At 41.9% G+C, this 57,671-nt stretch carries 38 protein-coding genes, 2 tRNA genes and 1 pseudogene (1 of these 41 running past the window's edge); 21 read left to right on the forward strand and 20 right to left on the reverse strand.

All coding sequences use genetic code 11. From position 1 onward, the window contains the following. From HPC41_RS05220 to HPC41_RS05235, 4 genes are all read right to left on the reverse strand, one after another. On the reverse strand, positions 1–1,733 hold a 1,733-nt coding region (locus HPC41_RS05220; RefSeq protein WP_172392581.1), incomplete at its 3' end, for a phospho-sugar mutase. Positions 1,734–1,767: 34 nt separating this feature from the next. Further along, a complete protein-coding gene (locus HPC41_RS05225; protein WP_172392986.1) occupies positions 1,768–2,451 on the reverse strand; it encodes a hypothetical protein in 684 nt (227 codons plus the stop codon). 18 nt (positions 2,452–2,469) lie between these two features. Next, on the reverse strand, positions 2,470–3,234 hold the full coding sequence (locus HPC41_RS05230) for an enoyl-CoA hydratase/isomerase family protein (protein ID WP_172392987.1): 765 nt from the start codon (positions 3,232–3,234) through the stop codon (positions 2,470–2,472). A gap of 39 nt (positions 3,235–3,273) precedes the next feature. Beyond that, positions 3,274–5,958 (reverse strand): carboxypeptidase-like regulatory domain-containing protein, encoded by a 2,685-nt coding sequence (locus HPC41_RS05235; RefSeq protein ID WP_172392989.1) that lies wholly within the window; start codon positions 5,956–5,958, stop codon positions 3,274–3,276. A 193-nt stretch (positions 5,959–6,151) separates the two neighbouring features. Between HPC41_RS05235 and purD the strand changes: the two genes are divergently transcribed. Together purD and HPC41_RS05245 are read left to right on the forward strand one after the other, a co-directional pair. Next, the gene (purD, locus tag HPC41_RS05240) at positions 6,152–7,426 is read left to right on the forward strand and encodes a phosphoribosylamine--glycine ligase (RefSeq protein WP_172392991.1); all 1,275 of its coding nucleotides are present in this window, start codon (positions 6,152–6,154) and stop codon (positions 7,424–7,426) included. Between the two features lie 89 nt (positions 7,427–7,515). Beyond that, positions 7,516–7,587 (forward strand) — tRNA-Glu (locus tag HPC41_RS05245). 34 nt (positions 7,588–7,621) lie between these two features. Here HPC41_RS05245 and HPC41_RS25295 read toward each other — a convergent pair. Both HPC41_RS25295 and HPC41_RS05255 read right to left on the reverse strand, forming a co-directional pair. Continuing rightward, on the reverse strand, positions 7,622–7,840 hold the full coding sequence (locus tag HPC41_RS25295; RefSeq protein ID WP_172393090.1) for an ATP-binding cassette domain-containing protein: 219 nt from the start codon (positions 7,838–7,840) through the stop codon (positions 7,622–7,624). A gap of 91 nt (positions 7,841–7,931) precedes the next feature. After that, complete coding sequence (locus HPC41_RS05255) at positions 7,932–8,591, reverse strand: DUF6266 family protein (protein ID WP_172392992.1); 660 nt, start codon at positions 8,589–8,591, stop codon at positions 7,932–7,934. Positions 8,592–9,574: 983 nt separating this feature from the next. On the opposite strand from HPC41_RS05255, the gene HPC41_RS05260 reads away from it, so the two are divergent. The 7 genes and pseudogenes from HPC41_RS05260 to HPC41_RS25300 all read left to right on the forward strand — a co-directional run. Then, on the forward strand, positions 9,575–11,032 hold the full coding sequence (locus tag HPC41_RS05260) for an IPT/TIG domain-containing protein (RefSeq protein WP_172392993.1): 1,458 nt from the start codon (positions 9,575–9,577) through the stop codon (positions 11,030–11,032). Between the two features lie 11 nt (positions 11,033–11,043). Continuing rightward, entirely contained in the window at positions 11,044–14,202 is a 3,159-nt protein-coding gene (locus HPC41_RS05265; protein ID WP_172392995.1) for a SusC/RagA family TonB-linked outer membrane protein, read from the forward strand. A gap of 12 nt (positions 14,203–14,214) precedes the next feature. Further along, positions 14,215–16,272 (forward strand): RagB/SusD family nutrient uptake outer membrane protein, encoded by a 2,058-nt coding sequence (locus HPC41_RS05270; RefSeq protein WP_172392996.1) that lies wholly within the window; start codon positions 14,215–14,217, stop codon positions 16,270–16,272. Positions 16,273–16,287: 15 nt separating this feature from the next. After that, positions 16,288–17,271 carry a DUF4973 domain-containing protein gene (locus HPC41_RS05275; RefSeq protein WP_172392998.1) on the forward strand — a complete coding sequence of 328 codons (984 nt, stop codon included), beginning with the start codon at positions 16,288–16,290 and terminating at the stop codon, positions 17,269–17,271. Between the two features lie 59 nt (positions 17,272–17,330). After that, positions 17,331–18,077, forward strand: coding sequence for an aspartate/glutamate racemase family protein (locus HPC41_RS05280; protein ID WP_172392999.1), 747 nt, complete (start codon positions 17,331–17,333; stop codon positions 18,075–18,077). Positions 18,078–18,176: 99 nt separating this feature from the next. Then, entirely contained in the window at positions 18,177–18,665 is a 489-nt protein-coding gene (locus HPC41_RS05285; protein ID WP_246250415.1) for a pirin family protein, read from the forward strand. A 12-nt stretch (positions 18,666–18,677) separates the two neighbouring features. Next, positions 18,678–18,890 (forward strand): annotated as a pseudogene (locus tag HPC41_RS25300) (pirin family protein); the annotation flags it as partial. A 43-nt stretch (positions 18,891–18,933) separates the two neighbouring features. Here HPC41_RS25300 and xseB read toward each other — a convergent pair. Next, complete coding sequence (gene xseB / locus HPC41_RS05290) at positions 18,934–19,155, reverse strand: exodeoxyribonuclease VII small subunit (RefSeq protein WP_172393000.1); 222 nt, start codon at positions 19,153–19,155, stop codon at positions 18,934–18,936. Between the two features lie 43 nt (positions 19,156–19,198). Then, positions 19,199–20,482: an exodeoxyribonuclease VII large subunit gene (xseA, locus tag HPC41_RS05295; protein WP_172393002.1), complete on the reverse strand. Its 1,284-nt coding sequence runs from the start codon at positions 20,480–20,482 to the stop codon at positions 19,199–19,201. A gap of 173 nt (positions 20,483–20,655) precedes the next feature. On the opposite strand from xseA, the gene HPC41_RS05300 reads away from it, so the two are divergent. From HPC41_RS05300 to radA, 3 genes are read left to right on the forward strand one after another with little or no spacing between them, the layout of a single operon-like run. Then, entirely contained in the window at positions 20,656–22,380 is a 1,725-nt protein-coding gene (locus HPC41_RS05300) for a serine hydrolase domain-containing protein (RefSeq protein WP_172393003.1), read from the forward strand. Then, on the forward strand, positions 22,377–23,537 hold the full coding sequence (locus HPC41_RS05305; RefSeq protein WP_172393005.1) for a dipeptidase: 1,161 nt from the start codon (positions 22,377–22,379) through the stop codon (positions 23,535–23,537). Before HPC41_RS05300 ends, HPC41_RS05305 begins: the two co-directional genes overlap by 4 nt. Positions 23,538–23,568: 31 nt before the next feature. Next, positions 23,569–24,954 carry a DNA repair protein RadA gene (gene radA / locus HPC41_RS05310; protein WP_172393006.1) on the forward strand — a complete coding sequence of 462 codons (1,386 nt, stop codon included), beginning with the start codon at positions 23,569–23,571 and terminating at the stop codon, positions 24,952–24,954. 201 nt (positions 24,955–25,155) lie between these two features. Here radA and HPC41_RS05315 read toward each other — a convergent pair whose 3' ends face one another. Beyond that, positions 25,156–25,836, reverse strand: coding sequence for a peroxiredoxin family protein (locus HPC41_RS05315; RefSeq protein ID WP_172393008.1), 681 nt, complete (start codon positions 25,834–25,836; stop codon positions 25,156–25,158). Positions 25,837–25,908: 72 nt separating this feature from the next. Between HPC41_RS05315 and HPC41_RS05320 the strand changes: the two genes are divergently transcribed. The 3 genes from HPC41_RS05320 (at position 25,909) to HPC41_RS05330 (ending at position 31,759) form a co-directional block, all read left to right on the forward strand. Continuing rightward, positions 25,909–27,057, forward strand: a complete 1,149-nt coding sequence (locus HPC41_RS05320) for a methionine aminotransferase (RefSeq protein WP_172393010.1) — start codon at positions 25,909–25,911, stop codon at positions 27,055–27,057. 141 nt (positions 27,058–27,198) lie between these two features. Beyond that, positions 27,199–29,127 (forward strand): glucosamine-6-phosphate deaminase, encoded by a 1,929-nt coding sequence (gene nagB, locus HPC41_RS05325; RefSeq protein ID WP_172393011.1) that lies wholly within the window; start codon positions 27,199–27,201, stop codon positions 29,125–29,127. Between the two features lie 142 nt (positions 29,128–29,269). Further along, positions 29,270–31,759 (forward strand): TonB-dependent receptor, encoded by a 2,490-nt coding sequence (locus tag HPC41_RS05330; protein WP_172393013.1) that lies wholly within the window; start codon positions 29,270–29,272, stop codon positions 31,757–31,759. 152 nt (positions 31,760–31,911) lie between these two features. Here HPC41_RS05330 and HPC41_RS05335 read toward each other — a convergent pair whose 3' ends face one another. Beyond that, positions 31,912–34,428 (reverse strand): family 20 glycosylhydrolase, encoded by a 2,517-nt coding sequence (locus tag HPC41_RS05335; RefSeq protein WP_172393014.1) that lies wholly within the window; start codon positions 34,426–34,428, stop codon positions 31,912–31,914. A 139-nt stretch (positions 34,429–34,567) separates the two neighbouring features. Here HPC41_RS05335 and HPC41_RS05340 point away from each other — a divergent pair. After that, a tRNA-Glu gene (locus HPC41_RS05340) sits at positions 34,568–34,639 on the forward strand. Positions 34,640–34,776: 137 nt separating this feature from the next. On the opposite strand, the gene HPC41_RS05345 is transcribed toward HPC41_RS05340, so the two are convergent. The 8 genes from HPC41_RS05345 to prfB form a co-directional block, all read right to left on the reverse strand. Continuing rightward, complete coding sequence (locus HPC41_RS05345; RefSeq protein WP_172393016.1) at positions 34,777–37,155, reverse strand: outer membrane protein assembly factor BamB family protein; 2,379 nt, start codon at positions 37,153–37,155, stop codon at positions 34,777–34,779. Between the two features lie 69 nt (positions 37,156–37,224). Continuing rightward, complete coding sequence (locus HPC41_RS05350) at positions 37,225–39,018, reverse strand: RagB/SusD family nutrient uptake outer membrane protein (RefSeq protein WP_172393017.1); 1,794 nt, start codon at positions 39,016–39,018, stop codon at positions 37,225–37,227. Positions 39,019–39,034: 16 nt separating this feature from the next. Next, positions 39,035–42,460 carry a TonB-dependent receptor gene (locus tag HPC41_RS05355; protein WP_172393018.1) on the reverse strand — a complete coding sequence of 1,142 codons (3,426 nt, stop codon included), beginning with the start codon at positions 42,458–42,460 and terminating at the stop codon, positions 39,035–39,037. A 241-nt stretch (positions 42,461–42,701) separates the two neighbouring features. Continuing rightward, positions 42,702–43,817 (reverse strand): FecR family protein, encoded by a 1,116-nt coding sequence (locus tag HPC41_RS05360; protein WP_172393020.1) that lies wholly within the window; start codon positions 43,815–43,817, stop codon positions 42,702–42,704. A 136-nt stretch (positions 43,818–43,953) separates the two neighbouring features. Beyond that, positions 43,954–44,499 carry an RNA polymerase sigma factor gene (locus HPC41_RS05365; RefSeq protein ID WP_172393021.1) on the reverse strand — a complete coding sequence of 182 codons (546 nt, stop codon included), beginning with the start codon at positions 44,497–44,499 and terminating at the stop codon, positions 43,954–43,956. Positions 44,500–44,721: 222 nt separating this feature from the next. Continuing rightward, on the reverse strand, positions 44,722–46,023 hold the full coding sequence (locus HPC41_RS05370; protein ID WP_172393022.1) for a nucleotide sugar dehydrogenase: 1,302 nt from the start codon (positions 46,021–46,023) through the stop codon (positions 44,722–44,724). 39 nt (positions 46,024–46,062) lie between these two features. Beyond that, positions 46,063–47,511, reverse strand: a complete 1,449-nt coding sequence (locus tag HPC41_RS05375) for a glycosyltransferase family 2 protein (RefSeq protein WP_216660671.1) — start codon at positions 47,509–47,511, stop codon at positions 46,063–46,065. A gap of 400 nt (positions 47,512–47,911) precedes the next feature. Then, a protein-coding gene (gene prfB, locus HPC41_RS05380) for a peptide chain release factor 2 (protein ID WP_172393023.1) occupies positions 47,912–48,995 on the reverse strand; the annotation gives its coding sequence in 2 pieces (ribosomal slippage) (positions 47,912–48,934 and positions 48,936–48,995; 1,083 coding nt in all). A gap of 278 nt (positions 48,996–49,273) precedes the next feature. On the opposite strand from prfB, the gene pgi reads away from it, so the two are divergent. After that, the gene (pgi, locus tag HPC41_RS05385; protein WP_172393024.1) at positions 49,274–50,941 is read left to right on the forward strand and encodes a glucose-6-phosphate isomerase; all 1,668 of its coding nucleotides are present in this window, start codon (positions 49,274–49,276) and stop codon (positions 50,939–50,941) included. A 129-nt stretch (positions 50,942–51,070) separates the two neighbouring features. On the opposite strand, the gene HPC41_RS05390 is transcribed toward pgi, so the two are convergent. Next, entirely contained in the window at positions 51,071–52,966 is a 1,896-nt protein-coding gene (locus tag HPC41_RS05390; RefSeq protein WP_172393025.1) for a heavy metal translocating P-type ATPase, read from the reverse strand. A 192-nt stretch (positions 52,967–53,158) separates the two neighbouring features. Then, positions 53,159–53,500, reverse strand: coding sequence for a phage holin family protein (locus HPC41_RS05395; RefSeq protein WP_172393026.1), 342 nt, complete (start codon positions 53,498–53,500; stop codon positions 53,159–53,161). A 355-nt stretch (positions 53,501–53,855) separates the two neighbouring features. Between HPC41_RS05395 and HPC41_RS05400 the strand changes: the two genes are divergently transcribed. From HPC41_RS05400 to typA, 4 genes are all read left to right on the forward strand, one after another. Beyond that, entirely contained in the window at positions 53,856–54,281 is a 426-nt protein-coding gene (locus HPC41_RS05400) for a DUF2147 domain-containing protein (RefSeq protein ID WP_172393027.1), read from the forward strand. Between the two features lie 172 nt (positions 54,282–54,453). Further along, entirely contained in the window at positions 54,454–55,701 is a 1,248-nt protein-coding gene (locus HPC41_RS05405) for an ABC transporter permease (protein WP_172393028.1), read from the forward strand. A 381-nt stretch (positions 55,702–56,082) separates the two neighbouring features. Then, complete coding sequence (kbl, locus tag HPC41_RS05410) at positions 56,083–57,273, forward strand: glycine C-acetyltransferase (protein WP_172393029.1); 1,191 nt, start codon at positions 56,083–56,085, stop codon at positions 57,271–57,273. Positions 57,274–57,351: 78 nt separating this feature from the next. Further along, positions 57,352–57,671 carry the start of a translational GTPase TypA gene (gene typA, locus HPC41_RS05415; RefSeq protein WP_172393030.1) on the forward strand. It continues 1,486 nt past the right edge of the window, so only the first 320 of its 1,806 coding nucleotides appear in the window; it begins with the start codon at positions 57,352–57,354; the stop codon falls past the right edge of the window.

Here is a 57,671-nt window from a genome sequence, read left to right on the forward strand (position 1 = left end):
CCAACAATATCTTTCATCATACGGTCTACTTTTTCTGCTAATAGGTGTTGAAGACTTGGATAGTCTTCTTTTGCCTGGAGTATTCCTTTAACGGAGCAATAAAACTTGATTTTGGGTTCCGTACCGGATGGTCTCGCCGAAATCACGTCTCCATCTGCGGTAATGAATTGCAATACGTCCGACTTTGGAAGAGCAATCTCGTTTGTATTACCTGTTTTCATGTCAGTCGTTTGGGAAAGTTGGTAGTCTCGAATTTCTTTAACTTCGATTCCCCCAAGTGTCGTGGGTAGATTTTGGCGCAGTCCAGCCATCATGGCCTGTATTTCCTCGGCTCCGGCTTTTCCTTTTTTCGTTAAGGAAATCAATTTTTCCTGATAGCAGCCAAATTCTTGATAAATATCCAATAATACGTCATAGACCGTCTTACCTTTTGACTTAAAATATGCAGTCATTTCTGCCAGGAAAGCACAGGAATTAGGCGCATCCTTATCTCTGACCAGGTCACCGACCAGGTAGCCGTAGCTTTCCTCTCCGCCGGCAAGATAGTGTGCTGAATCACCTAATTTTGTGATCAGCTCGCCGATATATTTAAAGCCTGTGAGGGTTTCGTAGTGCGCTACATGGTAATGATCGGCAATATCTGCCTGAAGGTTGCTGGTTACAATCGTTTTAACGATGTATGGGTGGTGCCCCAACTGTTTTAGATCACTCTTTGCACTTAAGACATAGTAAATTAGTAAACTGCCGATCTGATTACCATTGAGTAACTGAAATTGTCCCTGGCTGTTTTTAACAGCTATTCCGACACGGTCTGCATCTGGATCGGTTGCTAAAACCAAATCTGCGTCAATCTCTTCACCTTTTTTCTTTGCTAAGGCCATCGCGTCCTCCTCCTCCGGATTCGGATAGATTACCGTTGGAAAATTTCCATCCGGTGTGGCCTGCTCGGTGACTACTGTAACGTTTTCAAAACCCCATGATGCCAGCATTTTTGGTACGATTGTAATTCCAGTGCCGTGGATCGGAGAATAGACTATTTTTAAATCCTTTTGTGCCCGAACAGCTTCAGGATGTATACTCAATGCTTTATTGGCATCAATATAAATCTGGTCAATCTCTTCACTGACAGGAATAATATTTTGGCTATTTCCTTCAAACTGGATATCTTTTACAGAGGTGATTGCATTGACCTCATCGATGACATTTTTATCATGGGGCGCAGTCAATTGCGAGCCATCATTCCAATAAGCTTTATAACCATTGTATTCCTTGGGATTGTGCGAAGCCGTTAACATGACACCGCTCTGGCATCCAAAATGACGGATGGCAAAAGACAGCATTGGTGTAGGACGCAATTCATTGAAGAGATAGACCCTGATACCATTGGCAGCAAATACCTGGGCCACAAGCTGACCAAAAGATTGGGAGTTGTTACGGCTATCGTAAGCTACGGCTACCTTGATCTCCTGATCAGGAAACTGCTTTTTGAGATAGTTCGATAAGCCCTGTGTCGCTTTTCCAATCGTATATTTATTCATGCGATTGGAACCTACACCCATAATCCCTCTTAAGCCGCCCGTGCCAAACTCAAGATCCCTGTAGAATGAATCGATCAGCTCCGTCTCAGCCTGATCATCTATTAACTTCTGAACTGCACCTCTTGTTTCCTCATCATAATTTGAGGTCAACCATTCGTCGATTTTCTTTTGTATGTCTTTGTCTAAATTTCCCATTATTATTAAATATGGCTAAATGTAAAAAAATCTTTTAGGCGTCACAACCCGCATATGCACGATCAATGACCGTGATGTACCATTTTCCTCCTTCTTTTGTAAGGTGAAAAACAAATGGTTCTTCACTTTCATTGGAGGTCATTATCGCGCGATAGCTTCTGACTTCTATGTTTCTTAATCGTTGTAATTCGTTACCTGTAATTTTTGCGTCTAAAATCTCATTCATAAACTTGGCTGTTTGTGACAGTTCATTTGGATGCGATTTCTTGTCATAAAAAAAACCGAGTTTATCCCATTTCATTGTGCCGCAGTCAAAAACGGGAAGCTTTCCTACTTTTAAAGGCCCTTTGTAACTCAGTTTTTCATACGAGTGATACTCTGGGATCGGTTTGGCAAAGCTAAAATTATTTTGGTGTACATACGAGTCCAGCGCCCCCGGGCGATAGATGATATAAATGCCTAATTTGGGGTGTATATAATTATTGATTGTTTTGCTATCTTGATCGGTATACGCTTTGGCTATTTTTTCCAAAACATGTTCCACGGTTTCAGTATCCTCTTTTTTGACTTCCTTTTCGATTGTGTCGGGGTTGCTTATCGTATCTAAGGGGATAGAATCTTGGGCAATTTTTACGGCCTTGTCTTCCTTTTTATTGTTTCTGCAGGAGAATACACCTATCGAGATACAGATCAGAACAAAGAAAAAGAGATTTCTCATGTTGTTTATTATTTAATACTATTTTTTTGACGTCAAGTTATCGATGATCGACTTTAATATTGACCTTGTTGATGGCAGCCACCATTGCACGAGGATTTCTTGAATAGTTTCTTCTCTATTCTCGCGCAATTTAAGAATTATTTCTTTTCTGAAGTTCAGTTTGGAGGTCCGCCAGGTTTTTTGATTAAGCTGTGAAATCTGTTTTATTTTCTTTGTCGCGGTATTAAAAAGCATGTTTGCCGGAACAACATCATCTACTAAACCTTGTGCTTTTGCTTCATTAGGAGTGAGCAATTTTCCTTCAAGCAGGTTCTGATACGCGTTTCGTCTCCCAATCCAGAAAGCGTAAAGTTGAAAGATACTTTCCGGAACAATGAGCCCAACTGGTATTTCGTTAAGTCCAATGACAAAATTACCTTCCGCCATGATTCTATAATCGCAGCACAAAGCAAATACACAACCTCCAGCTGGGCTATGGCCAGATATAGCCGCTGCGATCGGCTTTGGAAAGGATGCCAAGAGCGAGGTAGCCTCTAAAAATAGATTCCAGAATTCTCTGATTTGATCCACATTGTAATCAAATAAGGTAATGAGGTCAAGTCCGGCACTAAAGAAGTTCTCTTTACCAATAAGAATTGCTCCTTGTACAGCCTCGTTTTCCTGGTTTGACTCCAAGGTCTCTATAAGCTCTTTCAATAACACGGTATCGATGGCGTTTGATTTTCCCCGATCCAAAAAAATGCCTAAGATATGATCTTCTATTGTGGTTTTGATATGCTCCATAACGAGTTTATTTAAATTTATAACGGTTTGTTCGGCTTGCTATTGTGGCTTTACTTCTATTAAATATTCAAGATGAGCGATTTTGCCCTCCATGTCAATTCCCTCAATGGTGATTTTATATATCCCCGCTTCATCAGAAGTGAAAAAATCAAATTTGGCTTTCCCATCTTTCCCTGCTACCAGATTAGGTTCCCAGGCGATTGTCGTTCTCAGATCGCGCTTGAGTTCGTGTTTTTGAGTGCTGTTGTATTGTGGTTTAAAAAAGTTACGGTTCACATGGAGGCCTTTAGGTAAAATAGTTACGATTCCTGTCGGTGTGTAGGAAGCCGATAGTGCATCACCAGATTTACTTGTGACAACCAATACACCGTTTCCGCCATACATACCATAGATAGCGGTATTTCCGCCACTCCTCAATACTTCGATACTCGCGATATCCGGGACGTTGATCATGCTTATCTGATCAGGTTCAATATACATGCCATCTAAGATCACCTGCATGGGGCTGCCGCCATTTAATCCCACTGACCGTGTACTGTAGGGTACTCCATTTCTAAAAATAACACCCACTAGTCTTCCTGCAAGGCATTGTTCCAAGGTGGCGCAGGTGGATAGGTCCTCGGCTGTTATCACCTGATCTGCACGGCCTGGGCCATTGAGGTTTCTTGAGTTTTTGTCCGCTTTATTGGCATTTACCCTGTTGACTTGGACTTCCTCCAATTTAATGCTTTTTTGAATGATGCCGGCAGCTTCAAGTTCAGCCAAAAATTGTTGATTATCCTTGAGCTGATCGATTAAGGTGGTATTAATATCATTCATAATCAATGGCCTGTCTTTACTTTCCTTTACGCTAGGAATATTTGGATTGTCGATAAGAATATCCACTCTATTCTTCTCTTTTTGACCATTCCCGGTTACAATAAACTTGATACTATCCGCAAACAGCAGGTCATCAAAAGCAAATTTACCATCATTATTTGTCAGTGTATCTACACTTAGCATCATATTGCTCGTGGGGATTAAAGTAACTTTCGCATTCGGAACAAGTGCCTTTCGTCCGGTTTTTTTAACAGTGCCCGAGACCGTAAGGCCCTTCTCCGGAAGGTACGCATTATTCGTCGTATTAAGATAATTTTTCCAATCTAGCTTACGCCAGCCCTGGATCAGCATAAGGTTGTCAAGCTCATTGAACTTGATGTTGTTGAGATCTTCAAAGTAATAATTTGGACGTTCTATAAAGCCCCTGAGATCGGATTTTAAGAGCAGCTCGGAGACAATCGAAGAATAATATTGTGCTACAGCAGTATCGGCTTTATTGAGGTTAATTACCGAAGCTGAGAGTGCTGCTATTTTTGACGTATCACTGCTACCTTCCTTCACCGAAAGATTTGCGATTACCTGATCCCGTGTTGTAAATGTTGGCTTGTTCAATTGTAAGGTTATGGGTAGCATTGTTTTTGGAGCATTGTAACTAAATACGAGCCTTTCGATGATCGGAACCAGGTGTTCATTCAGTACTGATAATTGGATTACTCCCGAAGGAAGATCTTGTTTGGGAATGTTGAATAATATTTCCGGCCCGTTTAACTTTTGTTTAACAGCATGTAAAACAAGTCCATTGTATTGTGCAATGAGATAGACTTCTTTACCCGTTACAAGGTCAGCTGTAGCCGATAACTGCGCGGCGATTTTATCTTTTAAACCGGAGTTGACAGTGAGTACATAGCCTGAAGCAGCCACCGGAGGCAGTGTGGTACTCACCGAATTTCCGCCTGGGAATACTGCCGTGGCAATATATTTTTTCCCTGTGCTTAAAATAAGCGGCATACTTCCCATGCCGAGGTCATTCGTCTCAAATTCAATGATGGGAGCCTGGTTTTCCTCTCCGATTTTGATTTTTGACTTCAGGCCCAAGCCTGCAGGACTAAGCACTTTGACGCCGGTTTTGCTTAAGATATTTTCTACGAGTTCACCACCTTCAGGGAAAATTTGGATACTGTTCCGTAGGTTTGGATCTGGGATTGTAAAATTCTTTAATACGCGTCTTTTATCTGATGATAAAAATTGTAGGGATAATGTTCCGCCCCTAAAATTATCTTTGAGCTCAAGTGTTATTGTTCCATTTTCATTTGATTTTAAGCGCCCGGTCTTTTCTTTTAGGCCATCCTGTTGGAGGGTATAGTTCACGTTACTGTTTATTAGCGGTGCCCCCTGAATTGTCTTTAAGTTGATCTGGAAGAAGTTTTCAGTTCCATTTTGAAGGAGCGTGCTTTGCGTAATGACATTGTCTGCTCGACCATTGGTAATCGGTACAATCCGCTCATAGAAATTGGAGATGGAATCGTTTTGCATCCAGCGGGTGTATGCTCTGATCCGATAAGAACCCTCCACGAGTGTGTCCGATAGACTAAAATCACCGATGCCAAGGCCCAATGTGAGGGGGATTTTAATGCTTTTAATGATGCTATTTGTCGGCGAGATCAATTCTATATTGGCGATCTTGCTGATGTTGCTTAAGTAATTGAAAGGAGCGGTCGTACAATACAGTTTAAACCAGATATTTTCACCCGCCGAATAATCATTTTTGTCCAGGTGGAGGTAAATTTTCTCCGTAAGATGACTTTCATGGTATGTCTCCAGCTTCTGTATAGTCTGATCAATTTGAGCGGAAGCCAGAAAGGGAAGCAGTAGGCAACTGGTTAACGACAATAAGCGAGCATACATATGACTAATGTTTCTTGAAAATTAGAAAATATTTTCTCTTTAATCAACTTATAAATCAAAATTTTATCTCAAAAGTGAGATCAAACGATTCTATAGCTGTTATGGACAGCTTTTAAATTAGAAAATAAATATAAAATCCTTTTTTGAACGATCTTATGTCTGAAAATTAGTATAAAAAAAATATCTTTGTGCTATGAATATCCTAATAATCGGTTCAGGAGGTCGTGAATCCGCCTTCGCCTATAAACTGTCGAAAAGTCCACGTTTAGATCAATTGTTTATTGCTCCAGGAAATGCTGGTACAGGAGCGTACGGCCAGAATGTCAACATTAAAGTTACTGATTTTGAAGCTATCGCCTCTTTTGTATTGGAAAATGCGGTACAGATGGTGCTGGTCGGACCAGAAGAACCTTTGGTAAAAGGTATTCATGATTATTTTTTGAACCGTGAAGATTTAAAGGATATCCCGGTAATCGGGCCGCAACAGGAGGGCGCGCAATTGGAAGGATCGAAAGATTTTTCGAAACAGTTTATGGACCGCCATGGTGTACCTACCGCTGCTTCACGTTCTTTTGATGCGGACTCATTGGCCGAAGGATTGGTTTATCTGGAGAGCCAACAATTACCGATTGTGCTTAAGGCTGATGGTCTTGCGGCCGGAAAAGGCGTATTGATCTGTGAAACACTCGAAGATGCAAAAGCCGAACTGAAGGCAATGATTGCGGATTCCAAATTTGGAGAAGCGAGCCGTGTCGTTGTGGTGGAGGAATTTTTAAAAGGAATTGAACTCTCTGTATTTGTTTTGACGGATGGAAACTCCTATAAGGTACTTCCTTCTGCAAAGGATTACAAACGTATTGGAGAGGGCGATACAGGCCTAAATACAGGTGGAATGGGCTCGATTTCTCCAGTACCTTTTGCCGACGAAACATTTTTGAATAAAGTGGAAGAACGTATTATCAAACCGACTGTTGAAGGACTGAAGAAAGATGGTATTCCCTACAAAGGTTTTATTTTCATCGGTTTGATGAATGTTGATGGTGAGCCCTATGTGATTGAATATAATGTGCGTATGGGAGACCCGGAAACAGAATCCGTATTGCCTCGCATCGAGTCTGATCTCTTGGATCTGTTGGAAGGTGTCGCGCAAGGAAACTTAGATCAGCGCTCTTATACCGTTTCTCCAAAGACAGCTGTTACGGTTATGCTAGTCGCAGGAGGTTATCCCGGAGCGTATGAATCTGGAAAAGAGATCTCGAATTTGGAGAATGTGAAGGAGTCAATTGTATTCCAGGCAGGAACCAAGGAACAGGATGGCAAGGTTGTTACTGCCGGTGGACGGGTAATCGCGGTAACGACATTACAAGATTCACTTTTTGACGCGCTTCAACAGGCTACGGCAGACGCAGGGAGGATTTATTTTGAAGGAAAATATTTCCGTCGCGATATCGGTTTTGACCTTATCTAAAAAATATTGAAAATATTTTTGTAATAATGATTTTAAGGTCTATATTTGCAACTCCAAAAATAAGAACGCTTTTGGAGTTGTATTAAAATGGCCCGTTCGTCTAGGGGTTAGGACGCAAGATTTTCATTCTTGAAACAGGGGTTCGATTCCCCTACGGGCTACAGAATTAAAGCTAAGACAAAACGCTTGCAAATGTCAAATTTGCAGGCGTTTTTGTTTTTCAGCATCTACAGACCTATATTGATTCCCAAGAAAAAGTGAAGAACAACCTTCATATGTAATTTCCCCATCAAATGATGAAATTCTAGCCAAGCATTTGAGCAGGGTACTTTTTCCTGAGCCATTGCGTCCTTTGATCCAGTATATTCCTTCTTCGAATTCTACATCTCCTATCTGTAGGTGATTATCATAAATTTCTTTAAATTATTATTTTAAGCATCTGGTCTTTTTAAGATTTTCGCGTTACGGTTTACATTCAACCTGGAAAAATAACACATGATACCGCTCAAACCTGTATCTTACCCAAGTGCATACTGTCTGTATTACCTCCACCATAACTCTTTACAAAAAAGATAAACACTTCATAAGTCGCATCCTTTTTATGTTCTGGAATGGTGATATCTTGTTTGCCGGATATTAAGCTGTTTTTCGATTCGTTCATCAAAAGTGGATATTCAACCCCATTATCCGCTGCGCTATATAAGATTAAGAAGGAATCGTAAGACCTGGTGTCAAACTTCTTCTCCAGATAGGTATCATATTCCCAAGTAACCCGAAGCACTTGATTTTCTTGATCTAAATCCATCGTGTAGGAAGTGATGGGATTGGGGCTTCCTTTGGCAATCATAAATTTCTGCCAGTCAACCACAAAACCGTCTTCTTTCTGGATAAGTGCTTCGTTCAAATTATAAGACATCGCAACATCATATGCCCGCTTAGGATAGCTGTACGCTTTATAACCAATTTTGATGATCGGATTTAATAGGCTGATATGTGACCTCACAATTTTGAAGCGGGTTCTACTGAGCAGTTGTTCAGGTGTAGGCGCCCGTTTTTTAACGCGCGGGAGAGAACGCACATAATTTCCTGTTTTCGTTAACACAAACACAACAGAACCTGCTTTCCCGGAAACAGTCCCATTGACACCATTTTTGATGATTGCCATAATTTCCTGATTAGTTTATAGTTATTTAAGATAAACATTAAAAAGGAAACATCCTAATACCAAATCCCACCTAACCATAAAGTTCACTCAATATTTAGACAGTGATCAGTCACTAATTATTCAATCAATACTGAATGATCACTGAGTAAGCACTGAATGAGCACTGAACAAATACTGTAAAAAGGCCTAATTTGATCACTAGTTGATCCCAATGTGTTGTCCCTAAAAGTATCGGCAAAAGAAACTAACAATCCTAAAGAAAAAGAACCAAGATCGCAACTTGGACCAAAATGAAATGAATCTACCTTTCAAGGACTATCTATCAACTCGTTGATGAGTTGTACAGAAAAAATAAATTCTTAATGAGTTAGTTTATAGGTTATTGTGTTTCGGGTGTTTGTTTTGATACAAATACGCAGATTATTGAGATAATTCGATAGTCTCAAAAATTTTACGTTCCCTACTTTTGAGTAATCAATTATAAAGCAGAACATCTTAGAGAAATATTAGAAACCAAAATTTAAGAAATATCCAATAATTTTTTTGAACGAAACAGAAAGTAGAATGCGACTGATCAGTAGAATGGTTGAAGTTACCATAAAACGAGGAGCAGGGAGTATCTAATAAAACATCAAGCTGTGCCATGTTTGAGATTTGAAAACGGAAATAAAAAATTAGAAAAGTAATTTTAAAAATTAGGAAGACTTTGAAGCTGTTGCACGAAAGTTTTTTCTAGCTGTAAAAAGCTAATACCATTTAGCTTAATCTAAAATAAATAATTATGTGTAAATATTTAACAGGCGTTTGCCCTTCAAAAGGGCGGGCATCGATTCGTTCGTCCTAAAATTTCGATGTAATGAAAATTAATTTAGTTCTAGAAAAGCCTTCGACGCAAGAAACCTGACGATAAAAATATCCAGTGGCTTTTTTGGGGACAACAGAAGAAAAGTATTTGAAATAAATTCTAACCAATTTAATAACTTATGAGAACAAAACAAGTAGTGCGTAGAGGCTTGTACCTTTGTGGTAGACTCTGGGTCTTTATGATTCTCACTCTTGGCCTTTGGGCCTGCAAAAATGATGCACCGGCAATTGTTGGCGAAGCCATGCCTTTTGATCCCTCCAAACCAGTGGTCGTGTCTGATTTTAGCCCAAAATCGGGTGGTATGGGACAGCGTCTGATTATTTATGGACAAAATTTTGGGAACGATCCTAAAAACGTTGCCGTCTATATCGGCGGGAAAAAGGCTGTTGTCATCAATGTCTTGGGAGAATCTCTTTATTGCCTGGTTCCAAAGCAGGCTTTTAGCGGCGATATCGAAGTGCGGGTCGGTGGCGAGGAGAAGCCTGTCATTGGCAAGTCTGAAGAAAAATTTGAGTATAAGCGTAAACTGGTGGTATCTACGCTGGCAGGTTATCGAAATTCACGTGGTGATGAACCTTGGAAAGACGGCAAGTTTAAAGATACTGACCAAAACAAAATGGCCAGTGGTTTTTGGCTTTCCTCTTTTATGAAGTTTGATCCCATGAATCCCAAACACTTATGGGTGACATTTGATAACAATAATGGGCTGTATCTAGTTAATTTTGAGGATAGCACGATTACAAAAAAGCGTTCTGATTTTGACCGTCCACGGAGTTTAGATTTTTCTGTGGATGGGAAATATATGATTGTGGCGCAAGATCGGGGTGGAGAGAATGACGAATCTACCCTATTATTTTCCCGTGTAAAAAGCTTTCTCGATAAAGAGGTATTGACCAAAAGCAGACAATGTAATGGGGCTTCCATTCACCCAATAAATGGCGAAATGTATTTTAATAGTTATGCAAAGGGAGAGTTCTTCCGTTTCGATTTAAATCAATATTTCACGGATAAAACAGTAAAAGCCGAGCAATTATATGTGATTCAGGATCCGGAGTGGGAGTATCGGGCGCTGATTCATCCAACGGGTAACTATGCTTATATCTTGGTGATCAATCAAGGGTATATTATGCGTGCGGATTACAACTGGGAAAAAAAGCGCTTTAACCAACCTTATTTGATTTGCGGTAAAGTGCGTGAATCTGCCTATAGAGATGGGGTTGGATCCTCAGCGCGTGTCAATCAGCCATATCAAGGGGTATTTGTTAAAAATCAAGCCTATGTGGAAGCAGGTAAGCCCGATGTCTACGATTTTTATTTTACGGATTTGATGAACCACGCCATTCGTGTACTGACGCCGGAAGGAGCAGTAACCACTTTTGCAGGGCGGGGCAGTTCAAGTTTGAACACTAATCCTTATGGTTATGTCAATGGTGATCTGCGGCAAGAAGCTCGTTTCGACAGGCCATCAGGTATTGCTTATAACGAGAAGGAGCAGGCATTTTATATCGGAGACCGAGAAAATAGGCGGATTCGTAAAATCGCACTTGAGGAAATTGATGAAAATGACCAAGATTAACCTGAAATAAGATGATAAATAAAATATTACTAATCTGTTTATTGCTTCTCAGTGTCACTTTTCGTGTGCTTGCACAAGATATTGTTGAAGTAGCGGGTGTCATCGTGGACGCCCAAAAGACCCCGTTAATCGGCGTCAGCATCTCTGTGAAAGATGCCCCTGGTTTAGGGACTACCACGGATAGTAAGGGTAGCTATAAGATAAAGGTGGAGCGTTACAAAACACTCGTATTCTCTTCTATTGGTTATCAGAAACAAGAGATACTCGTAAAAGATTCCCATAGCATTGATGTGACCTTAAAAGAATCAGAGACTAGCGTATTGGATGAGGTTGTGGTAACAGGTACGGGAACTCAAAAGAAGTTGACATTGACTGGCGCTGCTAGTACTGTAGATGTCGAGACAATGAAAGGTAATCCGACTTCAAGTATAACGAATGCACTTGCTGGAAATGTACCTGGTGTAATGGCGATGATGCAGTCTGGTCAGCCGGGTAGAAACATTTCCGAATTTTGGATACGTGGTATTTCTACCTTCGGTGGCGGTAGCGCTGCTTTAGTTTTGGTGGATAATGTCGAACGCGATATCAATGATATAAATATCGAAGATATAGAGACATTTACCGTGCTTAAAGATGCAGCTATGACGGCGATTTATGGTTCCAGAGGTGCAAATGGTGTTATCTTGATTACGACCAAGCGCGGTAAAGAGGGCAAAATCAATATCAATTTTAAGGACGAGACGATTTATAACACGCGTACCATTACACCTGAATTTGAAGATGGCGTCACTTACGCTAATCTGCTGAATGAGGCCCGGGTTACACGGAATTTTGAGCCTATTTATCGGCCGGAAGAATTGGAAATATTGCGTCTGGGACTAGATCCGGATCTGTATCCCAATGTCAACTGGAAAGATCTGCTGTTGAAAGATGGGGCCATGACTTATCGCGCAAATCTCAACATGACGGGAGGCGGAGCTACCGCCCGTTATTTTGTATCTGGAAGTTATGTGGATGAAGGCGGTATGTATAAAACGGACGAAACGTTGCGCAATGATTATAATACAAATGCCAATTATAAACGCTGGAATTATCGTTTGAATACGGATATAAATGTGACTAAGACTACCGTATTGAAAGTTGGTGTGGCAGGTTCTCTAGATAAAAGAAATAGTCCGGGTCTGGGGGACCAAGACCTTTGGGGCTCTTTTTTTGGTTATTCTCCGATCAGTACACCGGTACTGTATTCCAACGGCCGTGTACCAACAATAGGAGATGGCAATAGGGTCAATCCATGGGTCATGTCAACGCAGTCCGGATTCAACGAAAATTGGCAAAACAAAGTCCAGACCGATGTCACAGTCGAACAAAATTTTGATTTTATTACCAAAGGTCTTAGGCTTAGAGGGATTGTTGGCTTTGATACCTATAATAATAACAATATCACGCGTATTAAACTGCCTGAATTATGGCATGCTGAACGAGCACGTGATGAGAATGGAAATTTGATTTTTACGCATATGGCTGATCCGAGAGAAATGGAGCAGGGGGGATATTCCGAGGGAAATAGACGTGAATTTTATGATGTAATGTTAAATTATGATCGCAAAATTGGCGACCATAATATAGGTGCAGTGGCACGTTTTACCCGAGATGCCTTTACCAAAACAGTTAATTTGGGGAATGACATCAAGAACGGTGTATCCCAACGTAATCAAGCTTTAGCAGGAAGGTTAACCTACAATTGGAAATCCCGATATGTCGCCGATTTTAATTTTGGATATACAGGTTCAGAAAACTTTGCCATTGGGCAACAATATGGTTTTTTCCCTGCTGTAGCTGCCGCGTGGAATATCTCCGAGGAACCTTTTGTCAAAAATAATATCCCCTGGCTGAATTTGCTTAAGGTGCGTTACTCCTGGGGTAAGGTTGGGAATGATCAGCTTAAAATTGGCAATAACAACGAACGCTTCCCGTACTTATATACGATCGATGAGATCTGGCGAAGAGATAATAATGGCAATCTCATTCTGGAAAATGGCCAAAAGATTCCTGTGGGAGGCTATCAATGGGCAGACTACGGTCTAGACCGCTATTATGGCGGTATCCGCTATAGTCAGGTAGCTTCGCCCCATGTGACTTGGGAGATGGCAACCAAAAATAACCTGGGAGTGGATATCGCTTTGTTGAGAGATAAATTTATTGCCAATCTGGACTTCTTTGATGAGAAACGTACCGGTATCTATATGGAGCGAAGATTTCTGCCAGGGATGGTTGGTCTGGAAAGTATTCCACGGGCAAACGTTGGCGGTGTAAAGTCGAGAGGTTTTGATGGTCGCTTAGAATATAAGCAGAAGATCGGCGAATTAAATCTGACAGCACGCAGTAATATTACCTATAGTAGGAATGAAATTACGGCAATCGATGAGGAAAATAATGTATATGGTTATCAAAATCAAAAAGGCTACCGGGTAGACCAGTCTATCGGATTGATCGCTTTGGGCTTGTTTAAAGATTATGACGATATCCGTAATAGCCCGAAACAACAGTTTGATAATAATCTTCCAAATTATCAGCCCGGAGATATCAAATATAAAGATGTCAACGGGGATGGCGTAGTGAATGACGGTGACCGGGTCGCCATTGGAGCAACGCGAAGACCCAACTTGGTTTACGGTATAGGAGCATCAGCGAGCTGGCGGGGATTTGATCTTAGCGTTCATTTTCAAGGATCAGGGAAGTCTACTTTTTCAATCTACGGAAAGACAGTACAGGCGTTCCGTGAAGGCGAATGGGGACAGGTCATGAAAGGAGTCATGGGCAACAACCGCTGGATATCTGCCGATATTTCGGGCGATCCATCAACCGAAAACCCAAATGCGTCCTATCCGCGATTAAGTTTTGGGGACAATATCAACAATTTTAGAGAGTCGACATTTTGGCTAAAAAATGGACAATATCTTCGATTGAAAACATTGGATATTGGTTATACACTGCCAAAGCACTTGACAAATCGGATTAAAGCCAATACTATCCGCATTTTTCTGGTTGGCTCAAATTTATTGACCTGGTCAAAATTCAAACTTTGGGACCCGGAGCTTGCGACTCCGAGGGGTGAAGATTATCCGTTGCCTAAGTCATTTACATTTGGCATTAATGTGAACCTATAAAATTAGAAAAAGATGCATAGAAAAACGTTATATATTGCACTGATGCTCGTTTTGGGCACAAATGTCATCTCGTCCTGCAAAAAGGATTATTTAAAGTCCGACCAATATTTTAAAGATCGGATCACCTTGGAAAAAACATTTAAGAGCAAGTTGTATTCGGAGAAATGGCTGGCCCATGTTTTTGAGGAATTTAAAGGTGAAAATGCCGATGTCGCCAGTAAGGGTCTTACCCCGCACTGTTTTGCCGATGATATGTATTATGGTGACCGCGATAAGGATTATGATCCCTCTAAAAATGAACTGTCCTACAATATGTTTAAGATGGGCTTATATACCGAAATTGATAAACAGGGAACATGGGCGCAATCCTATCGCGGGATCCGGAATGCGTCGACCTTCATACAGAACATTCATATGAATACCGAAATGTCTGAAACGGAAATATCGGATTATCGGGGACAGGCACGTTTTGCACGGGCTTATCTCTACTGGTTATTGCTCCGTAAATATGGCCCGATTCCATTATTACCGGACGAAGGGCTGGATTACACCGATAGTTATGAGGAGCTGGCTATTCCGCGTAGCACTTATGAGGAATGTGCAGAATATATCAGTGCAGAACTGCTACAGGCGGCCAGAGAAATGGAGGCCTTAGGGCTGAAGCGAGGCCAAGACGGCTCTGCGCGCCCTTCCGTGGGTGCCGCATTGGCAGCACGTGCTAAAGTACTACTTTATGCCGCGAGCCCATTAGCCAATGGGAATAATTCAGGTTACGCCGCGCGCTTGGTAGACAAACAGATGAAGCGTTTGCTTTCGGCAGATTATAAAGAAGAGAAATGGGCGAAGGCGGCAGCAGCAGCCAGAGATGTGATCGAATTGGGTGTATACCGGCTTTACACTGCTCCCTTTCAGGAAACAGGCGACGATGCAACCGTTAGGCCTCCCCAAGATCACGACTTTTCGGATAAAAGCTGGCCTGCGGGCTGGGCAGATATCGATCCAACAAAATCATATGCGCAGGTCTTTGATGGGACATTGTCTGCCTCAGGTAATCCTGAGTTGATATTTACACGGGGAAATAACCAGCCAAATGAGGGTATCGACCAAATGGTGATTCACCAATTGCCGCGGTCTGCAACGGGTTGGAATACACATGGGCTGACGCAAAAATTGGTTGATGCCTACTACATGAATGATGGTAAAGATGCGCCAGGTAAAGATAAAGAAATAGGCCGTGGTAATGGTTCCAGTCGAGTTACGGGTTTTGTTACCCAAGAGGATTATGACACAAAAAAATATAGGCCATTAAGGCCAGGTGTTTCCTTACAATACGCGAATCGTGAACCTCGTTTTTATGCTTCTGTTTCCTATAGTGGTAGCTTTTGGACCTTGCTCAATGAAACGAAAGAAGAAAACCGCAATAAGCAAATCTTTTATTATAGTGCTGATCCGAAAGGAAATGGCTTCAATTCAGCGAATGGGTACTGGTTGCGAACAGGCTTTGGGGTGAAGAAGTTTGTTCATCCCAGTGATACCTACGAAGGAGGTATGGGCTCACGTATTGTTCCTAAGGCGGAACCCGCTATCCGGTATGCCGATATTTTGCTTATGTATGCAGAAGCATTAAATGAATTAAGTGGTTCCTATAGTATTGCCTCCTGGCGTGGCGGATCCTATAGCATCAGCCGCGATATCGCTGAAATAAAAAAAGGTATACATCCGGTTCGTATCCGCGGCGGTGTACCTGATTATCCGGCTAGTGTATATGGGAATAAGAACGAATTGCGAAAAACATTAAAACGCGAACGCTTTATAGAGCTTATGGGTGAAGGACAACGCTATTATGACTTACGTCGCTGGATGGATGCGCCAGTGGAAGAAGCGTTGCCAGTCTATGGCTGTAATGTGTTGATGAACGAAAAAGAGCGTGATCTTTTTTATCAGCCCGTTGCGATTTGGACTTTAAAAACAACCTTTGCTGATAAAATGTGGTTCTGGCCGATTTCCCATACCGAACTTAAACGCAATAAGAACTTAACACAAAATCCTGGTTGGACTTACAACGATTAATCAAATACGCATATTATGAGCAAGCCCTATATACAGTTTTTATTATTCACTTTACTCGCCGTCTGCGGATCTTGTAATGATGAGTGGAAAGAAGAACAATTTGAACATTATATTTCTTTCAAAGCTCCTTTGGACAATGAAGGGGTATCTAATATTTATGTCCGATATAAGGACAATGGCAAAACAACATTTTTGCAACCCATGGAAGTGAGCGGATCTACAACAAATGAAAGTGATTTGACCGTAGGTGTGGCGGTAGATGCTGATACCTTGGGTATATTGAATTACGAAAGGTTTCAGGCACGGGAGGATTTTTATTACAAACAGCTGAACAACAGTTATTTTTCCATACCTCAAACGGTAAATATCAAGTCTGGTGAAAATACCGCTTTAATGGCTGTCGACTTTACGCTAAAGGGAATTGATATGGTCGATAAATGGGTACTCCCCTTGACAATCCTCGATGATCCATCTGCTAAGTACAAACCAAATCCGAGGAAACATTACAGAAAAGCTCTTTTGCGAATAAATCCTTTCAATAATTATTCTGGAAACTACAGTGGCACAGCGTTAAAAGTTGTGATGGAAGGACATGAAAACGAAACACCGATCGTTAAAAGCCAGATTCGGAGTTATGTGGTTAACGAAAATACGATTTTCTTTTACGCCGGAAATATAGACGAAGACCGTAAAGACCGAAAGAATTACAAAGTTTTCGCGACATTTAATGAAACAGGAGGTGTGACGTTTCGTGCAGAGAATCCAGAGATGAAATTTGCAGTGAAAAAAGATGCAAGTTATACCATTACAGAGCAAATGGATGCCGTGCGCCCCTATTTACTGCATCGTTATATCACGATCAATAATGTGGATTACGAATTTACAGATTACACGCTTGTTTCTACTACGGCGATCAAATTCAAGGTCTCGGGCTCGTTGATCTTGGAGCGTCAGCTCAATACACAGATTCCGGACGAGGATCAGTCCATTGAATGGTAAAGTTTATGAAACCATTCGCCGAGCTATTGGTTATATCTAAGGTATAAAAAAATAGTGTTATGATTGGTATAGTAGGTGGACTTGGTCCTTATGCAGGCTTGGATATAGCCAAGAAAATTATTGACGAGACAGTGGCAAGCTCCGATCAGGAGCACTTGCCACTGTTGTTGTTTTCCTGCCCTAATTTGATCCCGGATCGTACCGCATATTTATTGGATAAATCGAAGGAGAATCCGGGAAAGGCAATAGCGGTGATTCTAAAACAACTGGAACAAGCAGGGGCAACTATTGCGGCAATTCCGTCCAATACAGCGCATGCAGAACCGATTTTTTCAGTTATTCAGGATGAAATGGCCCGTTTGGGAAGTGAACTGAAGTTGCTTCATATTGTTCATGAGACGGTACGTTTTGTTCATGAAAATTATCCCGAAAGCACAGTTGGTGTCCTATCGACAGCAGGTGAGCAGGCTTATAGCCAATATCGGGAAGTTTTTATGAAACAGGGATTTCCTATCGTTGAGCCGGAAGGTACACAGAAAGAAAAAGTAAACAATGCCATTTACGATAAAGATTATGGCATTAAGGCGCAACCTGCGCCGATTGCCAATAAAGCGAGGGAGGATTTGTTAATGGCGATGGATGATCTGAAAAAACAAGGTGCCCAGATCATTATTTTGGGCTGTGCCGAATTGCCATTGGCCATTCCCGAGAGAGACCATAATGGAATGATTGTGGTCGATCCCAATCGAATCCTTGCACGGGCACTTATTCATGCAGTGGCTCCTGATAAACTCAGAGCACTTTAGTGGTGTTTTTTGTCAAATTGGCAGTTTTTTTTTCAAAAAGCTTGTTGGTACAAGTTTTGTCCTCTGATTAATAGTTATTTATGTAACAGGGGGGAACAGATGCAAAAGATCATACACCGAGAAATCGATCGGGGCCATATTGACTTTGGTTGGTTGAAAAGCGCACACTCATTTAGCTTTGGGCAGTATTTTGATCCTGAAAAAGTAAACTTTGGCGCCTTGCGCGTGTTAAACGATGATCAGGTAGAAGGCGGTCAGGGATTTGGTCGACATGGGCATGACAATATGGAGATCGTGAGCATACCCCTGGAAGGAATACTTTCCCATCAAGACAGTATGGGCAATGTCCGCAATATTGAAACAGGAGAAGTACAAATTATGTCGGCGGGTAAGGGGGTGGAACACGCGGAATTTAATGGCGATCAAAAGGCCGTGGTTAAGTTTCTACAAATCTGGATAATACCCAATGAGATGAATATAACACCGGGTTATGATCAAAAATCTTATCTTCATTTAGACCGCCATAATAGATTTGCAACTATTGTATCTCCTGATGTTTCGGATCCTAACACTGTTCATATTCATTAGGATGCGTATTTCAATCTTGCAGATCTGGATGAAGGGTGTACAATATCGTATACTGTTCATTCAGAACGAAACGGGATTTATCTTTTTATACTCGATGGAAAGGTACAAGTGGCAAACGAAACATTAACCCGGAGAGATGGTATCGGTATCTACGATTCGGATAATATTGAGATTGCCGCGGATTACAAATCAAAATTGTTACTGATTGAAGTGCCCATGTTTTAGTGTTGACAGTCACAGCGAACAATGAAATTCGTTTACAAATTCGCTATTCTTCAGGGGCAGCATCCTGTGGCGGAGCGATCTTTTGCAACAATTGATTCACCTCGTCTTCGGTCGTGGTCAATTTCGCGCGACATACCTCAATCAAGTCAGATGCACGTTTGATTTTCGCAGCAAGTTCATCAATATTTGTTGTCCCATTTTCAATTTCTTTTACAATCGTCTGTAGTTCATTGAAGGCATCCGTATAGGTATATTTTTGCTCCATTTTATTTTTATCTCTTTAAAGTTTTTTTATTCATATTGCTCCGTTAGCTATTTTCAGGTCCGTCGCTAGGCGATTTCTTATCAATCACGGTACTTGTAATTTCGCCATCTTCCACGATCGTTTGGATCAGGTCTCCTGGGGATAGCTGATCAAGAGATTGAAGTAACTTGCCATTGACTTTTGTGATGGAAAATCCCTGTTTAAACAGTCGCCGTGGATCAGAAAGCTGGATAATCCGCTCGTTGTGCGCTAATGCAGTTTTGTGTTCATAAAAACGTAGTTTGACTAATGCTTTCAGCTCGTGCTGGATATGCTGAATATTGCTGCGCACAGTCTGAAGTTCTCTTTTTCCGACCCATTGGATATGCGTTGCCATTTGAGTCAGGAAATTCCGTTCCTCCCTAAACCGCGTAAAGGCCAACTGTTGGATTCCTTCAGCGGCTTTTTCAATCGGTACTGAAAAATTGTGGAATTTTTGAATGAGAAAATCAGCCAGCTCACTCGGTGTGATTGCATTTTTGTAGGCCACCATCTCACTCACGGTATAGTTGGTAGAATGGCCAATTCCGGTCAAAACCGGAATGGGGAAGATTGCAATCGCTCTTGCGAGCAGATAATTGTTATAGCTCGATAGGCCAACTTCACCACCACCGCCACGAATAATGGCGACCACGTCAAATTCCGATACTTTGTCAGCGATGACCGCCAGTTGATTGATAATCGATGGAATAGATTTATCCCCCTGTAAAAGCGCTGGAAATAACGTGTATTCCAACCGGTAACCCCATGGATTTTGATTGATAATCTTGTAAAAATCAGAAAGGCCTTTGCTCGTCTCTACCGAAATAATCGCCATTCTTTTCGGAAGCATGGGAAACGGAACTGATTTATTGGCCTCGTAAATGCCCTCCTCTTTGAGTTTTCTAATGCTGTCCAGTTTTTCTTTCTCTAACTCCCCCAAAGTAAAAGTTGGATCGATATCAACAATCCTTAAGCTTAAGCCATACATCGGATCATAGGAAATACTCGCCTGGAATAACATTGTAATGCCTTCCCTTAAGGGCTCCTGTGCAATCATCATAAAATTGCTATTGATCCGGGTAAAATCTGCTTTCCATAGCGTTGATCTAATCTCCGCCACGATTTTACCATCTTGTTTCTCAACGAGCTCGGGATAACAATGCCCCGAATGTGTATAGTGGTTGAGCTTATTCATCTCCGCCTTGATCCAATATAAGCTCTTGTAACGCTCAGCAAGTGTCTTTTGGATACTTTTGCTCACCTCCAATAGGGAAAATATTGTTTTATTTTGAATCAATTCCGGCATTAATCAAACTTACAGAAAAAAAAAGATTTATACCTGACCATCCGGAAAATCCCCAATGAGATGCTGTAAAAAAAACAAGCGTAACAAAATTTATTTTTTTATCGGAATGGACTTCGCTTTTTTATTTTATTCGTATTTTTATTTGATAGAACCTAAAAAACGAGAAAAGCAGAATGAAAAAAGGATTTTTTGGGGTGTTATTTGCAGGTTTGTTCTGTATTGGCCCCTTGTTCGCTCAGTATAAATCGACGATAAAGAATGAAACCATACTCTATAATAATATAGATCAGCTATTGCCACTTACTGGGTTGGATCAACGGCGCATCGCTGTCGTTGTACCAAATGCCGAAAAATATACTGCATTTATAAGTCAGCTGGCGCGTTATACAAATACAACGGTATTTGATTTCAGCAAATTCGACGAAGATATCAAGTACTATAACACGATTATCGTCGCAGGCAAGGAGGACGATTTAGATGCAGATTGTTTGGCGCAGCTCAAGCAGGCAGTCCTGAATAATAAGAAAGTTGTGCTTTGCCATTTCTTTGAACATGAGGGCAGCAAAAAGGCCGTTTCCGAGCATCCGAAGTCCGATTTGATTGAGCTGCTGGCACCTTTTACCGCTGTCGGTCAACGCAATGCTGCGATGTCTATTTTCGGCGGAGTGGCTATAACTGATGGCAACGTTAAAACAGCTCAAACGCGACTGCAATACAGTTCTGGTGAAAACTCTGGCCTAAACCTGGGTAAATTGACCAAAAAAATTGATGCCATCGCACTAGAAGCCATTGAGAAACAGGCAACTCCAGGACTGGTCGTGATGGTCATCAAAGATGGCCAGGTGCTTCTGGAAAAATCTTACGGTTATCATACCTATACGAAAGCTGTTCCAACAAAAACAAGTGATATTTTTGATCTGGCCTCAATCAGTAAAATCGCGGGCACTACGCCTGTAATTATGCGTCTTACCGAACGTAATATCATTAACCTGGATAGTACCATGGGGCACTACCTTTGGCAAGCGAAGTATACAAATAAGAAAGATATCAAATTGCGCGCTGTGATGCTGCATGAGGCTGGGTTTACCCCATTTATCCCATTTTATAAATATTTGAAAGCAGGAGATGTTATTGCCAACCCAGACCAACAGCATCAGGTTAAGATGGCCGACAATAGTTACATCCTCAATCATTATTACAGGGATGTGATGTGGCCTGAAATGCTAAAGTCACCGGTAAAACCAACAGGCAACTATGTGTATAGCGATATAAGCATGTACGTGATGAAGGAAGTCGCCGAACATCAGACGGCAGAACCATTGCAAGATTATGTTCAGGAAAATTTTTATAAACCATTAGGGATGACCCACGCCGGATATCTCCCAAGGGAGCGATTTGCAAAGGAACAGATTGTGCCTACTGAGCAGGATACATCATTTCGTAAGATCTTATTGGAAGGGTATGTGCACGACCAAGGGGCAGCTATGGCTGGGGGAATCGCTGGGCATGCAGGATTATTTGCTACCGCCAACGATCTGGCGATATATGGGCAGCTTTTGCTAAACCGGGGAGAATATGGCGGAGAACGGTATTTTAAGGCAGAAACGATCGATCAGTTTACCAGTAAACAGTCCGCATCAAGTCGGAGAGGGCTGGGATTTGACCGCTGGGATCCAAATCCGAAAAATGAATACCCATCCAAACTGGCAAATAGTACGGTCTTCGGACATACAGGATACACGGGAACCTGTATCTGGGTAGATCCACAAAATCAGCTGGTTTATATCTTCCTATCTAATAGGGTACATCCACAGGTCAGTACCAAATTGTATGATCTCAATATCCGAAGCCGTATTCAGGATACGATTTATGAAATAATTAATGAAGCGAAAAAATGATAAAAAATCTATTGCTCATGGGACTTTCCATGTTATCCTTGAATCGCCTCGCCTATAGTCAGGATTATAAGCAAGTTCATGCAGATATGATTGTTGTTGATGGGCATAATGATGTGATCTATGCGTCTATTTTTCAGGGAAAAGATATTGGTCAGCGTTTGAATTCCGGTGCCACGGATATACCGCGGCTAAAGGAAGGTGGAGTAGATGTACAAGTATTTGCTGTTTGGTCGGATGACGCAAAATGGAAGGCTGGTGCATTTGCACATGCTAATGCCCAAATAGATGCGCTGGAAAAGATGATCACGACCAATGCTGCGGAAATCGCCTTAGCAAAATCAACGGCAGATATTGAAGCAATTCTAAAAATAGGAAAAATTGCTGCGGTAATCGGTGTGGAGGGTGGTAATATGATTGAAGGAAGCATTGACAATCTGGTTCAGCTTCACGGGCGTGGAGCGAAATATTTAACCTTGACATGGAATTATAATGTGCCCTGGGCAAGTTGCGCGGCGATGGAGTCCAAAAAGATGGATTCAAAAGCAAAGGGATTAACGGATCACGGTAAAGCAATCATTAGAAAGATGAACCAACTTGGTATGCTAGTCGATCTATCCCACGGTGGCGAACAGACATTTTACGATGTACTCGCAGTTTCGAATAAACCGATATTGGTATCACATAGCAATGCCCATCGTTTATGCCCGCATTTTCGTAACCTGAAAGACGAACAATTGGAAGCGTTGAAGAAGAATGGCGGTGTGATCGGTGTTAACTTTTACTCTGGTTTTTTGGACCCGGATTATGAGAAGAGGTTAAAGAAGATCTACAAAAAACAATTTGGGAAGAATGCAGATACAACGCAGAGCACCTGGAGCATGTATGAACAGTTATCCAAGGAAGCAAAGTACGAAGCTGACGCGCCACTATCCAAACTCTTGGATCATATTGATTATCTTGTTGGGAAAGTAGGGATTGATCATATTGCGGTTGGATCAGATTTTGATGGCATCGAATCCGCCCCTCAAGGGCTAAATGATGTTTCAAAATTTCCTTTGTTGACAAAGGCGCTTTTAAAAAGAGGGTATAACAAAGCCGATATCGCGAAGATTATGGGACTGAATTTTCTACGGATTTTAAAAGAAAATGAGGAATAGGGTAATGGATAGAAATTTGTAATTTCGTAGAATGGCAAAAACAAAATCAGCATATTTCTGTCAAAACTGTGGCTATGAGTCGCCGAAATGGATGGGGCAGTGTCCTTCCTGCAAGCAATGGAATAGTTTCGTGGAGGAAGTGGTCGAAAAGTCAAGCTCAAAAGTTCCTGAATGGCGAAGCACGACAACAAGCGGTAATGCAAAAAGGGCAAATAAGGCGGCAATCATACATGAGATTGTGTATCAGGATGAATCGCGTATTCTTACCCCTGATCAGGAGTTCAACCGTGTATTGGGAGGCGGGATTGTTCCGGGCTCCCTGGTATTGATCGGTGGTGAGCCCGGAATTGGAAAATCCACCTTGATGCTGCAGCTGGCTTTGTCCATTCCACAGGTCAAAACACTCTATATTTCCGGAGAGGAGAGTGAGCAGCAGATCAAGATGCGGGCTGAGCGATTATCGCAATCCTCTAAAGCCAATTGCTATATTCTGACGGAAACATCTACACAAAATATTTTCAAGCAGATTGAGACCGTACAGCCCAATGTTATTGTCATTGATTCCATCCAAACGCTGCATTCGTCACAGATTGAATCGGCACCGGGATCAGTTTCCCAGGTACGGGAATGTACAGCTGAACTATTGCGCTTTGCCAAAGAAACGAGTACTCCGGTATTTATTGTGGGCCATATTACCAAAGATGGTTCCATCGCTGGACCGAAAGTACTGGAACATATGGTCGATACCGTACTCCAATTTGAAGGCGACCGTCATCATGTCTACCGTATTCTGCGCGCTGTCAAAAATAGGTTTGGCTCAGCTTCAGAATTGGGGATCTATGAAATGCAGGGTTCTGGATTGCGGGAGGTATCAAATCCATCCGAAATAATGATTTCGCAGCGGGACGAGCCCGTGAGTGGTGTGTCCATAGCCGCCATGCTCGAAGGGATGCGGCCCATGATGATTGAGGTTCAGGCTTTGGTGAGCAATTCTGCATTTGGAACAGCGCAGCGCTCCTCTACAGGTTATGATACAAAACGGTTAAACATGCTGCTGGCCGTATTGGAGAAGCGTTTTGGTTTTCGTTTAAGTGCACAGGATGTATTTTTGAACATTGCCGGCGGGCTTCGTGTTGAAGATCCCGCTATTGATCTGGCAGTTGTCGTTGCGATTATCTCATCTCAGCAAGATATTCCGATCCGGAGCAACCTGACCTTTGCCGGTGAGGTGGGCTTATCGGGAGAAATCAGAGCTGTAAACCGGATTGAACAACGCATTCAGGAAGCCGAGAAACTGGGTTTTGATGGTATCTTTATTTCTAAGTTCAATACTAAAGGGTTGGACGCCAAGAAATATAATATTGCGATTAGACCAGTGGCTAAATTGGAGGATATATTTAGTGCTTTATTTGGATAATATATTTACAAAAGATAAAAAAAATAGGTGTCCAACATTGGCACCTATTTTTTTTATCTTTTGTAATGTATTCATTCGCCTACGCCATTATGCAATATATGAAGGCGATCGTTTTCATGTGTACCGAATTTTACGCTGTCAGAAATCGATTTGACCTCGTGCTGATTTTCGGACGATAATAGGTAAAGCAGGTCTTTAAATTTACTTTAATACTTCTTTTAATTTGGCACGTAAGGCATCCCCATGCAAATTCTTTGCGATGATTTTTCCATTCGGGTCAATCAGTACATTTTGGGGGATAGACTTCACCGCATATAATGTGCCTACATCATTCTGCCAGCGTTTTAAGTCCGAAACATGTCTCCAATGTAGCTTGTCCGCATGAATAGCCTTAATCCAGGAGTTGCGGTCTTTGTCAAAGGATATGCCCAGGATTTCAAAGTTGTCTCCTTTGAACTGTTGGTAAGTTTTGACCAGATCCGGGCTTTCTACGCGGCAGTCGGGACACCATGAAGCCCAAAAATCAAGCAGTACATATTTACCTTTGAAATCTGACAGGTGCACTGGATTGCCTGTTGTGTCGTTTTGAATAAAAGCGGGAGCAATTTTTCCGATCTGAACGGTCTCCAATGTATTGAGATATTGCTGAAATTCTTTTCCTTCATTGGAGTTTTTGACCCTTTCGCTTAAGGTACTGTAAAGCGCTTGCAGCTCTGTATAAACAGGGTCGTAGCCGCCTACACGCCGCAAATCAACTAACGTTGAGATGGAATCCGGTGCCGCTTTTACACGGGCAATATATTCCTGTTTGGTCAATTCTTTTTTCTGGGCCGAACCAAAGAACGGAAGAACCAAAAAAAGTAGTGTAATGTATTTTACCATGTTGCTATTCTTGTATATATTTACAAATATAAGAAAATCCACTAATTTGGTAGATTAAATAAATGTCAAAAAATGAACTTCGACCTAATTGCTAAACTTCCACACGTCGGTACATCCATTTTTACCAAGATGACCACGCTTGCCAATGCGGAACAAGCCCTGAACCTGTCACAAGGCTTCCCAGATTTTGAAACAGATCCCAAGCTTGTTGAATTGGTTTCTGCGGCGATGGAAAAAGGACATAACCAATATGCACCGATGATTGGTGTACAAAGCTTGCGTGAGACGATCGTCAAAAAATACAGCGCAGTGTATGCTGTGGATATTGATCCGACCGAAGAAATCACGATAACAGCCGGCGGAACCCAGGCCATATTTACTGCGATAGCAACAGTAGTTAGGCCCGGCGATGAAGTGATTATATTCGAGCCGGCCTATGACAGTTATGCACCCAGCATTGAATTGTTCGGTGGTAAAGTTGTTCCCGTTCGATTGTTGGCGCCAGATTTTCAAATTGATTGGGATTATGTAGCTACCCTGATCAACGAAAGGACACGCTTGGTAATAATCAATAACCCCAATAATCCGACAGGGAAAGTTTTAGGGAAAGACGAGTTGAATAAACTTAGCAAGCTCCTGCAGGGAACGAACACGCTATTGCTAAGCGACGAAGTTTATGAGCATCTCGTGTTTGACGGAATAGCTCCACAATCGGTCTTAAGTATACCGGGCTTGCGTGATCGGAGTTTTGTTGTTGCCTCTTTTGGAAAGTTGTTGCATACTACAGGGTGGAAGATTGGGTATTGTGTGGCACCGACCGTACTGACGCATGAATTCCGAAAAGTCCATCAGTTTAACGTGTTCAGCGTCAATACACCCATGCAAATTGCGATAGCAGCATACCTGAAAGATATTGCTTATGTTGAAAGTCTCGCTGGGTTTTTTGAGAAAAAGCGCGATTTACTCAAAAATGGGTTGGCACAATCACGCTTCAAAATTCTACCCTGTGAAGGGACTTATTTCCTGAATCTGGATTATAGCGCCATTAGCAAAGAGAAAGAATTTGATTTTGCCTGCTTTTTGACAAAGCATCATAAAATAGCTACGATTCCACTCTCCGCGTTTTATAAACAAGCTACAGATCAGCAGGTTTTGCGTGTTTGTTTTGCGAAACAAGATGCCACTTTGTTGAAAGCGGTGACTATTTTAAATGAAATATAGCGTGATTTCGATGCTAAAATTTGGGCTAAAAGGTTTTATTTAAAATATTGTTAAGAATAAGGTACTTTATTAAAATTTTACTTCAACTTAACTCACTAATTTCATAAATTTGTAATTCACGTTTATCAATATATCCATAAAATGGCTAGATTAAATTTATTGGAAGAAACACGCTTCGAAAAAGTCCCCGTAAGCGTCTATCCAGATCAAAATTCAGCTTCGAAAAACGTTGCAAATCGTATCGCTGAAATTATTCGTGCAAAGCAAGAGAAAGGTGAAAAAGCTGTTTTAGGTCTTGCTACTGGTGCCACACCAGTGAAAGTCTATCAAGAACTGATTCGCTTGCACAAAGAAGAAGGTTTAAGCTTTAAGAACGTGATTACCTTCAATCTTGACGAATATTACCCAATGCAACCTGACGCCGATCAGAGCTATGTGACCTTTATGAATAAAAACCTGTTCGATCATGTAGACATTGATAAGGCGAATGTAAATATTCCTGATGGTACCCTTGCAGCGGATCAAGTCAATGCATTTTGTGAAGCATATGAACAAAAGATTACAGCTGCAGGTGGTTTAGATATTCAATTATTAGGTATTGGTCGTACAGGCCACATCGGTTTCAACGAACCAGGTTCTGCGCCAAACTCCGGTACCCGTATTGTAACTTTAGATGACTTAACACGTCGCGATGCATCACGTGCTTTCGGTGGAAAAGAAAATGTGCCAAGAAAAGCCATCACAATGGGTGTAGGTACTATTTTCAAAGCAAGAGAGATTATCTTGATGGCTTGGACCGAAACAAAAGCTGAGATCATAAAAAAAGCTGTTGAGGGCGAGATATCGGCAGAGATTCCGGCTACATATCTTCAACTGTCAGATAATGTCGAGTTCATTTTGGATGAGGCAGCAGCGTCGTTGTTGACACGTTTTGATCTTCCATGGTTAGCCGAAGATGTTACCTGGACACCATCATTGATTAAAAAAGCAGTAGTCTGGTTGGCTTTAGAGATTAACAAACCTATTTTGAAACTTACCGATGAAGACTACAATGCCCATGGTATGGCAAAACTGGTGACAGAAACTGGTCCTGCTTATAATATCAACATCCGTATTTTTAATGAACTTCAACATACGATAACAGGATGGCCAGGTGGTAAGCCTAATGTAGACGATTCACAACGTCCAGAACGTGCAAATCCGGCTAAGAAAAACGTGATTGTATTCTCTCCGCATCCAGATGATGATGTCATCTCCATGGGGGGGACATTTATCCGTTTGGCAGATCAAGGACACAATGTTCATGTAGCTTACCAAACTTGTGGTAATACCGCGGTATGGGATGATGACGTGGTCCGTTACCTGGAGTTTGCGGAGGATCTGGCAAATCAAATCGGTGCGAAAGCGGAGGCCGCTCAGATCAATCAGATTTATGATGAAGAAAGGGCAATCTTTGCAACGAAAAAACCAAATCAGATCGATACCGAACTTGTTCGCAAAATAAAGGCATTGATCCGTAAAGGAGAAGCCATTGCCGGAGCTCGTTTAGTCGGATTGCCAGATGAAAATATCCACTTCCAGGATCTGCCATTCTATGACAGACAAAAATTTGCGAAGGAAGTATCGTTTGAAGACGATATTCAGCAAACAATGGAATTGTTGCGGCAGGTAAAGCCACATCAAGTATTCGCAGCAGGAGATTTTGCTGATCCACATGGTACACATAAAGTATGTTTCGATATTTTATTTGAGGCTTTGAGAAGATTGAGCAAAACTGACGAGTGGACAAAAGATTGTTGGTTGTGGTTGTATAGAGGAGCATGGCACGAATACCCAATCCATGAGATTGAAATGGCCGTTCCCCTATCGCCACAAGAGGTATACCGCAAGCGTTTAGCGATCTTCAAACACCAATCCCAAAAAGATTTACCTGTATTCCCGGGCGATGATCCACGTGAATTTTGGGTACGCGCAGAAGACCGTACGAGTGACACAGCGTCGGTATATGATAGGTTAGGTTTAGCTAACTACGAAGCGATAGAAGCTTTTGTGCGATGGAGATTTGACTAACATAGTCCAAACTAATATAGGAAAGCTCTGAGTCATAGATGGCTCAGAGCTTTTTGTTTTTAATTATTCTAAATAAGTAAAGTTTTTATATCTTTGCCTCGTTATTTAGAATGAATAAAAATAATTACCCAAAATTATTAACATGAACAAACACTTACTTACTCTTGCCTCTACATTTTTAATTGGAAGCACAGTATATGGACAGACCTCAGGAATCGTCAAAGGGAAGGTTGTTGACGCCAATAATAATCCTTTAAGTTCGGTAACGGTTTCGATTGGCGATAAAACGGTGCGTACAGACCATAAAGGTCATTTTAGATTACATGGAGTCGACCAAAATGTAGTTATCCGCTTTACTTACTTAGGTTACCAAACGACTTCGCTTGATTATGTCTTTACTTCGACTAGCCCTGAGGTTATGATAAAGCCAGTGGTGTTAGTGAGTAATGAGCAGGCCATTGATGAGGTGGAAGTGTTTGGTGAGCGCAACAAAAAACCCAAGGGGCTTGAGATGATTACGCGTATGCCATTAAAACCCTCCGATCAGATTCAGAGTATTTCTGTGATTTCCAATAAGGTGATTCAGGATCAAGGGATATTAACGTTGACAGATGCTGTAAGAAATATTCCTGGTGTCACGCTGTTCGGTTCATACGGCGGTGTTAAAGAATCATTATCAACACGTGGTTTCAGGGGGGTGCCGGTTTTGAAGAATGGGGTGCGTATGGATTCACAGTTTCAAACCGCTTCTGGTGTAGTTGATATGCAGGGGGTAGAGTCTATCCAGATGATCAAAGGATCCGCTGCGGTGACACAAGGTGTTATTACTGATATCGGTAATGCAGGCGGCGTGATTAATGTGGTTACTAAAACACCTAATTTTACAAACGCTGGAGAGGTTGGCGTACGTGTGGGTAGCTGGGGACAGTTTCGTCCAACATTTGACTTTCAAACCGTATTGGATAAAAAGGAAACGGTTGCTTTCCGTATGGACGGGGCTTATGAAAGAAACGATAGTTTCAGAAAAGGGCTTTCGGCCAACCGTGTTTATCTGAACCCTTCTCTGGCATGGAAACCGACGGATAGAACAACGATTACATTAGAAGGAGACTATTTTAACGATAATCGTACGCCGGTCAATTCGGCCGTCAATTTAAATCCATCACAAGGTGTCAATGCCCTGTACGTCATTCCGAATCATAAATTTTTAGGATTCAACTCAGACAATAACAATACCGAGATGAAGAGCTTTATGGCGCAGATCAATCATGAATTGACTGATCGCTGGAGTGTTCGCGCTTCCATTGCGACTTCATCTTACCAGGTTGATAACCAAACGACTTCCTCCTCTTTGATTAAGGATGATGAAAAACAGTACAATACTTTTTCGCGCTCCATGAGCAGAAGCCTACGTGACGATAAAAACAAGACTTTTCAGTTTGACTTAATTGGCAAGGATCTTTATACTGGTCGAGTAAAACACTTGGTGCAAGCTGGGGTAGATTATCGGATTGCTGATGCGACAACAACATCCTTTGCCGGAAAGCTAAGTCCTTTAGAAAAAAATGTACTGCTTAAAAAAGCGGATCAAAATAGTTCAGTTATTGACATCATCGATATTCATGGGGATTGGGTAAATGACCTTTCGGAAGTGGTGTATGTAGATTCCTTGGGCAACCAAAGAAAGGGAAAGCAAATCGCCTATACGGCGGGAACACCTGTCAGAAGCTACTATTCTTCTGTTGGATTTATGGGGCAAGACGTCATTGAATTCAATAAATACCTTAAAGCAGTTTTAGGCTTGCGTTACTCGGAGATTACAACCAAGGATTTTGTCTCTAATGGCAATAAAAGAGAATCTGCCTGGAATCCTATGGCGGGCATAATTGTGACACCTTTCGAGAATTTTAATGTGTTCGGATCCTATACCAATTCAACAAACTTGAGAAGTGCCGCTAATCCCATGATTGATGGAACAAAAGCCGGAGCTTCCAAGACAGAACAGTTTGAGGGTGGTATTAAGTCGGATTGGCTGGGCAACAGGTTACGGTTCAATTTAACCTATTTCCATATCTATACCTCTAACCTAACGAATGCGGAGTATACACCGGGGACAAATGTACAGACAGGCTTATATTTTAAAGCCGGAGATTTGGTCAGGGACGGTATTGAGGCCGAATTGAACGGTCGTATACTGGAAAACCTGACGGTGATGTTGGGCTATGCATATTTGGACGCTCGATATAAAAACTCACCATCCTATATGAATGGCTCCGCTCCAATGAATGCACCAAAGCATACAGCCAATGCGTGGGTACAGTATGTCTTTAATCAAGGAGCCTTACGTAATCTGAGCTTAAGTGCCGGAGTATATTATGTCGGAGACCGTCCAGTGAATGAGTATGGTCTGACTCCGAATGGACATGGCGAATACTATGGAACAGAACCGTTTAATATGCCGGCATATACGACCGTAAATGCGCAGGTCGGTTACAAATGGCGCCGGTTTGATGCAAGAGTTTTTGTTAACAATATCACCAATGAAATTGGCTTGAATTCGTATTTCCGAGGTGGTTTTATCAATCAGATCGACCCTAGAAATGCTGCCGTATCATTAAGCTATAAATTTTAAGCAGATAGCATTCAATTGTTAATGCAAATAAAAGGGGTGTTTTCTATTCGAAAAACACCCCTTTTTTAAACGGCCACCGGAAGTATTATTTCAGCACTTCAATGATGACTTTCTTTATGTTACTGTTTTTATTGTAATAATCCCGTTCGTTTTTAATAAGCAATAACGTCTCCGGATCTACCTTTGGCGTCAAATACCTTGAATAGATATTTCTTGCCCGCTTGAAAAGGGATTGCGCCATCTACTTGTTTTGACTTCAACGTTGGCGAGCTTCCATTTTCTGTATAATAGACTTTGAATCCGGGATAATCTGTGTTGATATAGAGCTGGTTACCCTCTTTTTTAATTCCAAGCTTCGGAAGGCGATAGGTATAACCCCCATTAATAATATCCAGTTTCTTCAATTCATCCTCGCCTAATTTCTTAATAAAGGCTGTATACGACTTACGATAGGTTGCTTCATCATAAGAATTGCCTTTTTCCCAAGCTTGTTCCTGCGCCCAGGCGCGATCGGCAATAGCAATTAACCGAGGGAATATCATCTCTTCAAGGCGTGGATCTGTGGATACCTTTTCGGCCCATAGCGCGCCCTTGATTCCGAGTAAATTCTTCTTTCCTTCGGCAGTAAGCTGTTCTTTGTTCGTATAGGCTTCCTTTACAAGGTCTTTTCCAGTATCGTCTTTACGCAAGTTGATGAAGAAATTTTCTGGTGCGAATGAATAGGTTTTGTTCAGGTTGACCGTGCCCACCCAGCTATGGCCCGGATCGGCAAAGTCGCGGTCCCATGACATATCCAGATAATTGTTGGCTGCACTTGTGTATACAACCTTATAGCCTGCATTAGCTAATTTATAGGCCAGGTCTTCTTGTCCTTGTCCCGGAAGATTATTCCATACATTGAGATGAATGCCGGATTTGCCTAATTCGGCATTGACCTGCATACCCTTTCCTTTATTGCGCATACCCATCTCTTCCCAACCGGACATTGTTAAGCCCTTGTCCTGGACAAGTTTATTTATTTTGGCGATGTAGAAGGGCCATACATCCAAGACATTGGTCATGTTGTTCTCTTTCATGAAGGCAAGTACTTTGGGGGATTTTTCCCAAACTCCGCTAGGAGTCTCGTCACCGCCCAAATCGATAATTTTTAATGGAACACCAGCTTTTTCGTGGATAGCTTTGATCTCGTCAACCACCTTGCTCAGGAAATGATAGGTCGAGGGTAGGGCTGGGTTCATGACATTGTCGTTCCAGTTTTGTGCGGAGTTGTACACCGATTGATCATCCGCATCATCCAGCAAAAACTCTTCTGCTTTCTGCTTGTCGCCCAGCTTGGTATAATGCGCAAAGCGTGCACGCATGGCTTTGATCGCCGCACGGGCATGTCCCGGTGTTTCGACTTCAGGAATTACGTCAATATGTCTTGCTTGTGCGTATTGCAAAATTTCGATATAATCAGCTACGGTATAGAATTGATGCGCTTTTGCAGTTGCCCCAGAACCGTAAGCCGGTTGAATGCCTTTGCCATCCTCAAAATCAGCAGTGCGGTTGGCGCCCACTGCCGTCAGTTCGGGTAGGGATGGAATTTCCAATCGCCAACCTTCGTCGTCAATAAAGTGGAAATGGAACTTATTTAATTTGTAGGCAGCCATCAGATCTAAAATGCGCAGCACTTCAGCTTTGCTGTGAAAATTACGGGCCGCGTCCAGCATAAATCCACGATAGCCATAGCGTGGGCTATCTTCTATTTTTACATAAGGTAGGGAAATTGATTTTGTGGCTTTATTCCATTGTTGATGATTGATCAAAGATTTTAAGGATTGTATGGCATAAAATGCCCCGGCTTTATCCGATGCTTCTATGCGTATACCTTTTGCATCAATGTTTAGTAGATAAGATTCAGGCTGTAGGTTGTTTGCTTTGACGATAACAATTCCATCTTCCTTCTCCGAGGCAGCATTTAGCCTGATTCCTGTATATTTGGTGAAAAAATCGTTCAGAAAATTCACTTCCGAAGAAAATTCACTAGCGATGAATACTTTTATACCCGTCGTTATAGTGAACTTTGCGCTATTGTTAATACTAATGTTGCTCGGTAAAGGAATAATGCTTTGTGCTTCGATACCTTCAGTAAGTTTATTCTGGTCATATTTGTAAGACCAGTAATCATTCTTTTCTGCTTCGGATTGAGGGGCTGTTTTCACAGCAGTATAGGCCCGAATATCTGTTGAAAGTCCGGTTTTATTATTTTTAATATATAAACCGATTGGTCCGTCGGTATAATTGACTAATCCTGTTGTTGTGAAATCAATATGGATTGTATCTTGTGCGTTTAATAAAAAATTGTTTTTATTAAAGCTTACTTGAAATAGATCGCCATTCCTGTGGTCAATGGCAAATCGTTTATCTACTTTTTCGGGATCAATAGACCGGATAAAATTAAACCAGAGGCTCCAGTCATTCAGCTGTACAGCACTTTTCCCCTTGTTTTTTAGAATGATGGTGGAGATGGGATTTTTGCGGATATTCTGTCCTTCCTTGACCTGCCAAGTAAGCTGCAGTTGATCTGCGATTGAGCTCGATTTTTGAGCGTATGCTGCTTGGCTAAAAAGAGCCATGCCAAGGCCAGCATAGCGTAATAGTTTTTTAATTTTTTTTAAATTAGTCATGTTGGTTACTTTTTCAATGAATCTAAATATAGCTATTTTAGAGCGTTTTGAGATTTGTTTTAAAAAAATGAATAAAATTTTCATAAATATTTGGTGATATTTAGAAAGCTTTCTATATTTGCACACCGAAACAGAAAACGGCCCGTTCGTCTAGGGGTTAGGACGCAAGATTTTCATTCTTGAAACAGGGGTTCGATTCCCCTACGGGCTACAAAAGCGACTTCAAACGAGTCGCTTTTTTTGTGCCAAAAATCTTGTTTATTTCAGCGTCTCTACCTAATCCTTTTTTTTCAAAACGCTTTGATTTAGGCTTATCCTAGATTTGAGAGTTTCGAGGATTTATATTGTTCACCATAATTTAAAGCAGGAGACATTACCCGCGAAATCAGCGCTATAAATAAAATCGCCATCGACAGTGATTTCCGAAAAAATAGGCGCCCCCAGATTGAACTTTGAAAGTAGTTTGCCTTCTTTACTGAGCACATAGAGGCAGCCATCTGAAGCGCCGAAAAGCAATTTTCCTTTTGCTTTAGTTATTGACGACTCTACCGTGCCGACCATTTTGTGTTGGTCAGGACTACTGTAAGGTGAGGTATACACCAACGATTCACCCGTGGCAAAATGCCATTTCTCTTCGAAGGTATGTGGGTCATACGCTTTTATTCCGTTGGTAGATGTTGGCATGATCAATAAATCACTTAAAATTTCGGGAGAAGCCATGATTTTAAAATCATCAGTCTTGATACTCTTCTGTACGATATCACCTGTTTTCAGATTGAGCTTAAATATGCCGTTTAGCCCCGTTGTATAGAGATCGCCATCTTTCTCAGTGACTCCGCCGCTTCTAAAGCGTAATCCATCCTCTTGTCGTTTCCAAAGCAATTTTCCATTCTGGATATCATAAGCGCATAAGGCATTCCAATTGTATCCAGCTACCAACGTTTGATCCACGACAGATAGCTGTGCCGGAGTAGCCTCGCCGCCCGAAGGCTCAACACCTTGCCAAAGTACTTTTCCCGTATGGATGTCTATCGCCGACATACGCCTACCCAGACCGGTATAATAAACTCCTTTGTCCAGTGCAGGCCCAGAGACAAAAGTAGGAAGACTTGGGTGAGGTGGTTTTTTAATCCACAAGGTTTTGCCTATATCGGCATCAATGGCGTATATATTTGTCTCGACATCGGTTGCGAGCAGTACTCCATCACTGTAACGCAGTTTATGTTTTATTGAATTTATGGTAGGTAACGACCATAGCACATTGCCTGTTCGCTTATCTAGTGCCATAATGGAATGGTTGGTTCCGATACCATCGTCCATTGTCCCAACAAAAAGTTTATCCCCGACAATTAATGGACTTGTTTTCCAGATATTTCCTTTCACAGCAGTAGACCATTGTAATTTCATGCCACTTTCTGTATCGCTGACAAGGTTAAAGGTCTGTCTTTTTAAAGATTGTTCTCCATTTTGATAAAAGATGGTAATCAGCGCATCATATTGACCTTTTTGTTTTCCGAATGGTACTTTTGTTTGCCATAACCAATCGCCAGAAGGAGACAGTTGAACATTGGCTAGACGTTTACCTGTTTCATGGTTAGAGATTTCCACTGCAACCTTTTGTATTTTTCGCTCACTGTCATAAGCATTGACCACGATTGGAAGAGTTTCTTGAGCATTTATTTGTTGGTCAGTGGCTGGATGTACTAGTTGGATATGATCACGTAGATTGGTATAAATAGGTTTAATATCTTTGATTCCTTGTTTGTCGATATCGACCACGACAAACTGCGCTGCCGAATTGTCAATACCACCTTTATTGGGCGCGTTTGAACATACGACATATACGCCCATCTGTTTAAAGATAAAATTGTTGTGCCAATGCCCATAAAACCAAGCCTTTAGATTATATTGCATCAAGTCAATTTGCTCGTTCTCACCTTTCAGTATAAAGTCTTGCCCAGCGAAGAAGTCATGATTGATAAAGATCAACGGTTTTGACTTATCCATTGTTGCAAGGTCCTTTTTGAGCCAGGAAATAATTTGATCGGCAGTGTAACTCGGCTTATAGTCGCCGTTCGGCATGGGCGTTACAACAAAATGGGCAGGACCTGCATCAAAGGAATAGTAGGTCGGACCGAAGAGGTCTTCAAATAGCTTTTCCCCATATTCGCCTTTTACTAGGTCGTGGTTGCCAACAGTATAATAAGTTGGTCTACCCATAAGTTCTGAATTGACCTGCTTGGCGTGAAAAAGCATCCCTTGCTCATAGCAGATGTCACCCGTATGCATGATCAAGCTCGCTTTTTGCTGTTGAGCGTAATTTCTGACGTTATCAATCCAAGGACCATACAAAGGAGTTTCGGTATCCGTAATTTGGATAAAGCGTAAAAAATCGGATTGTTGGATAGTGTCTTTGACTAAGGCAAAATCTAAATTTTTATGTTCTTCACGAAGTGCAATGTAATGCGTTTTGGTCGCCTTATATCCACTTGGAATGCTGACAAACAGAAAGCGGGCATTGGGATTGTGGGGTAGGGTGTACGTTCCATCTTTGTTGGTCTTTACCACATCATACCCATCAGACACAACAATTCCGGCAAGTTGTTTCTCCTGCTGTTCGAATTGATTGTTTGCATTTTGATCTTCAAAAACCCGACCCACCCGTTGCTGTGCGAATAAGGGAGCGATCGGGAGCAGGATAAACGTGAGTAGTTTCGTTAATTTCATTGTAATTCTATAAAGTAGAGCCAGCGGCTCCAATGGAGAGCTGGCTCTTTTTGATGAAAAATCAAACCGTTATTTCCAGCCTGTTGGCTGTTCTAGTTTCGGGTTCAACACAGTTTGTTCGATGGGTATCGGAAAATAATAGTATTTTGCTTCATTAAAGCTTCGTGGACGCTGTGGTGCTTTATCGTCCAAAAACTTGATCTTCCCTGAAGTTTCATTTTCAAGATAGAATGTTCCATCATTTACATAAAATTTTACAATTTTTTCCTTTACCGCTGCAGGAAGGTTTGCTATTGGCGATTCATCTCCTTTTTTAAGGATGGCGATATCAGCTACACCATCTCCAGTTACATCAATTCCACCAAGGGCAGGAATATATATTCCTCCTGGAGCCTGTGCAAGTAAAGCTCCGGCTTTCCAGCGATAAAGATCATCAAAACGGAATCCTTCACACGCGAGCTCAACACGACGTTCCCGACGGATTTCCAAAATTACGCCTTTATTGACACCAGAGACGGCAGGATACTGGTTTGCGAGATACGAATCTGGAGCCGCGTTGGCAACAGCGAGATTTAAGGCTGGCATACCTACACGTGCACGGATCTTGTTGATGGTCGCATCAATATCGCTTTGTGTTAATTTGCCCAATTCCGCTTTTGCTTCGGCATTGATCAATAAAACTTCGGCGTAACGCATAATGGGAAGGTCAGTATAATTAAGTTCCCAACCTCCGCGAAGTGCTGGATCGCGCGGGTAGAACTTAATTTGCAGCAAACCGCCAAAGTCAGGACGAGTGATGTAAGGCGTGCCCGCGGCATTATTACTGAATCCTGGAGGCATAATTGTTTCGGCCAGGCGCGGATTGCGATCTTGAAAAATTGCTATGAAATTCTTCTTGTCATAATTTGCGGTGGAAGTAAATGGAGTGCCATTTTTCATTAAGAACTCGTTGGCCAGGCCTGCACTTAGCGCCCATTGCCAGTCCAACACCGTATGTGTATTATTCGCAGCACCGAGATCTTTGCTGTTTTTCTGAAGGAAGATAACTTCTTTATTGGTGGATAGATTATTACTCGAGAAGAGTGCACGATAATCCGCGGCACTGTTACCCGAAATCACAAAACCGCCGTTGTTCATGATTTCCTGGGATGCGGATGCCGCTCTTTCCAAAAATGCCTGTGCGGTATTTTGCAAATTTAATGCGGTGTGGTATTTACGGAAAGTTCCCTCATGAAGTGCTATGCGTGACAATAGGGTCAATGCGCTCCACTTGGTGATGTAAGAATTGTCTGTGCGTGTCGGAAGAACGTTTGCCGCGGCAAATTCCAGATCCTTCATCAGTGAGTCAACGACTGCGGCCCGTGGGTCCTTCGCTTTATACAGGGCTTCGGATGAAGTCCCTAATACGGTAGAATACCAGGGCACATCGCCATATTTTTTGACCATCTTGTAGTAGAAGTTTGCACGAAATAAACGTGCAATTCCGATGTAATGATTGATGATCGCCGGATCACCGCTCACTTTGCTAACATTGTTCAGCATGTAATTGACATCACGCAATGGCGCCCATGCTTCCTTATCCCAGCCTTTTACAGTTGCGGGAGACAGCGTACCGGCCAAGAGTGTTCTGACCTCGGCATTCTGATCGTTGTTGCTTAAAGCGATATTATCTGAATATAAGTCGGTATACTCAGCGCGCATTTGTTTATAGAGCCCGTTTGTGTAGGTGGCTAGATCTTCAGGCGTATTAAAAAATACATCTTTCGTGATGGCAGAACCGGAAGTTCGATCGAGGTAGTCTTTTTTACAAGATACCCCCAGTAATACCAGAGATGCTAACGCGATATAATTGATACGTTTCATTTTTTAAGTTTTTAAATTAAAGGTTCATGTTGATACCAAAGGTAAATGTCCGTTGAAAAGGATAGGCTGCCTGAACCCGATTCGCCGAAGATGGATATAATCCACCCAAAGATTCTGGATCCAATTTGACCTTGAGGTGTGAGATCTCGAAAACATTTTCTGCACTGAAGAAGAAGCGTACCTTATGCAATTTGATACGTTGTAATACCGATGCTGGCAAGGTGTATCCTAGCGTAAGATTCTTTACCCGCATATAGGCTCCGTTTTGCATATAGCGTTTATTGGGTATCCCGAGTTGCTGATAATTATCTTCCGCAGAGTAAGCTCGTACTGCTGGGAAATACGCGTCTTGATTTGTTGGTGTCCAATGGTCGGCATTTTGCGCTGTGGGGTTTGTCCAGGGTTGCGCATACACGCCCCAAAAGTAAATATTAGAGCCACCTGGGTACCAGCCCCGTTTTCCGATACCTTGTAGGAATACACGGAAATCAAAACCTTTCCACCCGGTAGAGAGGTCGATGCTATAAGGTAGTCTGGAACTATTGTTCCCGATAATATGCATGTCTCCCGGATCGTCTACTGTCTTTTTGCCCATATCTACTTTGCCATCCCCATTGCGGTCGGCGAAGATCGGGTCGCCGGCATAGAATTTATACGATTGATCGTCCGTTCCCATCGCAGTTTGATTCGGATGGTTGGCTACATCGGCATCACTTGTAAAAAATCCGGTGATATCAGCGCCCCAGATTTCGCCGATTTCCTGTCCGACGTAATTATTTATCCAGCTGTTTCCCAGGGATTTGCTTGGGTTGTCAAACCGGGTTATCCACGACCGGTTATCTGCCAAGGTAAGCGCAATGTTGTACCAAAAAGGCGAACCGTCCACTTCCTTGCTATCACGCCAAGTCAGACGCAATTCCCAGCCCTTGGTTTTTAAATCGCCCGCATTTTCGACCGGAACTTCGGTGCCAAATGGCCCGGGAAGCACTTTTCCTGGTACAAGCATATCTTTGGTATAACGCGTATACTTATCAAAGTTAACCCCGAGCTTGCTGTTGAAAAAATTCATGTCAATACCTGCATTGACCGTTTGAATTGTTTCCCAGGTAAAGGTGTCTGAAACAGCATTGGGACTATATACTGCTTGTGGTTTTCCGTTGCCCAAGATATAATCCGTTTGTTTGTTGGTCATGATGGGAATGTAAGGATAAGTATCACGGTACGGATAATCAGAATTGTAATTGAATAACTGATTGCCTAACGAACCGTACGAACCCCTGATTTTTAGAAAATCCATTGCAAGTGCGTTTTTGATGGGTTCGAAGAAACTTTCTTTTGAAACCGCCCATCCCGCGGAGATTGAAGGGAAAAAGCCCCAGCGATTTCCTGCCGGAAAGCGAGATGACCCATCAAAACGTCCATTGAACTCTGCTAAGTATTTTTCTTTATAATTATAGCTAACACGGGAGAAAATGCCTTGCACTGCCCAGTCTTTAATTCGCTCATCTTTGGAGATATCTCCAGTTGCGGTTCCGATAGACGGAACAGACGAAGAGATTAGGCTCAGCGCCTTGATCCAGTTTGTATTGTTGTAATTATATTCCTGGTTATAACCGACCATGGCCTGCAAATAATGATCTCCGAATTCTTTATGAAAGTCGGTATAGATATTATAGACATTATAACGCGTTGTAGCATTGTCATTCCGGGCATAGGTATTGGAGAACGTAGGCGTTAAGATCGCTTGGGGGCCAATTTTGTACATGGATGGGACATCATAAGAACGTGTGAGGCCAGAAGTTCGTCTGATCGTTGCATCGGCGTTTAAGTCCCACACGCCTTTGATCAACGCCGCTTTTGCCGCAAATGTCGTGACAAACTCATTGATGCGGCTATCCTTCCTGCCGCCCTCTTGCAATGCACCAAGTACCTGCGCACCGGCCCTTGTCCAGGTACCATCCGGGTTGAAAGGTACGTCCAAAGAGTTGGTTCGGTTTACGTTCCAGAAAAAGTCGCCATCCAGAAATACCGGCGCTTCGTAGTTGGTACTGGTCAAAAGCGTATTGTTGGAAATTTGGAGCCAGTTGGTTACATCAAGATCAACTTTTCCCCTAACATTGTACCGTTTATAGACATCGTTCCCGTATTTTAAAAGACCATCCTGTTTATAATAATCACTGGAGAGGTAATAACCGATTTTATCCGATTTCTTTGCCATGCTTAGATTGGCATTGTAGGTTGGGGCAGTATAGTTATAGGCTTCTTTTAACCAATCTGTCGTACCTGTATACACCCAATCCTGCCCATTGTCGGATAAGGTTACAGCAGGTAGGGATGGATCCAAAGAACGTTTTTTGGCATATTCACGGGCGGATTCCGGATAGAGATTATACAGAGGCTTGCCCGCTTCGTTCTTGATATCCATGACCTGATACGGGTCTGTAATAAATTTAGGTAATTTTCCCAGGGTCCGGTAGCCAACATTACTGCTGAAAGAGACATCCAGTTTATCACTTTTCGCCTTTTTTGTCGTAATCAAGACAACCCCAAACCCCCCACGTGCACCGTAGATCGCTGCGGAGGCGGCGTCTTTTAATACAGATACATTCTCCACATCATTTGGATTGATTCGGGCCACCTCATCTGCTGAATAAGGAATATTATCCACCAGGATCAAAGGTTCACCGCCATTTAGGCTGGTAAATCCACGGACGTTAAAGGAAGGGTTGGTCGTCGCACGGCCGTTAGAGCTTGTGATATTCAGGTTGGGAATCAAGCCTTGTAGTCCAGCACCCAGGTTAGCAATCGGACGGCTTTCTAATTGTTTGGAAGAGACCATATCAACAGCGCCCGTAAGATTTACTTTCCGTTGTGTTCCGTAGCCAATCACGACCACTTCATCCAACTGTGCATTGTTTGCACGTAACACCACATCCAGGGTACGCTGACTGCCGATTTGAATGCGTTGTGTTGTATAGCCCATGTATTGGAAGGTCAATACAGCTTGTTCGGGTGTACGCAGTGAGAACCGTCCATTGGCATCGGTCTTGGTTGAGATCCCTGAATGACCTTCGACCGATACGGTAACGCCAGCCAAGGTCGTGGAAGAATCCCGCACAGTACCAGTGATCTCTATAGCTGTACGTTGTTTTTCTGAGATTACGATTGTATTATTGAGAATCTGATAAGTCAGGTTCTGACCTTTAAGTACTTTGGATAAGGCCTGTTGTATAGGGCCGTGATCCACATGGATACTTACAGGTTGCAGACTGTTCAACAATTTTTCATCATAGAAAAAACGGAGATCGGTTTGTTTTGAAATTTCTTGCAAAACTTTTTCTACCCGTACTTTTTTCAAGGAAAGATTGACAGTCTGTGCTGTTCCCGAGGCATGTGCTCCAAGTGCGAGGGAAAGCAAAGAAAGGGTGCTTAACTTTATCATACATAAAGTTTTAAAGGCTGGCGGAATCCGGAATCCCCGATCTTTCTCCGGCCTTTTCATTGGAGAAAAAAAATTCATAAATTAGAATGATTTTTAAGGTTTTAAAATTTCTGTTGGTAATCAGTAAAAAATAAGCCTTGAATTTAACCGGGGATGCGTCAACATCCCCATTTTTGTTAACCACAAAGCGCTAAAGTTGATGTCTATGCCATAGGCCATTTATTAAAGTGGATAATTAGTCTCATTGTATCATCACCTTTCGTCCGATAATATCAAATTTGCGTCCTGTGGCAAGTGCCAGGATCTGCAATACTTCTGAAAGTCTACTATTTCTGCTGATGGAGCCTTTATAGGTTGAATTTGTACCGATTGCTTCCGTTCCTTCAAATTCAACGTTATACCAACGCGCGATCTGAAGTGAAATATCGGAGAAATTATTGCCATCGAAATAAAATTCATCCCGTTGCCAAGCTGTATTTTTTGCCAAATCTGTTGCGGTAACTTCGATGTTATTTGTCAGCGTTGTTGTTGCTTGTTGCCCGGGTTTGATAATTGTCTGCTTACCTTCCTTAAGTACTTTCACGCTGCCCTCGACTAAAGACGTGGAAACCTCATCATGATAGGCATTGACATTAAAAGTTGTCCCCAGTACTTCAATCGTCGTTCCATTGGCGTTGATCCGGAAAGGTCTGCTTGCATCTTTTGCCACCTCAAAATAAGCTTCGCCTGTTAAAGCAACTTGCCGTTGATCCGATTCGAAATGTGTCGGATAAGATAACTTCGTCGAAGCATTGAGCCATACTTTTGTTCCATCTTCAAGAATAATCATGTAGGTACCCGCTTTGGGGACATCGACGAGGAAGTTCTTTCCCTGTTGATCGGCTGCTTGTTCCAGTTGTTGGACAAAGGGATCAGCAAGCTGTTGCTCTTCCCCTTTGGGTGTCACGATTTTTGCATACTGTCCCCCCGGAAGGATATCATTGTGAAAGGCCTGGTTATGTGAAGGCACTTCGGCTGCCAGTTCCAGAGCTACCTGTTGAGGGGTCGAAAGGCGGTTAAATAGCCAAAAGCTAAAACCCGAAAGGGCAACAAGCATGGCGGCGACCATCCATTTGGAACGAAACCAGGGAAGTCGTCTGATGGTCGGATCCGGTGCATGAAATAGCTGTTCCTCTAGCCGCGCGTTGATACGCGATGCTCGTCCGACATCCTGTTCCTTGTGTAATTGCTCTTCATCAGGTTGGTCCTGTGCATAAAACCACCGCAGTACTTGCTGTTCTTCTTCAGCTGTACACTGACCTTCCAAATATTTTTTGAGCAACGCTTTCGCTTGATCTGACGATTCTTGTTCCTTCATACAGACCTATAATCTGTGCAAGAGAAAAAAAGTACCGAAGAAAAATTAGAATTAATGGATAAGTGGCTGTGATATAAGGTTATATTTTTTGCTGATGTGCAGCGACGCGTTAGATTTGCTACCCGATACAGTCGATTTATGATTTAAAGCGAAGCTTGAGCCAGCCTAGAGCCAGTGAAATATTATTTTTCACCGTTTGTTCGGAAATGGCCAGTTCTGAAGCGATATCTTTAATGGACATCGACTCCTTTCGGCTGAGTGAAAAGGCCGATTTCATTGTTGAGGGCATTTTATCTATTTCCGAGTCAATTAATACTGCCAATTCCTTGGCCAGGAGCTCATCTTCGGAAGTGGGCGATATTGCTGCGTCTTGAAAGCTTGCCAGTAATTTTTCGGCGCTGGCGATTTTCTTTTGTTCATGTACCGTCCAGTCAATAATTTTGTATTTGGCTGTTTTAAATAAATAGGGGTACAAAGAGATTTCGATGGTGATTTTGTGGCGCTGATTCCATAGTGAAACAAATACCTCCTGCAGAATGTCTTCGCTATCTTCGACGCAAGAGACACGACGCTGAATAAAACGGAAAAGTATGTCCGAATAGCAATTGACTAATTCAGAAAAAGCATAACGGTCGTCCGCTTGAATTCTGGCGAATAGCTCGGTGTCGTCTAACTGTTTCATAAGTACCGCAATTTGTGCTAAATATCCCTTCGTTTAATGAGGTCAAATTTATAATTGTGGTGTTAAGTTAATATTAAAAACAAAAGATTTGATGATGTTTTTTTAATCAAACGATTGCATAACTTCCATTTATAGCAAAACCGCCAGTTTTCCCAGTGCGGATAGCAGAAAAACTGACGGTTTAAAAAGAATGTTACTAGAAAATAGCATCTAAGGGTGATACTACAGACGAGCATCTACCAATTTTCGGTCTAGGACGCCTTTAATGTCGAATACAACAGAACTCTCCTTTTTTAAATTTTTGAGATCCAGATGTAAGAACTCCCGATGGCCTACAGCAAGAATGATACTGTCATAATCACCGGACTGGGGGAGAGTCTCTAATAACTCGAGTCCAAAATGTTTTCTTAATTCATCTGGATTGACCCAAGGGTCATAGATATCAACCTCCAGACCAAACTCTTTAAGATCATGGATCATGTCAATGACCTTACTGTTACGGATATCCGGACAGTTTTCCTTAAAAGTTACCCCCAAGACTAAGGCTTTCGCGCCGTCAAATTTTATATTTTTCTGTATCATCAATTTAACGACCTTCGAAGCAATAAAAGAAGCAACTTGGTCATTAACCTCCCGGCCAGATAGGATAACGTGCGGGTGATAGCCCAATTGTGTTGCCTTTTGCGCCAAATAGTAAGGGTCTACAGAGATACAATGTCCACCGACTAAACCCGGTTTGAAACGGAGAAAATTATATTTTGTTCCGGCGGCATCCAGGACATCTTGTGTATCAATACCAATGCGGTCAAAAATCAAAGCCAGCTCGTTCATAAAGGATATATTAACGTCGCGTTGTGCATTTTCAATGACTTTTGCGGCTTCGGCAACCTTAATTGAGGGGGCCAGATGGGTACCTGCATGAATAATTTTCTTATAAAGTTCGTCAACGACAAGTCCGGCTTCGGCAGTACTTCCGGAGGTTACTTTCATCACTTTTTGCAGTGAATTTACTTTATCTCCGGGGTTTATACGTTCTGGAGAGTATCCAACAAAGAAGTCTTGATTAAATTTCAAACCCGAATTTTTTTCCAAAACGGGGACGCATTCTTCTTCAGTACAGCCCGGATAGACCGTGGATTCATATATGACAAGATCACCCGCTTTTAAAAGCTCACCGATCATTTTAGATGCCGACAAAAGTGGCGACAGGTCCGGCGAATTATAACGATCTATAGGCGTCGGAACAGTGACAATATATACATTGGCATCTGCGATATCCTGAACGGCTGTGCTTGCGTCATACCCTTTACGTTGTTCCGATGCGGTAAATAAATTCCTTGCCTGCATGAGCTCATCAGCACCTGTCTCGAGGGTGCGATCTACGCCTGCTTTAAGTTCGTCAATACGTGCTTTATTTATATCGAAGCCGATCACTGGGAAGAATTCGGAGAAAGCTAATGCTAAAGGCAGTCCCACATATCCCTGACCAATGATGGCAATTTTTTTTATTTGAAAATCTGTCATACTTATATTTAAAGTAAATATACGTTCTTTAAGTTGAAATTAACCTCTTGTCAACCAACCTCTGCGTCCCGCTGTAGCAATGGCATAGGGTGTAATCCAAAATAAACTAAAAGCGTAAAATATACTGTAGCTGTAGGCCCAGAAGGCTTCTTTGGCGTCTGAATTTTTAGAGGCAAAGAAATAAGCCTGAATACTTGAAAAAATAAGGATTCCGACCAAGGTTGAGCTTAAGAACATTAATGGATAATGAAATACCGTCCAAAGCATCAATAACATCATTGGATAAGAAAGCAATACTTTTTTCCATTGCATGATCAACAAGATCCGTGCACCCCATTTCGGCCCTTTACGGAAATTTTTAAAGGCAAACTGGCTCATCATGATATTTTCACGCACGTTGCTTCGTTCCCAACGGATAAACATTTTATATAAGTTTTTATAACGCACAGGCGTATCAGTATACACGTAAGCATTCGATTGAAACAATACGTGATACCCCTGTTTTAATATCATGTTCGTCATGGCACGATCTTCTCCAATGTCAGAAGGTTGTCCCATAAAAGTTTGATTGACCCAATCCTCTAAACAGTTCATAACAGCTTCTCTACGGTAGCCTGATAATGCTCCGGGAGTACACATTACTGTACCTAACATACTTTGAGCCGAACGTACAAACTCAAAACTGAATACAAAACTCACATTTAACATACGAGGTATGATTGCCTTTTTATTATTCAGTACGCGCACATTACCGGCCACAGCTCCACATTCTTCATTGGTGACAAATGGACTGGCCATGTTACGAATGGTGTCTTTGTTGACCACAGAATCGCTATCTACCGTAATAAATACTTCGCCTGTCCCCAATTTGAAACCACGGTATAGGGCATGGCGTTTACCCATGTTTTTTGGTTGTTGATAGATTTCAATACGATCACCCAGTTCCATCTTCGCACGTTGTATCCAGGCAAAGGTATTGTCTTTGCTTCCGTCGTCAATAGCGATAATCTGGAGTTTTTTCTCCGGATAATCACTGCTGGCCAAGCTGTGCAGGGTATCGTATACCAATTGCCCTTCATTATATGCTGGAACGATAATCGTACATGTTGGCAGTTCTTCATCTGAAACAGATGCAATTGGCTTGTATTTACGATGAAGTACAATTAAGAGTAGTAAGAAACTGATGGCGACAACGGCTAAAAATATACCTAAACCAATTAAAAAAGTGCCGCCGATACTGTCTAGACGTTGAAAACGTAATGCATCAAAATCTGGCTGTAGCATATATACACCAAAGACTGACGCAAATAGCACAAAAAAGGTAGCCCCAAAAATACCGTATTCTTTTGCTCCAAAATTGCTTTCTTCAACTTTGTCTACTGTCGTCGCAGATTGTTGCTGTTTTTCTTCATTAACGTCGTACACTGCAGGTTTCCATTGTTTGGCCATCTGCTTTGATACGATTGAGTTTTCTTTCATGTAATTCATAACCGTTCTATTTTTAGATATACATTCTTCTTTATTCTCTTGCCGACCCATACTGAGTCTTTTGTAATGAAAATATTACGAATCCATAAACGCAAAACACATGCCTTTATTTTGTGCCAAAAATTGAAGGTATTTATGTTTTGTAACGTTGTTGATACATAAATTCGTATTTTAAGATATTGATAATGAACCTGTTGATTGTATTTTGTTGTCTATCTAATCAATAATTACCTACGCTAACCCTATGGTAGACTTTTAAGGTTTTTTAACATTTTTGGGATTTTTTTAAAGAGTAATTGACAGTTTATGTGACAAACTGTGTCTGAAATAAGGCAGTGCTTTATAGCAAAAAAAAATACGCTCAGCCTGGAGCGTATTTTTTTGTTTATTGTGGGGGATATTAACCGCCAAATTCCATTAGATAATTTTTCAGGAAATCATTAAGGTCTCCATCCAATACAGCCTGGGTATTTGATGTTTCGTAATTAGTGCGTAAATCCTTGATTAATTTATAGGGGTGTAAGACATAGTTACGAATTTGGGACCCCCATTCAATTTTCTTTTTATTTCCTTCAATCGCTGCTGAGGCTTCTTGTCGTTTTCGCATTTCGATCTCATACAATTGTGATTTCAATAAGCGCAAAGCGTTTTCCTTATTTTGCAATTGTGATCTCGTTTCCTGGTTTTTGATAATAATGCCTGTGGGTTTATGATGTAGCCGTACAGCTGTCTCCACCTTGTTTACATTCTGTCCTCCAGCACCTCCCGAACGGAAGGTATCCCATTCGATTTCCGAATCTTTAACATCGATTTCGATATTGTCATCAATCAGCGGATAGACATAAACCGATGCAAATGAAGTATGTCTTTTTGCGTTGGAGTCAAAAGGGGAAATACGGACCAATCGATGGACGCCATTTTCACCTTTAAGGTAGCCATAAGCAAAGGCTCCAGATAATTGAAGGGTGACACTTTTGATTCCGGCCACATCGCCTTCCTGGGAGTCCTGTTCGGTGACTTTATACCCATTTTTCTCGCCCCACATAATATACATCCGCATGAGCATGGCTGCCCAGTCACAGCTTTCGGTACCCCCGGCACCAGCGGTGATCTGTAGGATGGCATCCAGCTGATCCTCCTCAGCGCTAAGCATATTCTTGAACTCCAGTTCTTCGACTTTCTCCAATGCAAGTTTATATTGATCATCCAGTTCTTTATCCGTAGCATCTCCAGATTGAAAAAACTCATACATGACATATGTGTCTTCAACTGCCGAAGCCACTTCATCAAAATGATCAGTCCATACTTTTTGGTTTTTGATGGCCTGCAATATTTTCTCTGCAGCTTTGGAATCATCCCAGAAGTTTGCTTCCAGGGTAATGGCCTGGTCCCTCTCTATTTCGTCTTTGCGGGCATCGATGTCAAAGATGCCTCCTCAGGGAAGTAACGCGATCCCTCAAGTCTTGAATTTGTTCTTTTGTCATAGCTGCTAATGTAGAAATTTTTTAATTAATAAATGCGGAATAGCATCCAATTAAGTTGTTACGATCACGGCCAGACTGCGAGCAACATGATCAGCTCTAGGCGCCTATTAAATTTTTTTAATAAGCAATACACAGTCCACGGTACGAATATCTGACCTTTTTTTTTTAGTTTTGATATTGTCGACAGAATAACAGTCGTTAACGATCTATACGATTTGTAATAAAATATATAACAGGATCTGATCGAGGTTTAAAAACAAATAATTCAGTAAAACAGCATGTTCCCAAAAATTAATTTTACAAAGACAGAGGCCTATAGAAATCTAACGCAGCATTTTGGATCACTATTTGGCCCATATAGTAATGGTTTCAAGGATTTACGCCAGCTTTTTGCCGCAGATCCTGCACGTTTTGAGAAGTTCTCGATCGCTTTCGAAGATATCCTTTTGGATTACTCCAAGAATCGTATAAACGAAGAGACGAAAGTTCTTTTGGTGCAGCTGGCGAAAGAATGTGGCCTTGCCGATGCCATTGAGGCTATGTTCGCGGGCGAACGAATCAACGTAACAGAAAATAGGCCTGTCTTGCATACGGCGTTGAGGAATCAATCCGAAAAACCTGTATTTGTCGATGGAAAAGATGTGATGCCAGATGTGAGACGTGTGTTGGCACAAATGAAAACCTTTACCGCCAAAATTATATCCGGAGAGTGGAAAGGGTATACAGGCAAAGAGATTACGGATGTGGTTAATATCGGTATCGGTGGGTCTGATCTTGGCCCCGTTATGGTAACAGAGGCTCTAAAGGCATATAAAACGCGTTTAAATGTACATTTTGTATCTAATGTAGATGGCACCCATATTGCCGAAACATTGAAAACTGTAGATCCCGAAACGACATTATTTCTGATTGCGTCCAAAACTTTCACCACCCAGGAAACAATGGCTAATGCACACACCGCAAAGGATTGGTTTTTGAGTAAGGGGGGCAGCCAAGGAGATGTCGCCAAACATTTTGCGGCATTGAGCACCAATACGGAGGCCGTTAAGGCTTTCGGTATAGATCCACAAAATATGTTCGAATTCTGGGATTGGGTTGGCGGACGTTATTCCCTTTGGTCTGCCATTGGTCTGTCCATCAGCTTGGCTATTGGATTTGATAATTTTGAGGAACTTCTAAAAGGGGCTTCCGATGCAGATGAGCATTTCAGAACCAGCGCCTTCGAAGAAAATATTCCAGTGATATTGGCATTGCTTGGCATATGGTACAATAACTTCTTTCAGGCAGAAAGCCATGCAATCCTTCCTTACGATCAATACTTGCATCGTTTTGCCGCATATTTCCAACAAGGCGATATGGAAAGCAATGGTAAGTATATAGATCGCAATGGCGAAGTCGTGAACTATCAAACAGGACCTATTATCTGGGGTGAGCCTGGGACAAACGGGCAACATGCCTTTTACCAATTGATCCACCAGGGAACAAAATTGATACCATGCGATTTTATCGCACCAGCGAATAGTCTCAATCCTATAGGCAACCACCATCAGCTTTTATTATCTAATTTCTTTGCCCAGACTGAGGCGTTGATGAATGGTAAGACCGAGCAAGAAGTGGTTACCGAATTGAAGAAAGCAGGGAAATCAGAGCTACAGATCGAAGAACTAAAAGCCTATAAAGTATTTGAAGGCAACCGACCGACAAATTCCATACTGTTGAAGAAAATGACACCACGTACCTTGGGCCGGCTTATCGCACTTTATGAGCATAAGATTTTTGTACAAGGGGTGATCTGGAATATCTACAGTTTTGACCAATGGGGCGTCGAACTTGGCAAACAGCTGGCCAATCAGATTCTGCCTGAATTAGGCGATAATAATCCGGTTACAAGTCATGATTCTTCCACCAATGGATTGATCAATACTTATAAATCCTGGCGCATTTAACATCGGCAAAAAGCACATAGCGATAAGGAGTGCCAATATGGCGATATAAAATCAGCGGCTGACTTTTTTCAAAGTCAGCCGCTGATTTTAGTACCTTTTTGTCTAGCTTTATTATTTTAACGACTTGTTTTATATCGTTTTGTTTTGGATACGGATGGCGTTTAAAATCGCCAATAGCGCAACCCCGACATCAGCGATAACAGCTTCCCAGAGCGTCGCAACTCCACCGGCCCCTAGGATCAGCACGATAACCTTTATACCCATTGCCAGGATGACATTCTGCCATACAATATGACGCGTGATTTTTCCAATTTTAATCGCCGATAGGATTTTATGAGGTTCATCATTCTGAATCACCACATCAGCCGTTTCGATAGTCGCATCTGCACCTAATCCGCCCATTGCGATGCCAACCTGGGCCAAAGCAACCACAGGAGCATCGTTGACACCATCTCCGGCAAAAGCGACATTTCGTCCTTCGTCGATCAGTTTTTGTACATGACTTACTTTGTCCTCGGGCAACAGGTCACCATAAGCTTTATCTATCCCCAGTTCGCTTGCCACATTATCTACCACCGCCTTTTTATCGCCAGACAGCATGATGGTGTATAAGCCTTGTGCCCGCATTGCCGAAATGACCGCTTTTGCATCCGGTTTATTTCGATCAGCAACCGTTATATAGCCTGCATAACGATTGTCTATTGCTATCAGTACAATGGAATGGACAATTTGCTTTATTTCTTCCGGATAGGAAATGCCAAACTTGTCCAGCAGTTTGTTGTTGCCGGCGAGAACAAACTTATCGTTGATCGTCGCTTTGAGTCCATGGCCAGCCACTTCCGCTATCCCGTTGGTATTGAAGGTTGCATCTCCCTGATGATAGCTCGCTATCGCCTTTGCGATAGGATGGGTGGAATTGGATTCAATCGCTTTGGCATAATCCAATAGTTCTGCCAAATTTCCGTTCACAGCGGAGACCTCTTTCACTTCAAAGACACCTTCGGTAAGGGTGCCGGTTTTATCCATGACAATCGTATCCACAGCAGTGATGGCATCCAGGAAATTGCCACCTTTGAACAAGATTCCATTTCTGGAAGCTAGGCCTATCCCACCGAAGTAACCTAATGGGATCGACACGACCAACGCACAAGGACAACTGATTACCAGAAACACCAGACTGCGATAAAACCATTCTCTAAAGCTATAGTCACTAACAATAAAAATAGGGACGATCAGCACGAGAACAGCCAGAGCGAAGATAATTGGGACATAAACCTTTGCAAACTTGGAAATAAACAGCTGTGTTTTAGATTTTCGTGCCGTAGCATCCTGCACCATTTCTAATATCTTGCTCAGTTTGCTGTCCTGAAAGGAGCTGCTTACGCTGATTTCAGAAACCGTTTCTAAATTTATCATGCCCGCAAAGACAGCGTCACCCTGATATTTGGTGTCTGGCTTGCTTTCTCCGGTTAGGGCAGCCGTATTGAATGCAGCCCGTTCATTTATCAGTTTTCCATCTAACCCCACTTTTTCGCCAGCTTTGACAATGATAACTTCGCCGAGTGCCACAGTTTTGGGGTCTACAGCTACTTGTTTGCCATCACGCAAGACCGTGACTTTATCCGGACGGATGTCTAATAGCGACTTAATGGATTTTTTTGCATTGTTCACTGCCGTATCCTGAAACCATTCACCGATCTGATAAAAGACCATCACGGCCACCCCTTCTTCAAATTCTCCTATTGCAAAAGCACCTATGGTTGCGATACTCATCAAAAAGAATTCATTGAAAAAATCACCCCGTTTGGCTTTTCGAAAAGCCATATGGAGAACAGGTAGACCCGCTAATAGGTATGCGGCACTATTTAAGAGCAAAGAAACAAAAAAAGGAAGCGTGACCTTAAAGGCATATTTGAGGATCAACAGTGTAATCAATAGGAGGAGTGCAATAAGAAGTTTGCGTTGTGACACCCACCAAGGGATCTCTTTTTCTGTATGGCTATGCTCGTGATTGTGTTCGCACATATATCGAGAGGTCTGATAAATAATCTAAATTTAGCTATTTTAGGTTTAATAAACGAGGATAGAAGGAATTAAAATAGTGAATAAGTATGGTCTCGACCTAGAAAAACCACCAGGTGTTTATCATCGGCACATATATACAAAAGGCTGCTTTCTAAAACGAAAAACAGCCTTTAGATATATAATAAATATAATTTAGTCTTTAGAAGTACTTCCAATGATCATTTCCAATATAGCGACGACGATGGCAAATAACGCGGCGGTCCAAAAACCGTCCACATCAAATTTAGATCCAAGGAGTGAGTCTGAAAGCAATACCATTAAAACGGTGATGATAAAGGAAACTAGTCCCAACGTTAGCCAATTTAAGGGAAATGTGAACAATCTTAAAATAGAACCTACGGTTGCATTGACAAGTCCGATCACCAGACCTGTGACAATGGCCCAGCCAAAACCTGCAACTTGAGCACCAGGTATAAGCCAACAAGCAATTGCGACAACAACTCCGGTGAGTAAAAGACTAATAATAAATTTCATAATATGTGCTAATTTATAAACAGTGAATAAAGTAATAATATAAAAACTATCGTACAAACGCGATGCCAAAATTTGTTTTATGTTAGCGGTATAAACTTGGTACGTTTAATCTAGGTGTCGGCATTGCTACCATCCTGTTGCAATAGCATGCCAGCCGTATTTTTGCTTGCAATCTCCATACAACTTGAAGGAAGATTTTAAACCAAAAAGGCATTGTCGTGTCTATCCAGGTAGATTTATATCAGGCGAAATAATGTATGCTGGCATAGCAAATATTTTGTATATTTATTTCTGATAGATTAGTAAGTAAGACAAAGCGTTGTTTTATAGTAATAACTCATAAATCAATAGACCAATGAAGAAAATGATGATGGCATTTACAATGTTGTTTGTTACAGTAGCATTGTTTGCACAAACAGATCCGATTATCGGAAAATGGGAAAACCCAAGTGGTGAGGGTCGTGTGGAGATTTATAAAAAAGGAGATAAATTTTTCGGCAAGCTTTATTGGCTTAAATTTCCGAATAATGAAGCCGGACAGCCCAAGAAAGATATTAAAAACCCAGATAAGGCACTTCAGGCTAGGGCAGTCCAGGGCTTGGAGATCTTGACTAATTTTGTAAAAGATGGAAATACCTACGAGGACGGGAAAATCTATGATCCGAAAACAGGAAAAACGTACAGCTGCAAAATGACTTTAAAGGGAGATAAACTTGACATCCGTGGTTATGTGGGCGTTAGTTTGCTCGGTAGAACAGAGAGCTGGAAGCGGATAAAGTAGATCCTAGATGATCGTGTAGCTATCTGCAGTGTTAGTATAGCGGAAAGTAAAGCAGATTTATCTGTTGGTAGAAATCCGTGATAAAAGGCAATTTATTCCAGTAGAATAAATTGCCTTTTGGTTTTCTGAAGGAATAACAGTATTTTCATCTGCAAATTATAGAAATCGCTTTATGTCCGTAAAAATGTCTTATGTTGAAAACGTAAAACTTGCGCTGCAATCCATTGTGGGCAACAAGTTGCGGACATTTTTAACGGCATTGATCATAGCAATAGGGATGATGGCCCTGATTGGTGTATTGACATCTATTGATGCCATGAAAAACTCCCTAACGGATTCTTTTTCTTCCATGGGTTCCAATTCGTTCAATATTCGAAATAGGGGTATAAATGTGCAGATCGGAACAGGAGGGACACGGTCAAAGGTATTCGCCAATATTACCTATGCTCAGGCTGCCCGGTTCAGACAGCAATTCCATTTTAACGCGATAACATCCATCAGCGCCAATGTAACCTGGAATTCGACCGCAAAATTTCAATCCAAAAAGACAAACCCCAATATTGGCCTTATAGGTACCGATGAAAATTATCTTCAGACCTCGGGCTATATTGTCAGTGAAGGCCGTAACTTCTCAGTAAGAGATGTTGAGACCGGCGGAGCCGTGATTATTATTGGTAGTGAGGTCAGTAAAATGCTTTTTGGCGAAATCATTAATCCGATCGGACAGTTTATCACAGTCAATAATATTCGGTATCAGGTGATTGGCGTATTGAAAAGCAAAGGTTCTTCGGCCGGAATGGGCGGTGATAGAGCCTGTTTTATCCCTTTGGTGAAAGCAAGATCCGTTATGCAGGTCGTAGAACCCTCCTATGTGATCACTGTATCCTCCAATGATCCGATGCGCCTGGAAGCGGCAATTGGCGAAGCCTCCATTGTATTTCGGAATATTCGTGGACTTTCGGCCAGACAGTCAAATGATTTTGAAATTACCAAATCTGATGCCGTCGCACAAATGCTGATGCAGAATATGGCAATGGTAACCCTGGGCGCTGTTGTGATTGCATTTATTACACTTGTTGGCGCATCCATCGGACTGATGAATATCATGTTGGTGTCTGTAACGGAACGGACACGGGAAATTGGGATTCGCAAGGCAATAGGAGCTACCCCGAGTGTAATTCGCAAGCAATTCCTCATGGAGGCCATCGTCATCTGTATGATGGGCGGGGTTGCGGGAATATTTATCGGTATCCTGATCGGTAATTTATTGGCCCTTCAGCTGGGGACTTCCTTTATTATCCCTTGGACAGCAATTATTCTCGGATTTGCTGTATGTGGGCTAGTCGGGATGCTGTCGGGTTATTACCCTGCATCAAAAGCTTCGAAGTTGGATCCGGTTGATGCCTTACGGTACGAATAGCTTTTGCTATCCCTCTAGTCGCTTTCTCCAAGAAGATTCCATTCATTCAAATATCACATCCTTCTCTGAGAGGCAGTCATGCACTTGAATTTTATGTATCAAGGAGGTTAACGGCGAAGGATATCTATATGTTCTTGTTTTTAAACTTTGCGAATTGGTATGTAGCAACTCGATATTCGATGTAGTTAATGAATACAAATCAATCGTGAGGTTATCATGAGCAAGTAAGCTGGTAGCGCAATATAAATTTGTGCAATCGTTTTCATGTTATCAAAACATTGATTTGAGGTGAATTCTGCGTGAATAACCTATTTCTCAAGCGCCAAGAGTGAATTATTCCAATGAAAACCTGTAATATTGTATAAAAAATAAATTCGAATTATGTACAATACATTACAACCAGTTTTACAAAAAGAATTGGAAGCAATCAAAGAAGCGGGATTGTATAAACAAGAGCGGGTGATCGTTACCCCTCAAGGCGCAGATATTAAAGTGAGCACAGGGCAGGAAGTCATCAATTTTTGTGCAAACAACTATTTGGGATTGTCTTCTCACCCGAAAGTGATCGAGGCGGCTAAGCAGGCGATTGATACACATGGTTATGGCATGTCCTCCGTACGTTTTATCTGTGGGACACAAGATGTACATAAAGAATTAGAAGCAAAAATATCCCAATTTTTAGGGACAGAAGATACGATTTTATATGCCGCGGCATTTGATGCAAACGGCGGTGTTTTCGAGCCTTTGTTTGGTGCTGAGGACGCCATTATTTCCGATGAATTGAATCATGCTTCGATTATCGATGGTGTACGTTTGTGTAAAGCACAACGTTTCCGCTATAAAAATGCGGATATGGCAGATCTAGAAACACAATTGCAGGCAGCATCCGAAGCGAGACACAGAATCATCGTTACCGATGGTGCCTTTTCGATGGACGGATCAGTTGCTCCGTTAGACAAGATCTGTGATCTTGCGGACAAATATCAGGCGTTGGTCATGATTGACGAATCCCATTGTACAGGTTTTATTGGCGCTACAGGCCGTGGTACACACGAGCTATTCAACGTGATCGATCGTGTAGATATTATTACCGGAACATTAGGTAAAGCCCTTGGTGGTGCTTCTGGCGGTTTCACTTCTGGTAAAAAAGAGATTATTGATTTGTTACGTCAGCGTTCGCGCCCGTATTTATTTTCAAATACCTTGGCACCAGCGATTGCGGGCGCTTCCGTTGCGGTATTGGATATGCTGAGTGAGACGACCGCTTTGCGTGACAAGCTTGAATCCAATACCAAATATTTCCGTGAAAAGATGACGGAAGCAGGATTTGATATCAAGCCAGGTTTCCATCCGATCGTGCCTGTGATGCTTTACGATGCAAAACTAGCGCAGGAATTTGCGGCTAAGATGTTGGATGAAGGTATCTATGTAATCGGTTTTTACTATCCTGTTGTACCTCAGGGAAAAGCCCGTATCCGTGTACAGATTTCAGCAGGACATGAGCTTGCGCACTTAGACAAAGCGATCGCCGCCTTTACCAAAGTAGGTAAAGAATTAGGTGTAATTAAATAAAATACACAGAGTTATAAATTTTGTGGTGCAAAATGTTTATCTTTGCACCCTGAATTTAAAAACAAATTTACTTGCTGGATGCAAAATATTAGAAACATAGCGATTATCGCTCACGTCGATCACGGTAAAACTACGTTGGTAGACAAAATCTTACACTTCACAAATCTTTTTAGAGATAATGATGGTACAGGTGATTTAATTCTGGATAATAACGATTTAGAACGTGAACGCGGTATTACTATTGTCGCTAAAAACGTTTCTGTTCAATATAAAGGTGTAAAGATTAACGTTATTGATACACCTGGTCACGCCGATTTCGGTGGTGAAGTAGAGCGTGTATTGAAAATGGCTGATGGTGTTGTATTGCTTGTGGATGCTTTCGAAGGTCCGATGCCGCA

It is taken from the genome of Sphingobacterium prati, from assembly GCF_013167215.1.
Taxonomy (GTDB): Bacteria; Bacteroidota; Bacteroidia; order Sphingobacteriales; family Sphingobacteriaceae; genus Sphingobacterium; species Sphingobacterium prati.

Excerpts from the sequence above, each read along its gene's own strand:
- HPC41_RS05225 (WP_172392986.1), bottom strand. The coding sequence starts at position 2,451 with ATGAGAAATCTCTTTTTCTTTGTTCTGATCTGTATCTCGATAGGTGTA.
- HPC41_RS05230 (WP_172392987.1), bottom strand. The coding sequence starts at position 3,234 with ATGGAGCATATCAAAACCACAATAGAAGATCATATCTTAGGCATTTTT.
- HPC41_RS05235 (WP_172392989.1), bottom strand. The coding sequence starts at position 5,958 with ATGTATGCTCGCTTATTGTCGTTAACCAGTTGCCTACTGCTTCCCTTT.
- purD (WP_172392991.1), top strand. The coding sequence starts at position 6,152 with ATGAATATCCTAATAATCGGTTCAGGAGGTCGTGAATCCGCCTTCGCC.
- HPC41_RS05255 (WP_172392992.1), bottom strand. The coding sequence starts at position 8,591 with ATGGCAATCATCAAAAATGGTGTCAATGGGACTGTTTCCGGGAAAGCA.
- HPC41_RS05260 (WP_172392993.1), top strand. The coding sequence starts at position 9,575 with ATGAGAACAAAACAAGTAGTGCGTAGAGGCTTGTACCTTTGTGGTAGA.
- HPC41_RS05265 (WP_172392995.1), top strand. The coding sequence starts at position 11,044 with ATGATAAATAAAATATTACTAATCTGTTTATTGCTTCTCAGTGTCACT.
- HPC41_RS05270 (WP_172392996.1), top strand. The coding sequence starts at position 14,215 with ATGCATAGAAAAACGTTATATATTGCACTGATGCTCGTTTTGGGCACA.
- HPC41_RS05275 (WP_172392998.1), top strand. The coding sequence starts at position 16,288 with ATGAGCAAGCCCTATATACAGTTTTTATTATTCACTTTACTCGCCGTC.
- HPC41_RS05280 (WP_172392999.1), top strand. The coding sequence starts at position 17,331 with ATGATTGGTATAGTAGGTGGACTTGGTCCTTATGCAGGCTTGGATATA.
- HPC41_RS05285 (WP_246250415.1), top strand. The coding sequence starts at position 18,177 with ATGCAAAAGATCATACACCGAGAAATCGATCGGGGCCATATTGACTTT.
- xseB (WP_172393000.1), bottom strand. The coding sequence starts at position 19,155 with ATGGAGCAAAAATATACCTATACGGATGCCTTCAATGAACTACAGACG.
- xseA (WP_172393002.1), bottom strand. The coding sequence starts at position 20,482 with ATGCCGGAATTGATTCAAAATAAAACAATATTTTCCCTATTGGAGGTG.
- HPC41_RS05300 (WP_172393003.1), top strand. The coding sequence starts at position 20,656 with ATGAAAAAAGGATTTTTTGGGGTGTTATTTGCAGGTTTGTTCTGTATT.
- HPC41_RS05305 (WP_172393005.1), top strand. The coding sequence starts at position 22,377 with ATGATAAAAAATCTATTGCTCATGGGACTTTCCATGTTATCCTTGAAT.
- radA (WP_172393006.1), top strand. The coding sequence starts at position 23,569 with ATGGCAAAAACAAAATCAGCATATTTCTGTCAAAACTGTGGCTATGAG.
- HPC41_RS05315 (WP_172393008.1), bottom strand. The coding sequence starts at position 25,836 with ATGGTAAAATACATTACACTACTTTTTTTGGTTCTTCCGTTCTTTGGT.
- HPC41_RS05320 (WP_172393010.1), top strand. The coding sequence starts at position 25,909 with ATGAACTTCGACCTAATTGCTAAACTTCCACACGTCGGTACATCCATT.
- nagB (WP_172393011.1), top strand. The coding sequence starts at position 27,199 with ATGGCTAGATTAAATTTATTGGAAGAAACACGCTTCGAAAAAGTCCCC.
- HPC41_RS05330 (WP_172393013.1), top strand. The coding sequence starts at position 29,270 with ATGAACAAACACTTACTTACTCTTGCCTCTACATTTTTAATTGGAAGC.
- HPC41_RS05335 (WP_172393014.1), bottom strand. The coding sequence starts at position 34,428 with ATGACTAATTTAAAAAAAATTAAAAAACTATTACGCTATGCTGGCCTT.
- HPC41_RS05345 (WP_172393016.1), bottom strand. The coding sequence starts at position 37,155 with ATGAAATTAACGAAACTACTCACGTTTATCCTGCTCCCGATCGCTCCC.
- HPC41_RS05350 (WP_172393017.1), bottom strand. The coding sequence starts at position 39,018 with ATGAAACGTATCAATTATATCGCGTTAGCATCTCTGGTATTACTGGGG.
- HPC41_RS05355 (WP_172393018.1), bottom strand. The coding sequence starts at position 42,460 with ATGATAAAGTTAAGCACCCTTTCTTTGCTTTCCCTCGCACTTGGAGCA.
- HPC41_RS05360 (WP_172393020.1), bottom strand. The coding sequence starts at position 43,817 with ATGAAGGAACAAGAATCGTCAGATCAAGCGAAAGCGTTGCTCAAAAAA.
- HPC41_RS05365 (WP_172393021.1), bottom strand. The coding sequence starts at position 44,499 with ATGAAACAGTTAGACGACACCGAGCTATTCGCCAGAATTCAAGCGGAC.
- HPC41_RS05370 (WP_172393022.1), bottom strand. The coding sequence starts at position 46,023 with ATGACAGATTTTCAAATAAAAAAAATTGCCATCATTGGTCAGGGATAT.
- HPC41_RS05375 (WP_216660671.1), bottom strand. The coding sequence starts at position 47,511 with ATGAATTACATGAAAGAAAACTCAATCGTATCAAAGCAGATGGCCAAA.
- pgi (WP_172393024.1), top strand. The coding sequence starts at position 49,274 with ATGTTCCCAAAAATTAATTTTACAAAGACAGAGGCCTATAGAAATCTA.
- HPC41_RS05390 (WP_172393025.1), bottom strand. The coding sequence starts at position 52,966 with ATGTGCGAACACAATCACGAGCATAGCCATACAGAAAAAGAGATCCCT.
- HPC41_RS05395 (WP_172393026.1), bottom strand. The coding sequence starts at position 53,500 with ATGAAATTTATTATTAGTCTTTTACTCACCGGAGTTGTTGTCGCAATT.
- HPC41_RS05400 (WP_172393027.1), top strand. The coding sequence starts at position 53,856 with ATGAAGAAAATGATGATGGCATTTACAATGTTGTTTGTTACAGTAGCA.
- HPC41_RS05405 (WP_172393028.1), top strand. The coding sequence starts at position 54,454 with ATGTCCGTAAAAATGTCTTATGTTGAAAACGTAAAACTTGCGCTGCAA.
- kbl (WP_172393029.1), top strand. The coding sequence starts at position 56,083 with ATGTACAATACATTACAACCAGTTTTACAAAAAGAATTGGAAGCAATC.